Source organism: Massilia aurea, assembly GCF_014200505.1.
GTDB classification, from domain to species: Bacteria; Pseudomonadota; Gammaproteobacteria; order Burkholderiales; family Burkholderiaceae_D; genus Telluria; species Telluria aurea_B.
The window spans coordinates 1,201,950-1,259,620 of record NZ_JACHBX010000001.1; the positions used below are offsets into that span (position 1 = coordinate 1,201,950).

Genomic DNA, 57,671 nt, shown 5'->3' on the forward strand with positions numbered 1-57,671 from the left:
GCTGCTGACCTCGCGCGCCTGCTGACCCGGTCAACCACCCGGCGCCAGTCGCTGCGCTGGCTGTTTGCCGGCGTGGGCAGCGCGGTCCTGCCGCTGGCCGGTTGCGGCGGCGGTGTCAGTGCCGATGACGGCTTCGGTCTCTCCAGTTCAACGACGACGACGGGCGCCGCCAGCACGGGCAGCGGCAGTGCCGTCTGCTCGGTGATTCCCGAAGAAACGGGCGGGCCGTATCCGGGCGACGGCACCAACCGCAATGCCAACGGCGTGGCCAATGCGCTGGTCCTGTCCGGCATCGTGCGCAGCGATATCCGGAGCAGCGTGGCCGGCGCCAGCGGCGTGGCGGCCGGTGTGCCGCTGACGATCCGCCTGAAGATCGAGAACGTGGCGCAGGGATGCGCGGCCGCCGCCGGCGCCACGGTTTATCTGTGGCACTGCACGCGCGAAGGGGGGTACTCGATGTACAGCAGCGGCATCATCGGCGAGAACTACCTGCGCGGCGTGCAGGAAGCCGACAGCGACGGATACGTGACGTTCACGACCATCTTCCCGGGCTGCTATGACGGGCGCATGCCGCATGTGCATTTCGAGGTGTATCCGTCGCTGGCCAAGGCGACGAGCGCCGCGAACCGCATCAAGACATCGCAGTTCACGTTCCCGCTGGCGATCGCCAATGAGGCCTACACCAGCAGCGGCTATGCGAGCAGCATCGGCAATCTGGCGCGCATGAGCTTCGCGACGGACAACGTGTTCAGCGACGGGACGGCGCTGCAGATGGCGAGCGTCACGGGCACGGCCAGCCAGGGCTACAGCGCCGCGCTGACAGTCGGCGTAAATTGGTGAATACGCTCTAAACGCGTCCCGAAGATCGGGGCTGGGGCTGGAGACGCCATTACAATGGGCCGCATAATTTGGCCAACATCCCCGGCCCCCATCCTTGATCACCATCGCTGACCATGCCCAAACCGCTGCTGCACTTCGCCCACGGGAACAGCTACCCGGCTGGCACCTACAATCGCCTGCTGGCGCAGCTTGCCGAACACTACGACGTGCGTACGCTGGACATGCACGGCCACGATCCGCGCTATCCGGTCGGCGATGGCTGGAACACGCTGACTGACGAGCTGATCGCACACCTCGAAGGCTATGGCCAGCCCGCGATCCTCGTCGGCCATTCGCTGGGCGGCGCGATGTCGACGATGGCGGCGCGGCGCCGGCCCGATCTGGTGCGCTGCGTCGTGATGCTCGATTCTCCCGTGGTGGCCGGGTGGCGCGCGCTGGTCTGGCGCCTGGCCAAGCTGGCGGGGTGGGGCGCACGGCTGTCCCCGGCGCGCTTCTCGTACAAGCGGCGCGAGCACTGGCCGGACCGCGACGCCGCCTATCGCCACTTCCACGCCAAGTCGATGTTCCAGGCCTGGGCGCCGGGCGCGCTCGACGACTACATGGAGCACGGCCTGGCGCCGCATCCCGACGGCGTCACGCTGCGCTTCCGGCGTGACGTCGAATCCGCGATTTACCAGACGCTGCCGCACCACATGGGGGGCGTGATCCGCGCGCCGTTCCCGGTGCCCGTTGGCTTCATCGCCGGCACCGAGTCTGAAGAGATGCGGCAGGCAGGGCTCGCGTTCACGCGCAAGCTGGTGGGCGAGCACCTGGCCATGATCGAAGGCGGCCATCTGTATCCACTCGAAAAACCGGCGGAGACGGCGCAGCTGGTCCACGCAATGATCGAGCGTCTGCTCGGCGGCGCCAAGGCGAACGGGTAGGAAATCAATCATGATCAGGCCTCACGGCCAGCGCCTTTTCGCGTAAAATCGCGTGATTTTCTCCCTGCTGGAAACCCACAAATGACTATCAAGAGCGACAACTGGATCCGCCGCATGGCGCACAGCACTGGCATGATCGAACCCTTCGAGCCGCAGCAGGTGCGCGAGCAGGATGGCCGCCGGATCATTTCGTTCGGCACCTCGTCCTACGGCTACGACATCCGCTGCGCCGATGAATTCAAGGTCTTCACCAACATCAACAGCACGATCGTCGACCCAAAGAATTTCGACTCGAACTCGTTCGTCGACATCAAGAGCGACGTCTGCATCATCCCGCCGAACTCGTTCGCGCTGGCGCGCACGATCGAATACTTCCGTATCCCGCGCAATGTGCTGACCATTTGCCTGGGCAAATCGACCTACGCGCGCTGCGGCATCATCGTCAACGTCACGCCGTTCGAACCCGAATGGGAAGGCTACGTGACGCTCGAGTTCTCGAACACGACGCCGCTGCCGGCGAAGATCTACGCGGGCGAAGGCTGCGCGCAGGTGCTGTTCTTCGAAAGCGATGAAGTCTGCGAAACGTCGTACAAGGACCGTGACGGCAAGTACCAGGGCCAGGTCGGCGTGACACTGCCGAAAGCCTGAGCAACTGCACCACCGTTCTGCGCAGGATCAACCTGCCGCGGCAAGCGGGCATCTAAAGTCGAAGTTTCGTAACGACAATCAGGTGCGACCAATGGCCACGCGCGCGGTGATCTGTGAGGATGGTCCCACTGCTTGCGCAGGCGTGGTCGTTGTTGTGGAGGCGCGTCGTCGGAACGCCGACGACGGTGCTTAAATGACCGACGCCACGCCAGATGCACGCTGCACGCTTTCACCCCAAGGCACCTTGACGACCGTCCGTGTTGGGTCGAAATGCAAGGTCAGCTACAAGTTCGACACGCGCGCGACCAGCGCGGCGCTGGTCGTGCCCTATGTGGTGTCGATCGACGGCCAGGTTTTGCCAGAATATGCAGACAAGCCCGGCGCGCTGCGTGGCCAGCGCACGATCGATCTGCTGGTGAACCCCGGCAGCAAGGTTGCGCTCTTTCTCAACAGCGACGTGCATCCTTCGCACCGCAGCAATCCGGTGTACGCGCTGGAGGTTGGCCGCGACGATGTACAGGTGAATATCGTCGAGAAAAAGGGGCGCATCGGTCACGAACTGGCCACACTGCGCGCGCCAGTGTGCCGGCCAGGCGCCACGCCGGGCAAGCGCTTGCAAGTCTACGACGCGGCGCTCACCGGGGATATCTGGATGCAGATATCTCACCTTTACACGTCTGCTGAGGCAGATGCGCTGCTGCCGGCCGACACCGCCCCGGCGATCCGGGCTGCAGTACGCAGCATCTACGCCGGCCTCGCGCGCCCGGAAGTAAGTGTGAAATTCGCCGCGAGCGATACTGGCCCCGCGCTGACGCGGCGGGTTGTGTTTCGCGATGAAATGCAGGGCAATGTCCTCGAAAACACCACACACTGTCCCTGGCTTACCGGCATCCTGCCGCGAACCCACCCATGCGCGTTTGCTGCGCTGCTCACGGAAGCACACGCCGCCGGGGTGACGTCGGTGGCCGTGACCTCGGGCTGGCGGCCCAGCCTGGGGTCGATCGCGCACCGGGCCGGGTTGGGGCTCGATATCACGTATCTCGAAGGCGGTGGACAAACCGTTTTTCTCAATCGCGCATCGCTGACAAACGGCTCAGCGGCGGGCAATGGCAATGTCAGTGCGCGCGAGAAGGTGTTGTGGCGGGAGCATCAGGATGCGAAGGCCGAGCGGGCAACCCGTGAGCGTGAGCGGGGCGAAATGCGCGATCGCCTTGCGCGAAATCGCGAGTCGGGAAATCCGGCACAGTTAGTGAGTGAACTCGCGGATGCGAATGTTCGACTCGTCGCAGCGCGAGACCGCGAGAATATCGCGCGCGAAGAATGGGATCGCGAACGTAACCTGCACGAACCAGTGCTGATCTGCAAGTTGCGTGACCGGTTGGTTCGAAATGCATCAGTTAAACAGCTATTCGATCCGTGGTATATGGACGCCGATACGACGGACCAGATTGCTCCCGTCGCCAATGAGCAACGGCGCACGAACCCCAACGAACGCCTCCATAACAACCACCTCCACATTACTGTCCGCGAGCCAAAAATACTATGAGAAATCATGCTATAGGAGGGATTTTGGCCATATTCGCCTTCTTCGCTCTATCGATGCCAGTAGATGCCGCTGCTGGTTCGGAAAATTTTATCGACCGACCTTGGGAGATTCGTTATGTGTTATTTGCAGAAGATGCATCGCTGATGCGAGCCGGATTGGCGTATTCCGAAAAGTCCAATAAGCAACAGACACTGCGCGGAAAGCAAAAAATCTATCTAAGCGCCAGCGCGCTTTTCGAGATTACGGCCACGTTTGCTGTTCCCGGCGAGGAGGCGCTCGGAATCATCCTGTTGACATTCGACCGGGCAGGTAGGGTCGTGAACAAGAAAGGTGCGCTCAGCAGCATGTCAGCAAAAAGGACGCGCCTTGATCGGCTGGTTCTGGTTCACAACGATATCCCTGACCCAAATCCTTACTATTTCGGCTACTGGTCGCAGGGAATACCGGGCGACGTCACATTTTCCCCGGCCGCTTGCAGCTCGGACGATTTTCGTCGTTACGAGCCCGGTTGGAATATCGACAGTTACACCGGTAATTTCGGCTGTCGCGAATGGACCGCTCAACTGTACGATCGCGCCCAGCCTTATATTGACGTGACTTCATACGCCACGCACGGCACTTTCATTGGTTCCCTGACCGGCTGGTCGCGCTTCGAAGATCCGCCCAAACCGGTGATCGGACGCCACGGCAAAACCTGGCTCTGCCTGCATGAATGCCCGGCGGGCGAAAAGCCCGGCGTGATACCGGACATCCGCGCATGGACCACAAAGCACGGCTTCCCCATGCCAACGCGGCCATCGAAGCAGCCGCTCTATCCGAACGCAGACTACATGGACGACCTCAATGAATTCTGGCAGCAATGAAGTCGGCCTGTGGCGAACTTTTGAGTGGCGGCACCACCGTCTTGCGCAAGCTCAACCACCGCGCCAGCCGGGCATCTAAAGTCGAAGTTTCGTAACGACAATTAGGGGCAACCCGATGGCCATGCGCGCGGTGATCTGCAAGGGCGACCCGACCTCTCATGGCGGCGTGGTCCTGGAAGGCAATCTGCACTCAACTGCACAAGGGCGGCCGATCGCGTCCAAGGGGCACATGACGCAATGTCCTCTGTGCAAAGGGACGTTCCCAATCGCGGAGGGCCTGGCATTCCATACCCATGCCGGGATCGGGACAGCCGTGGAGGGCATGAAGACCGTGTGCGGCGCTGTCCTGATTGCCACGACGACGAAGGGCTTTTTGATGATCGACGACCAGTCCGAAGCCGCCACTGCAGCGGCAGCGCCGATCCACGCCGCCACGGCACCGGCCGCAGCGAACTTTGGCACGTTCCGCGCCGTCGACGAGGACAGCGGCAAGCCGGTCCCCGGCCTGCCATACCGTATCGAGCTGCCGGATGGTGCGGTTCGGCGCGGCGTGACGGATGCCGACGGCTTCACCGAGCGCGTGGCCGGCCACGACCCGGCGTCGGTCAAGCTGCATTGGGAAACCGACGGCACGGTCGAAGAAGCGTAGCGTCGATGACGGTGCATCAATGACCGACGCCACGCCAGATGCACGCTGCACCCTTTCACCCCAAGGCACCGTGACGACCGTCCTGGTTGGGTCGAAATGCAAGGTCAGCTACAAGTTCGACACCCGCGCGACCAGCGCGGCGCTGGTCTTGCCCTATGTGGTGTCGATCGACGGCCAGGTTCTGCCCGAATAAGCAGACAAGCCTGGCGCGCTGCGTGGCCAGCGCACGATCGATCTGCTCGTCAACCCCGGCAGCAAGGTTGCGCTCTTTCTCAACAGCGACGTGCATCCTGCGCACCGCAGCAATCCGGTGTACGCGCTGGAGGTTGGCCGCGGCGGTGTGAAAATCGTCGAGAAAAAGGGGCGCATCGGTCACGAGTTGGCCACGCGGCGCGCCCCGGTCTGCCGGCCAGGCGCCACGCCGGGCAAGCGCTTGCAAGTCTACGACGCGGCGCTCACCGGGGATATCTGGATGCAGATATCGCATCTTTACACGTCCGCTGAGGCAGACGCGCTGCTACCGGTCGACACCGCCCCGGCGATCCGGGCCGCAGTACGCACCATCTACACCGGCCTGGCGCGCCCGGAACTGAGTGTGAAATTTGCCGCAAGCGATACTGGCCCTGCGCTGACGCTGCGGGTTGTGTTTCGCGATGAAATGCAGGGCAATGTTCGCGATAACACCACACACTGTCCCTGGCTCACCGGCATCCTGCCGCGCACCCACCCGTGTGCTTTCGCGGCGCTTCTCACTGAAGCCCGGGCCGCCGGCGTGACGGCGGTGGCCGTGACGTCGGGCTGGCGGCCCAGCCTGGGGTCGATCGCGCACCGGGCCGGGTTGGGGCTCGACATTACTTATCTCGAAGGCGGTGGACAAACCGTTTTTCTTAATCGCGCATCGCTGACAAACGGCTCAGCTGCGGGCAATGGCAATGTCAGTGCGCGCGAGAAGGTGTTGTGGCGGGAGCATCAGGATGCTAGGGCAGCGTTATTAGAGGGTGAGCAGCGGATCCGGATTGCGCGCAATCGCGCATCTGGCAATGAAGAGCAATCGGCGCTGGAGTTGGGCAATGCAGATGCCCGAATTAACTCTCTGCGAAACCAGGAAGACCGTGCACGAAGGGCGTGGAATGCTGAGCGCGATCTCCACGAGCCCGGCCTGATACGCACGCTGCGCGACCTGTTAGGCCGAAATGGATCCGTCAAACAGCTCTTCGATCCTTGGTATATGAATGCCGATACGACAGACAAGATTGCTGCGGTTCCTAATGAGCAGCGGCGCTCAAACCCGAACGAACGCTTACATAACAATCATCTCTACATTACTGTCCGCGAACCGAAGATCCTATGAAAAATCAGATTGCGATATACAGTATGGCGATACTCGCCCTTGCCTCCGTGCCGCCGCCGACTGCAGGTGCGTCACCCGTATCCCCGAGCTGGATTGAACGACGTTGGGAAGTCCGCTACTTGTTACTGGTTGATGAGGCATCGACTTTGAGAAGTGGCGTCGTGCAATCCCGAAAATTCAACTCGCAACAGCGTGCTCAGGGCAAGCATAAAGACTATCTAAGTGCTCGCGCATTATTTGTGCCAAATGCCACATTTTTCGTTCCGAACGCACGGGAAATCGGCATCGTTCTCCTGACTTTCGGATCAAAAGGCGAAGTTAACAATCAGAAAGGATTACTGGGGAAATTGACAGCCAAGATAACAAGATTGTACGAGTTGGATTTGGTCCGAACTCAGACAGATCCACCGGAAGCTTATCACTTCGCGTACTGGGCGCAGGGGATTCCTGGTGACGTAACGTTCTCTCCGGCTGTTTGCAGCTCCGAGGATAACCGCCGCTACGTGGCCGGTTGGGACGTGGAAAACTATATAGGTAATTTTGGCTGCCGCGAATGGACGGCCCAGCTCTACGACCGTGATCAGCCGTATATCGACGTCACCTCGTACGCTTCGCGCGGCGCCTATATTGGCGCGCTGACCGGCTGGTCGCGCTTCGAAGATCCTCCCAAGCCGGTGATCGGACGCCAGGGAAAAACCTGGCTCTGCCTGCACGAATGTCCGCCTGGAGAAAAGCCCGGCGTGATACCGGACATCCGCGCATGGACCACAAAACACGGTTTCCCGATGCCGACGCGGCCATCGAAGCAGCCGCTCTATCCGGACGCAGACTACATGGATGACCTCAATGAATTCTGGCAGCAATGAGGTCGGTGCCACAAAGTCGGCTGCGCCGGTGAAGCGGCGCAGCCTTGATGCTTAGTCGTCCTGCTGCACGCAGTCGACGAAGTAGCCGCGCTTGCCATCGACTTCACGCTTGACCAGGCCGTGCACATCAGTCTCGAAGCCCGGGAAGCGCTCGTTGAAGTCACGTGCAAAGCGCAGGTAATCGACGATCGTGCGGTTGAAGCGCTCGCCCGGGATCAGGAGCGGGATGCCCGGCGGGTAAGGCGTCAGCAGGATCGCAGTGATGCGCCCTTCGAGTTCGTCGATCGCCACGCGCTCGATCTTGCGGTGTGCCATGTGCGCGAATGCGTCCGACGGCTTCATCGCCGGGATCATGTCCGACAGGTACATCTCGGTCGTCAGGCGCGCCACGTCGTGCGACTTGTAGAACGTGTGGATCTCGGTGCACAGGTCGCGCAGGCCGTGCATTTCGTAGCGCGGGTTGGCCGCGGCGAACTGCGGCATCGCGCGCCACATCTGCGCGTTGCGGTCGTAATCGTCCTTGAACTGCTGCAGCGCCGTGACCAGCGTGTTCCAGCGGCCCTTGGTGATCCCGATCGTAAACATGATGAAGAACGAGTACAGCCCGCACTTCTCGATGATGACGCCGTGTTCGGCCAGGTACTTGGTGACGATCGAGGCCGGAATGCCCGTCTCGCCGAATTGACCCGACAGGTTCAGACCCGGCGTGACGATGGTCGCCTTGATCGGGTCGAGCATATTGAAGCCCGGGGCGAGGTCGCCAAAACCGTGCCACGATTCTTCGGCGCGGATCATCCAGTCGTCCTGCGTGCCGATGCCTTCTTCCGAGAACTTGTCCGGGCCCCAGACCTGGAACCACCAGTCGGTGCCGAAGTCCTGGTCGACCTTCTTCATCGCGCGGCGGAAGTCCAGCGCTTCCAGGATCGATTCTTCGACCAGCGCGGTGCCGCCTGGCGCTTCCATCATGGCAGCAGCGACATCGCACGAGGCGATGATCGAGTACTGCGGCGAGGTCGACGTGTGCATCAGGTACGCTTCATTGAACGCATCCTGGTCGAGCTTGACCGACTGCGATTCGCGCACCAGCACTTGCGAGGCTTGCGACAGGCCGGCCAGCAGTTTGTGCGTCGACTGCGTCGAGAAGATCATCGACTCTTTCGCGCGCGGGCGGTTCTGGCCGATCGCGTGCATGTTCTTGTAGAAGTCGTGGAACGTCGCGTGCGGCAGCCACGCTTCGTCGAAGTGCAGCGTGTCGATTTTACCGTCCAGCATTTCGCGCAGCGTTTCGACGTTGTAGACCACGCCGTCGTAGGTCGACTGGGTGATGGTCAGGATGCGCGGCTTCTTGTTGACGGCTTCGCGCGCGAACGGATTGGCTTCGATCTTGCGGGCGATCGATTCGGGCGTGAATTCGGACAGCGGAATCGGGCCGATGATGCCCAGGTTATTCCTGGTCGGCATCAGGAACACGGGAATCGCGCCGCACATGATGATCGAGTGCAGAATCGACTTGTGGCAGTTGCGGTCGACGACGACGATGTCGCCTGGCGCGACGGTCGAGTGCCAGACCATCTTGTTCGAGGTCGAGGTGCCGTTGGTCACGAAGTAGCAATGGTCGGCGCCATAGATGCGCGCGGCGTTGCGTTCGGATTTGGCGATCGGGCCCGTATGGTCCAGCAGCTGGCCGAGTTCTTCGACCGCGTTGCAGACGTCGGCGCGCAGCATGTTCTCGCCGAAGAACTGGTGGAACATCTGGCCGATCGGCGACTTCAAAAAGGCGACGCCGCCCGAGTGGCCGGGGCAGTGCCACGAGTACGAGCCGTCGTAAGCGTAGTTCACCAGCGCGCGGAAGAATGGCGGCGCCAGGCTGTCCAGATACGCTTTGGCTTCGCGGATGATGTGACGCGCGACGAATTCGGGCGTGTCTTCGAACATGTGGATGAAGCCGTGCAGCTCTTTGAGCACATCGTTCGGGATGTGGCGGCTGGTGCGGGTTTCGCCATAGATGTAGATCGGGATGTCCGCGTTCTTGTGGCGGATTTCCTTGACGAAGGCGCGCAGGCCGACCAGCGCCGAGTCGGTGTCTTCCAGCGAGCCGCTGCCGAATTCCTCGTCATCGATCGACAGAACGAATGCCGATGCGCGCGACTGCTGCTGGGCGAACTGGGACAGGTCGCCATAGCTGGTCACACCAACGACCTCCATGCCTTCTTGTTCCATCGCCGCAGCGAGGGCGCGAATGCCAAGGCCGGAGGTGTTCTCCGAGCGGAAGTCCTCGTCGATGATGACGATGGGGAAACGAAATTTCATGGACAGCTCCAAAGCGAAGCGCCGTGAGGAGCAGCCGCGCCAGCCCGGATCATTCCGAAGTGGCAGAAGGCCGCCGCGCACGGCACCGTAGAAAATGAGTAGCGGATTTTCGCAGAAATTGCGGGCTCCGGTGCAGGTTTTTTTGCCGGCCTGTGTGCCAGCTTGTTTGCTACATTAACCACTCGTGCAGTTCAGTGTCGCACCCTAGCTGTCCAGGTGGCGCCCGGCGCGCCGGACCCCCTCGGTCAGCAGCGCGGCGGCCAGCGCCGCGCCCAGCGGCACGGGCGACAATGCCGTCGTGTTGCCTTCCAAAAACGCGAACAGCCCCAGCGTGATGCCGAAGGTGGCAACCGCGCCGGTCAGCGTCAGCAGCCATGTGCGGCGCGCCAGCAGCGTGACCGCAGCCAGTGAAATCGCGATCTGCTGCGCGACCGACGCCGCGGCCCACTGGCGCTGGCGGTGCAGCGCTTCTTCGGAGCGCCGGTTCCAGTCGCGCGATGAGGCTTCCCAGCGCTCGGCTTCCTTGCGGATGATGTCTTTCTCCACGCGATAGCGTTCCACCTCTTGGGTGTAGCGGCCGGCATCGACGCCGGGCAGCGTGGCGGCCAGTTCCGCCAGGTTCTGGCGGCTGGACTTGGCCTGATAATGGGCCCAGGCGTTGGCCGCGCTGGTTTTTTCCATCGCCGCCGTCGTCTTGAACAGGCTCGCGTCGTTGTGCGACGAGGTGCCAAGGAAGGCAAACAGCGTGCCGATCGTGGCCAGCACGGCGATCAAGACGGCGACGCGGCTTGCAAAGCCGTCGCCGCCGCGCGAACCAGGGGGCCGGAGCGGCCTGCTCATGGCGCGCCCTTGCCGGCGCTGCGCTGGTAAGTGACGTAGGCGTAATCGAACCCGGGTTCGTCATCGCGCTGCGGCCGATGGTGCGTGTCGCGCGCGGTCTCTGTCCACAGGGCAGGGTTGATCGGCGGGAAGAACGTGTCGCAGGTGAAGCGGTGATCGATGTGCGTGACGATCATGGCATCGGCCAGGTCGATCGCCGCGTTGAAGATCTGCGCGCCACCGATGATGCTGGCCGGCGCGCCGTCCAGCAGCGCGATGGCTGCGTCCAGCGATGCGGCAGGCTCGGCGCCGTCATGCGACCAGTCGGCGTTGCGGGTAATCACAATATTGCGCCGGCCCGGCAACGGGCGGCCGATCGAGTCGAACGTCTTGCGGCCCATGATCACCGGTTTGCCGAGCGTGACGCGCTTGAAGTGCGCCAGGTCGTGCGGCAGGTGCCACGGCATCCGGTTATCGATGCCGATGCCATTGTCACGGTCAACCGCAACGACCAGAGTCAGGTGCGCGGTCATGGCAGGGTGCGCGTGACGGTCGCGGTGTTGGAAGCTTGCATCGGAGGGTCCTGTGGAGTCTGGAGGAATCGGGACCTTGCATGATACCAATATTTATACGCTTAATCGACAGCAGGTGCAGCAATCTGCAACGTATATGCTGTACTGACAACAGGTTTGGCGCGTTCGACGAAACAGTAATAAAAAGTAAGCAGTATGTACCGTCCCCATCCGCCGGGTTAAGGTCAGCGCCAGGTTGGCAATGGCGGGGACAGGGTGTCATCCACCTGGTGCTCGCCCCATAACCCCGAGTAACAGGCACGTATCGACCATTCGGAACACCTGTATTGAGCTGCAGTGCATGTCGCGAATGCAAGGTGCTTGCGAAGGGGAAATTTGCATTGCTAGTTGTAATTTATATATTTTGCTGCGACGCGTCAAAACTACTGACTTTAGAGCTTAATTAGCATATAGTCTATTTATGTTATTGATGTGCATCAAATGATGCAAACATAATTTTGCGTTATTCCTTGATGAAGTCGGTTTCATTTTTTTCTTTTTGAGTGGTACGCGTTTCGCGGCGCTGCAGCAAACAATTGGATAGGGAAGCAAATCCAGCTTCTGCAGCACGCTTGGGGGCGGTGTCGGGTACCCGCACGGCGGCTGGCACCAGGAGGCCATCGCGCTTTTATCGTGGTCGCAAGCGTTCCCGGTGGGTTGCATGAAGGCGTTCTTGCTGGCGGTAGTTGCGCACCCTTATTCAATTCATGATGATTGGATCTGTCACGATGAAAAACTTCGACCCTGCTGCCGTTGTCGGCGAACACGATAAACATCGAGCGCCGGATGCTGCCGGCGACCTCGGTTCACTGCTCAAAAAGGGCAGTGCGCAATCGTCCGCCAGATACTGGCTGCCGTTCTTCATCAACCTGCTCAAGATCTCCGATATTGCTGTCCTGCTGCTCGCCGGCTTCGGCGGCTTTTTCGTGCGCTTCGGTCTCGACGCCAAACTGTCGACGGCCGGCCACCTCTTTATCTACCTGAGCACGCTCGTCATCATCGTGTCGCTGCACTGCGCGCAAGCCTATCGCGAGCGCGAGATCCTGTCGCTGAACGCCTTGCTGAGCAAACTCGGTCTGGGCTTCTTCGGTGGTCTTTCGCTGATCATGATCGTTGGCTACCTGTCCGGTACCCTCTCCGAGTATTCGCGCGTCTGGGTCGCCACCAGTGCCTGCGCCTGGTTCGTGCTGCTGCTGGCCAACCGCCTCATCCTGACCCGCATGATCTATCGTGCGCGCATGGCCAATATGCTCGACGAGTCGATCATCATCGTCGGCGCGAATGAGCGCGCCGAGCTGATCGTTAATGCGATCAAGCGTAATAGCCACGCGAACATCCGCGTGCTGGGCGTGTTCGACGACCGCGTCGAGCGTGGCATCCCGGACACGCTGCGCCAGCACATGCTGGGTTCGACGTGCACGATGCTCGATTACATCCGCACCAATCCTGTTGACCGTGTCGTGGTAGCGCTACCCTGGCTCGCGACCGAGCGTGTCGAGGCCCTGCTCAAGAAGCTGCGTACCGTGCCCGTCCGGATTGACCTGGTGCCGAATAACGTCGTCTGGCAATTCCCGTCCATTAATATGGAGCGCCTTGCAGGCGTGCCGGTCCTGACGATCGCCAACAGCCGTATCGGTGAGCAAATGGGGCGCCTGAAGCGGATCGAAGATCTGGTGATCTCCGGCATCCTGCTTGCCCTGGTCAGTCCGGTGCTGGCAATCATTGCACTTGCCGTCAAGCTCGATAGTCCTGGCCCGGTGATTTTCAAGCAGCGGCGCCATGGTTTCAATAACCAGGAATTCGAGGTCTGGAAGTTCCGCTCAATGAAGGTGGATGACTGTGCCAGCGGCGAGGTCAAGCAGGCGACGCGCTATGACAGCCGGGTCACGCGTGTTGGCGGCTTCCTGCGCCGCAGCAGCTTGGACGAGTTGCCGCATTTCTTCAATGTCCTGTTCGGCCATATGTCGATCGTCGGTCCGCGGCCCCACGCAATCAAGCATAACCTGGAATTCGGCGCCATCATTTCGGAATACTACGCCCGCCATAACGTCAAGCCAGGCATCACGGGGTGGGCGCAGGTGAACGGCTTCCGCGGCGAAACCGATACGCTGGACAAGATGCAGCGCCGCGTCGAGCACGATCTGCACTACATCGAGCACTGGTCGCTGATGCTGGACATGAAGATTCTTGTCATGACGGCGTTTTCGGTGTGGTTCCACAAAACGGCATATTGACACCCGGCTGTTTCAGGCATGCGTATCGAACGCGTGTCCGGGATGTCATGTAGTAGAATTGCAACTTATCCTGATTAAAAGACATGTTTGCCCGCTGGGTCCATGCAGTCTTTATTGCGCTGATAAAAAGGTGTATGGCGTGCATGTGTTGCAAGCGAGCGGGAAGAAGCGTGAAAAAATATTATTTGGGATGGGATTCTTCTTGTACTTACTGCGAACCTGCGAACGTCATGTTGGCGCCAGTGCTGCGCAGTCGGCAAGCCGGCTGCCAGCCAGCCGTTTCTGCCTGAAACTGACTGCGGCAGCCTGCGTGGTGCTGGCTGGCTCGCTGTCTGGCACGACAGCGCTGGCCGGCACGCTGCAGCCGTTTGTCAGTGCCGGCGTCGAACATGACGACAATCTGTTTCGTGCATCAAACGACGAGGCAACCCGTTCGGCGGCACGCGGCGATACCTACCGCAGTGCCGGTGGCGGTGTGCGTTTCGAACGGCCAGTCAGTCGTCAGATCATCACCGCATTTGCCGACTTCTCGTCGGTGAAGTTTGACCGTAACAGCCAGCTGGATTATCTCCGCAAGGACCTCCGCGGCGACTGGCACTGGTTTGTCGCGTCGCGATTCGACGGGCATATCGGCGGCTATTACCGCCAGGAGCTCGCCTCGTTTGCCGATTTCGACGTGGTCCAGCGCAACCTGCGGGTGAGCAAGAAACAGTATGCAGACGGCCGGTGGCGGTTTCACCCGAGCTGGCAGTTGCGCGGCGAGGTGTCGAAAGAAGAGTACGCCTACGAACTGGCGTCGCAGCGTGCCAGCGATCGCACCGAGGATTCCTGGGTTGCTGGCTTCGACTATCTGGCACGCAGCGGCAGCACGGCCGGTTTTCAGTTGCGCCGGCTGGAAGGCAAGTACCCGAACTGGCTCACGGTCGGCAACACGGGCACCTTGCTCAACGGCTATGACCAGGATGAAGCAAAACTCAATGTGTTATGGCTGGCAACGGGGAGCACGCAAGTGCTGTTTCTTGGCGGCTGGGTGCAGCGCAAGCAGATGGGCCAGTCGACCCGCGACGACAGTGGCACCAATGCACGGCTGATCGTCAACTACACGCCGGCAGGGAAGGTGAAGGTCACCGGCCAGGCCTGGCGCGAATTTGCCGCCATCGATGGCGCGCTGATCGGCAGTGCATTGGCCAATGGCGCCAGCGCCCAGATGACTTGGGACGTCTCGGCAAAAATTCAGGCCGAGCTGGATGTGCGGCACGAAGAGCGTGAATTCAAGCCGTTCGGTGGCGCCGCCGAGCCAGTTGTCGCTGCCGATCTGGCCAGCGACAGCCGCGATACGCGGTCGGTGGGACTTGTGTACAAGCCGCTGCGCAATATCACCATCAGGGCGCGGGCATTTCAGGAGCAGCGCTCGGGAAGCCTCGCCGCAGGAACGAATAGCTACAAGGCAAATGGCGGATCCATCAACGCCACGTTGCAATTTAATTGAACATGGCAAAGAACGTGCTGTATCGACGTTCAGCGATCGCCGGCACCAATGAACGATCTGATGTGCACTATTGACACTTTGTGAATGGAATGAACTTAACATGAAACAAATCTTGCTTGGTATCTTCGCCGTCTTGCTGGCATGGAGCATGGGGAGTGCGCACGCCGATGAGCTGGTGCTCGGCGGCGGAGACGTCGTCAAGATCTCCGTGTTCGGCAACCCCGATCTGGCCGTGGAAACGCGCGTCAGCGAATCGGGCTTCATCACCATGCCGCTGGTCGGCCAGGTCGCCGTTGCCGGCTTGTCGAGCGCGGCGGCAGAAGCAAAGATTGCCAGCATGCTCGAGCGCGGCAATTTCGTGAAAAAGCCGCAGGTGAACCTCTTGATCACGGCGCTGACGAGCCAGCAGGTGTCGGTGCTGGGCCAGGTCAAGAAGGCAGGGCGCTATGCGATCGACGGTCGGCGCAGCGTGCTGGATATGCTGGCGCTGGCCGGCGGCATCGATACCAACGGTGGCGACATCGTCACCGTCGTGCGTACCCGTAACGGCAAGGTCATGAAGGACGCGCTGGATACGGCCGAGGTGATGCGCACTGCTGACATGGCGGGCAACTTCGATCTGCAGGGTGGCGACGTCATCTTCGTCGAGCGCGCGCCCCGTTTCTACATCTATGGCGAAGTGCAGCGGCCGGGCATGTTGCGTCTCGAGCGCCAGATGACGGTGCTGCAGGGCCTGTCGGCCGGTGGCGGCCTGACGGCGCGAGGTACCGAGCGCGGCCTGCGCGTCAAGCGCCGCGACGCCAGCGGCAAGATGCAGATCATCAGTGTCAAGGGCGACGATCTGCTCCAGCCCGACGACGTCGTGTACGTCAAGGAAAGCCTGTTCTGACCATGCGCCGTTGCCCAGACCAGAAAGCGGCGCACGTGCGCGCGCCATTGCACCTTATTGAAAGCCAACCATGAACCCAAGCCTGTTGTTACTCGCCCTGCGCGCGCGCTACAAGATCGTGCTGCTCGCGCTCGGCGTGACCGTGCTCGCCGCCGTCGTCTTCAGCATGATGCAGCCCAAGAAGTATGAAGCCACCGTAGCGATGGTCGTCAATTACAAGGGCGTCGATCCGGTCACCGGCCTGAGCGCACCCGCCCAGCTGATGCCCGGCTACATTGCGACCCAGGTCGATATCATCAAGAGCAAGAGCGTGGCGCTGAAGGTCGTCGACGATCTGGGGCTGGCCAATGCGCCGGACGCGCAGGCGCGCTTCCAGAATGCCACCGGCGGCAATGGCGGCACGCTGCGCGAGTGGCTGGCCGATTCGCTGCGCGGCAATGTCGACGTGGTACCGGCACGCGAAAGCAGCGTGCTGACGATTAATTTCCGTGGCACCGACCCGCAGTTCGTGTCGAAGGCGGCCAATGCGTTCGCCAATGCCTATCTGGACGTCAGTGTCCAGCTCAAGACCGACCCGGTGCAGCGCGCCAGCACTTACATCACGGACCAGATCAAGACGCTGCGCAACCGCTACGAGCTGGCGCAATCGCGCCTGTCGAAGTACCAGAAGGACAACAACATCTATAGCGCGGACAACCGCCTGGACGTCGAGACCGCGCGCCTGAACGAGTTGTCGAGCCAGCTGGTGGTCGTGCAGAGCCAGAGCATGGACGCCGCCTCGCGCCGCAGCCAGGCCCAGGGCAACAGCAGCAGCTCGCCCGACGTGATGAACAACCCGGTCGTGCAGAACCTGCAGACGAGCCTGTCGCTGGCCGAAGCCAAGTTTGCCGACATCTCGCAGCGCCTGGCGTCCAACCATCCCCAGTACATGGCGGCCGCGTCCGAAGTGGCCAAGCTGCGCTCGAACCTCGAACAGCAAAAGCGCAATTCGTCGAGCAGCGTGGTGGCCTCGGCCGACATCAGCGAGCGCCGCGAAGGCGAGCTGCGCGCAGCCGTGGCAGCGCAAAAGGACCGCGTGCAATCCCTGAACGGCGCCCGCGACGAATTCAACCTGCTGACCAACGAAGCGGAAAACGCCCGTCGCGCCTACGAGTCGGCCAGCCAGCGCCTGAACACGATCAGCCTGGAAGGCGAGTCCAAGCAAGCCGACATCGCCGTGCTGAGTGCTGCCACGCCACCGCTGCAGCCATCCGGCCCGCGCGTCTCGCTCAACATCGTGCTGGCCATCATTGCCGGGACGATTCTGGGTTTGGGCGCGGTGCTGGTGCTCGAATTGCTGGACCAGCGGATCCGTTCGGCTTCGCACCTGGTTGACGCGTTCGGCCTGCCGATGCTGGGCGTGATCCAGCAACCGCGCGTGTCCTCCAAGGGCAAGAAGCCGTTTTCGAAGCCGCCTGGTGCCAAGGGCACGGGCAAGATGACGCTGCCAACGTAATGGCGCATCAGCATAATGATCAGCATGGAGCGTCCACGATGAATTCCACTACCCCAGCCGTCGCAGTGACGGGCAATTCCGCACGTGGCGAGCGCGCCGCCAGCCACCAGTCGCACGACTCGATTGGTGCCATCCTGATCCGCAACGGGCGCCTGTCGGTGGCCGATGCCGACAAGGTGATGCGCGCGTCGATCGAACGCAATCTGCGCTTTGGCGACGCCGCTGTCGAAATGGGTCTGTTGACCGCCGCCGACATCGAGCTGGCCTTGTCGCGCCAGTACGATTATCCGTACCTGCTGGCCGGCCAGAGCGCCATCAGCGACGAAGTCGTGGCCGCCTACGAACCGTTCACCGCGCGTGTCGAATCGCTGCGCGCGCTGCGCAACCAGTTGCTGTGGCGCTGGTTCGAAACGGGCGACGAGCGCCGCGCACTGGCGATCACCAGTGCCGAATCGGGCGATGGCCGCAGCTTCCTGGCTGCCAATCTGGCCGTGGTGTTTTCGCAGCAGCACCAGCGCACCCTGCTGATCGATGCCGACCTGCGCGCACCGCGTCAGCACGCACTGTTCGGGCTGGAAAACCGCGCCGGCCTGTCGGCCGTGCTGGCCGGCCGCAGCGGGCACGAGGCGATCCAGCGCGTACCGGCGCTGGTTGATCTGTCGGTGTTGACGGCCGGCGCGCTGCCGCCGAACCCTTCCGAACTGCTGGGCTCACCGGCATTTGGCCGCCTGCTGCGCGAACTGGGCGCCGATTACGACGTGATCCTGATCGACACGCCGGCCGGCGCCGAGTACGCCGATGCCCAGGTGATCGCCAGCCGTGCCGGCGCCGCCGTGATGGTGGCGCACAAGAACCACAGTCACTACAAGAAGATGCGCGATCTGCTCGACCTGTTGACTGACGCGCGTGTGTATCTGGTGGGAACGGTACTCAACGAGTACTGATCGATGATGACGATGCCCCGCCTGATGCCCCGCCTGACGACGCGCCGCGTGCGCCCCCGAGTGCCGACGTTGCCCCTGTTGCGCTGCGCCTCTCTTGGCATGGTGCAGGGTTGACTGTGCGAATTGCGTACCTGATCCTCGCGCACGACCAGCCAGTGCATTTGCAGCGGCTGGTCGCGCGCCTGGCAGCGCCCAATGCCGCATTCTTTGTGCACATCGACGCGAAGTCGGACCTGGCGGCATTTGCCGCACTGGCCCCGGCGGTCACGTTCTGCAAGCGCCGCGTCAATGGTGCCTGGGGCGATATTTCCCTGGTCAAGGCGACGCTGGAATTGATGAAGTGTGCAGCGGCCACGCCAGGCGGCTTCGACCGCTACGTCTTGCTGAGTGGCGCCTGCTATCCGCTGTACACGCCTGCGGATATTCAGGCGTTCTTCGAGCGCCATCGCAGTACCGAGTTCATCGAGGCGTTTGCGCTGCCCGACACCCGGTATGGCAAGACGCTCGAGCGCATTGCGCGCGTGTCGATCCGCAAGAGCAAGCCGCTCGGCCGTTTCCGGTGGCCGCTGCAGCATTTCCTGAACAGGGTGCTGCCGCCGCGCGACTATCGCAAGGTATTGACAGGCGACCTGGTCACCGGTTCGCAGTGGTGGTGCTTGACCAGCGACGCCGTGAAGTATGTGCTGGACGTGACGGCGCGCGCGCCGCAGGTGTACCGGTTCTGCAAGCTGGTCGATTGTCCCGACGAATTCTATTTCCAGTACATCCTGTGGAATTCGCGGTTCAGAGCCAGCATCAGCCACAGCCTGACGTTCACCCGCTGGTCGCCCGGCAAGACCGGGCCGGACATGCTCGATGCAAGTTATCTGCCCCAGTTCGCGGGGCCGGAGATCCACGCATCGGAGTTCAAGAACAGCCCTGGCGAACGGCGCGAGGTACTGTTTGCGCGCAAGTTTTCTGCGGCGTCTGCGCCCATGCTCGATGCGATCGATGCGATGGCGGCAGCGCGTCAGCCGGCCATGCGCGGCGAAGAACAAATCAGCTCTAAAAAAATCAGCTCTAACTGAGGTAAAGAATGGCCCGAATTGATATTTTACTGCCAGTGAAAAACGGCAAGGACTACCTGGCGGAAGCGATCGACAGCGTCATCGCGCAGACCTACACCGACTGGCGCCTGCTGGTGCTCGACCACGGTTCGACCGATGGCAGCGTCGAGATGGCCCAGGCTTATCATGCGCGCGATCCGCGTATCGAAGTCCATTCGTTCCCGCAGGCGAAGGGCTTGTCCGGCCTGTTAAATTGCGGCATCGATATTGCCGACTGCGAATTCATCATGCGGCATGACGCCGACGATATTTGCCTGCCGGACCGCATGGCGCTGACGCTGGCCGCGTTCGAGGCGCAGCCGGAATGCATCGTCGTCAGTGGCCAGGCCGACGTCATCGACGCTGCCGGTAACAAGCTCGACGATCTGCTCCTGCCGGTGGGCACGGCCCGCATCGGCGCGGCCAGCTTGTTCCGTAATCCAGTGTCGCATCCGGCCTCGGCCTTGCGGTTCGACCCGGTCCAGAAGATGGGTGTGCGCTACGGCATCGACATTCTGAAAGTCCTGCCCGAAAATCAGCGCATCGATGTGCCGTCGCTGGCGGAAGACTATTTCCTCTTCGGCCAGCTCGCGATCCTGGGCAAGGTGACCAATCTGCCGCAGAAACTGCTGAAGTACCGCTGGCACGGCAAGAACGTCAGCATCACCAGTTTCACCGAACAGATGGAAGTCTCGCTGGCGATTTCGCGCTCGCTGACGCGCTCGTTCTGCACGATGCACAACTTGCCATGGTTCGATCCGGCGCCGTTCTGCAACCACGGCGGCATCCTGATGGACGTCGGTGGCAAGCGCAACTTCGACGCGGAATTCGAGAACATGGCGCGCAGCGTGCGCAAGGTGTTCGGCGCATCGCCCGAGATCGAACGCGAATTGCGTTACCGCAAGGCGATTTCGACCCGCAACTGGGCATCGCTGCTGTGGCGCTACAACGGCTTCCGCTCCGGTGATATCACCGAAACGGGCGAGTGGCACGCGGTGCGTGGCTGGCTCGTGCGCCGGTATCCCGGCAAGCGCCGCATCAGCGTTGCGCCTGAACTGGTCTAGTGGCAGCAGGGAATGGTAAAGAGATCAGTGCAACTGCTTAACTGGCTGAGGGAACCCTTCGGCGTTCCGACCTGGACCATCATGGCCCTGGTCGTTCTGAGCTTGTCCGTCGGCGCCGTGATCCCCATGTTTGGTGACAGCATGGGGTACCAGTTCGGCCGCCTGGCGGCGCTGCCTGCCTTGCTGCTGCTGGGTGTGCTGCTGATCTATGACTATAAAAAGCTGGTGATGCTGATCCTGCTGTTCCGGTCAGTCGGCGACATGGTGCTGGAATCGACGCAGTTCGGTATCGGCAGCGTGCGCATGGGCATCGGCGGCCTGATCAACCTGTTCGTCATCATCATCGCGTGCATGATGGTGATGGAAAAGCCGAAGGCGTTTCCTGGCCGGCTGGCGCGTTTCTGGTTGCCGTTCGTCGTGATGATGAGCGTGGGCCTGGTGCTGTCGTACGAAAAGACCAATGCGCTGAAAATGTATCTGGGGATCGTGTCCAACTTTGCGATCTTCATGATTGCGATTTACGTCGTCCGCTCGAACGAGGACTTCAACAAGGCCATCCGCCTGGTGATGTATTCGTCGCTGCTGCCCACGCTGTATGCCGTTGTCGATATTGCGCTGCATATGCGCGGCGGGGACTTCCGCCTGCAGTCGACGTTCTCGCATCCGAACGTCCTGGCCTTCTACCTGACGCTGGTGCTGGTGCTGGGGCTGTACATGCTCAAGAGCCCGCTGTACAACATCACGCCGCGCGGGCGCATCGCCGTCTGCCTGTATATGCCGATGCTGATGATGCAGCTGCTGCTGACGCAGACCCGCAGCGCCTGGCTCGCGTGTTTCCTCGTGTTCGTGCTGTATGCGCTGATCTTCAAGCGCAGCTACCTGCTGTACCTGCTGCTGCTGCCGTTGCTGCTGTTCGTGCCGTCGGTGAACGAACGCCTGATGGACCTGGGGCAGGGCAACGAAGTGGCGCGCAATGCCCAGCTCAACTCGTTCGCCTGGCGCGTGATGCTGTGGGAATCGGCCATCGGCTGGATGGAAACCAAGCGCATGCTCCTCGGCTATGGACTGGACGGCTTTGGCTACCACGTAGGGACGTTCTTCCCGATGGACCGCACGATCCGGTGGGATGCCCACAATGTCTATGTGCAGTTCTTCTTCGAGATGGGCGCCGTCGGCTTGCTGTGTTACCTGTGGCTGTACGCCCGCGTGCTGGGCACGCTGCGCGCACTGGCCCGCATCGACCCCGTGTCCGGGTTCCTGATGCTGGCCATCGTGATCCAGTATCTGATCGTGTCGTTCTCGGACAATATGTTCCGTTACCTGGTGTTCAACTGGTACCTCTGGTTCATCGTCGGCGGCGCGTGCGCGCTGGTGAACCTGCATCCAGGCAGCAAGACGCGCACGGCCAGGGCCGGCGCAGCACGCCACGGGGTCGGTCTCTCTGACCTGCCGGGCAATCATGAAGGAAAAGTATGAACATCGCGTACCTGGTGAACCAGTACCCCAAAATCAGCCACAGTTTCATCCGACGCGAAATCCTGGCACTCGAGCGCCAGGGCTACAAGGTGCAGCGCCTGGCCATGCGTGGCTGGAAAGACGAATTGCGCGACGAGGAAGACATCCGTGAGCGCGCCGTGACGCGCTATGTGCTGCAGGACGGCGCCGTGGCCATGGCCATGGACGTCGTGCGCATGGCCGTCAAACGGCCGGGCCGGTTTGCCAAAGCGCTGGCACTGGTCTGCAAGATCGGCTTGCGGGCCGATCGCCCGTTACCGCTGCACCTGATTTACCTGGCAGAAGCCTGCCGGATCGTGCCGTGGATGGCGGCGCACGGCGCGCGTCACCTGCACGCGCACTTCGGCACCAACTCCACCGAAGTGGCGATGCTGGCGAGCATGCTTGGTGGCCCGGCCTACAGTTTTACCGTGCACGGGCCGGAAGAATTCGACAAGCCCGAGCTGCTGTGGCTGGGCGAAAAGATCCGCCGGTCGGCATTCGTGGTCGCCGTCAGCTCGTTCGGCCGCAGCCAGCTGTTCCGCTGGGCCGCTTACGCCGACTGGGCCAAGGTGCAGGTGGTTCACTGCGGCATCGACCAGAGCTTTCACGCAGTAGCGCCGCGACCGAGCCCGGCTGCGCCGAGGCTGGTGTGCGTAGGCCGCCTGTGCGAGCAGAAGGGCCAGATGCTGCTGGTGCGCGCGGTCCAGGCCGTGGTGGCCAAAGGGATCCCGATCCATCTGGTGCTGGCCGGTGACGGCGAAATGCGCGGTGAGATCGAGGCGCTGATCGCCGCCAACAATCTGGGCAGCCACATCAGCATCACCGGCTGGATCAACGGCGACCAGGTGCGTGAAGAAATGCTGGCGGCGCGCGCCATGGTCTTGCCGAGCTTTGCCGAGGGCCTGCCGGTCGTGGTTATGGAAGCGATGGCGCTGCGGCGCCCGGTACTGACTACCTACATCGCCGGCATTCCCGAACTGGTGCGGCACGGCGAGACGGGCTGGCTGTTCCCGGCTGGCGACGTGGAGGCGCTCGCTGCCGCACTGGAAGCGTGCCTGGCAGCCACGCCGGCACAGCTCGAGGCGATGGGCGAGGCCGGCCATCAGCGCGTGCTGGCGCGCCACGCCGTCGACACCGAAGCGGCGAAACTGGCGCAACTGATGCGCCAGTCCATGGCTTGACGCGCATGCTGGCGGGCCCGTTGGCCCGCTGGCGCTGCTCGCTCACGACCACAATTTTTTCGCACTCCGGGAACACGATTCATGATTAGCTGGACAAGAGATATCTACCTCAAGCTGCGCTGGCGTTTGAAGATGCTGGCGCTGCACACCAAGCTCGAACTGGACTGGCTGAAGCAAGGCCGGCGCTTCGCGCGCGCCAGACGCTCCGGCAGCGGTGTCATCGTGTCGCTGACGTCCTATCCGCCACGTTTCGGCACCTTGCACCTGACACTGAAGTCATTGCTGTCGCAGTCGCATGTGGCCGACCGCATCATCCTGTGGATCGCACGCGGCGACATGGCAGCGCTGCCGCCGGCAGTGACCAGACTGCGCGCCGCAGGGCTGGAAATCATCGCCTGCGACGACCTGAAGTCGTACAAGAAAATGATCCCGTTATTGCAGCAGGGCTGCAAGGCACCGATCGTGATTGCCGACGACGACGTCCATTACTGGCCCGACTGGCTGGAGCAACTGGTGCAGGCGCGCGATCCGGGCAAGCTCGAGGTGATCGCTCACCGCATGCACCGTGTGAAACTCGATGCCACCGGGCTGCCCGTTGCGTACAACGAATGGGAGTTCGAGACGGCCAATCGCGAATCGAGCACATTGAATTTCCCGACCGGGATCGGCGGCGTGCTGTATCCGCCGAATGTCTTCGGTCCCGAAGTGCTGAATGTCGATGCCTTCATGGCCCATTGCCCGCGCGGTGACGATATCTGGTTCTGGTGGATGGCGCGTGCCAATGGCGCCACTTTCAGGCGCGTGCCGCACCAGCAAGACATCCATACCTGGGAAGGTACCCAGGAGGTCGCACTATGGAAAGACAATCTGGGCGCCATGATGAACGATAACCAGATCCGGGCGATGATCGGTGCCTACGGCTTTGATACAGAAAGAAAAACAACATAATGTCTGCAATGTCCAATGCGCGATGGCTGACGCTGTCGCAGGCTTCAAGAATCGTCCTGCAGCTCATTTCGCTGACCATTCTCTCGCGGCTGCTGCCGCCTTCCGAATATGGTTTGCTGGCGATGGCAACCGTCGCCACCAATTTCGCCTTTCTGCTGCGCGACATGGGCACTGGCGCGGCCGTCGTGCAAAAGGAGAACCTGACCGAGCAAACCACGAGCACCGTGTTCTGGCTGAACATGGCCATGGGCTTGTTCCTGACGCTGGCGCTGGTTCTCGCATCGCCATTTTTGGCGGCATACTTCCGTATCGACCGGCTGGCACCGGTACTGTGCCTGCTGTCCATCGTGTTCCCGATCACCAGCGCCAGTGCCGTCCACCAGTCGCTGGTGGAGCGCCGGTCGGGCTTCAAGACGCTGGCACGCATCGAGATCGTGTCATCGGTCGCCGGTCTCACGGTTGCCATCACGCTGGCCTATATGGGCTACGGCGTATACAGCCTGGTGTGGAATTCACTGGTCTCGGCGGCGCTCTCGTCCACGCAGTTGTGGCTGGCGAGCCCATGGCGGCCCAAGAAAATCTGGAGCGCGCCCGAACTGCGGTCCCTGTGGGGCTTCAGCGGCAATCTGACTGGTTTTAACTTCATCAACTTTTTCGCGCGCAATGCCGACAGCATGGTGATTGGCCGCGTGCTCGGCTCGGTGCAGCTGGGCATTTACGGCCAGGCCTACAAAGTCATGATGTTCCCATTGCAAAGCATGAGCTACGTCGCTGGCCGCGCATTGTTTCCGGTGATGAGCCGGCAGCAGGCCGAGCGCGACAAGATGGCGGGGCTGTATTTCCGCGCGCTGGCGATGATCGCTACCCTGACGGCGCCGATGATGGCGGGCCTGTGGGTGCTGCGTGAGCCGTTCGTTGCCATCGCACTGGGCAAGCAGTGGGCGCAGGTCCCGATCGTTCTCGCCTGGCTGGCGCCAGTCGGCTTTCTGCAATCGCTGATTTCGACGACGGGTTCCGTCTTCATGTCGACGGGCCGCACCGATCTGATGATGCGCCTGGGCCTGCTGGGCTCGGTCCTGCAGGTCGGCAGCTTTTTCGTCGGTGTCAACTGGGGTATCGAAGGCGTTGCGGCCTGCTATCTGGTCGCCAATATTTTGAATGGTCTTCCGCATTTCTATTATGCGACGCGCGAATTGCACACCAGCCTGGCCGGCCTGCTGCGCGTGATCTGGCAACCGGTGATGTTTTCGATGGTGATGGTCGCGGTCATTTATCCGCTGTTCAACATGCTGTCGAACGGCGGTCATGCGCCGCAGACGATCCTGATCACGGTCACCGTAACAGGCGTCGTGATCTATGGGGCATTGATCATGCTGTTTTCGAAAGCAGTGGTACAGAGCTGCAAACAAATGATCGGCATGAAGGCCGGGTGATCGTGCCCGGCATGCTGCCTATCCCGTGCTGCTACACCTTATCGAGATCGACGACGTGCATATGGAAAACCTAATTACCGTTTATATACCCACCAAGAACCGCCTCGACCTGTTGAAGCGCGCCGTCAATTCGGTGTTGTCGCAGACGCATCGGCCGATAGAACTCATCATCGTGTCCGACGGTTCGACGGATGGCACGTGCGACTATGTGAACGGGCTGGACGAAAACATCGCGATCACGCTGATTCACAACGACACGTCGGTGGGCGCCTGCGCGGCGCGCAACCAGGCCATTCAGGTGGCGCGAGGGGAGTTCATCACCGGTCTGGACGACGATGATATTTTTCTTCCGCACCGGCTGGCGACGTTTCTGGCAGCCTGGCGGCGCCGGCAGGAAAGCGGCCTGCGCTTCTCGTGCCTGTTCGACCGGCGCATCATCAACGACGGCGACAGCGTGGCGCTGTGGGACACGCAAGCATCGGTCTCGGCCGAACAGATCGTCCAGTCGAACGCCGTTGGTAATCAGGTGTTTACGACGCCGCAGCGCATGAAGGACGCCGGCTCTTTCGATCCGGCGATGCCCGCGTGGCAGGATTGGGACATGTGGGTCAGGCTGATCAAGACTGGCGGCCCGGCATACAGCATTCAGGCCAATACCTACATCATGGATATTTCGCACGAATTCGAGCGGATCACCAAGAAGTCGTCCGAGAAAATCGTTCGTGCTGCCCACCTGTTTTATGAAAAGCATTGCCAGCCTGGCGACCGAGCCGGCTTGTTGTATTCGCTGGCAGGGTACGACCAGATACGGCTGACGCTCAGCGATCTGGGCGTCATGCTGCGTTCAAAACATGCGAAATTCGCGTTGAAGAAGATCAGGGCCGGCAAGTTCAAGATGTCGCTGGCCAATTCGATCCGTTAGCATGCATCGCTGCTGCGCTGCGCTCCTTGGGGGCAGCGCGGCTTGCTAAGTCGGTCGACCGATCAATTTTTTCAGCCGGCGCTTGATCAGCGCTTTGGTTTGCGCCCTGAAATCGCGCAGCTTGCCGACGACAATCCAGAATGTACTGAGCTTGATGATGGATTCCGTCAGCCGGTAATAGTGGGACGTGAACAGCTTGGCGTGGCTGCGCTGGTTCAGGATCGAATACACGAGGCCACTCTCGCGGCTGTCGATCAGCCGGTACGGCTCGGTCGCGGTCAATGGATGAATCGCCAGTGTATAGGCGACCGGTCCGGTCAGCCTGAACGTACCATGCGCACCGGTGTCGTTACGCCATGGCAGATAGCGATCGATATTGGCCAGCACGGACAGGATCACGGCGCGCAGGAATGGATGGCCCGGCGCGCAGATGATGTGCCATTGCTGGTATTCGCCGCGGTCGATATGGGCGAGCTCGCGGTGGATGCCCCAACCCAGGCGGTCCAGGTTGTCCGGATCGTCCCATTGCCCCAGCAGATAACGATCCGTCGGCAGAATGAAGTCGTCGAATGGCCGCGTCATCGTGCTCTTGATGTCCAGGTAGGCGCCGCCGACTTTGTACAGCAGCAGATAGCGGAACAGGTCAGCACGCGCAGCACCGTAGTTTGGATTGATCCGCTCGTAATAGCGCAGGATCTTCGCGCCGTAGTGCGCCAGAATGAATTGCTTCATCATGGGCTCATCGTACCGGGTGTGCGTCCAGCCGGGATTCAGCCCCTTGATGAAGTCAACGTTGTTCGCCAGCTCTTCGGTAAAGGTCCGCGCACCAAAAAAGCATTGGTGGATCTGCTTTGGAATGGCCTCACCCATCGCGAAGACAGGGAGTCCGTATTTTTCACCGCGGTTCGCCATTGCATGCTTCGTGTTCAACAAATCTTCTCCTGATCCGGTCTGCTGCCTTCAGGCGCAGCCATCCATTGCCTGCAACAGCGTGTCGTCACTGTCGCTGAATTTGCGCGCGAACATCATCGGGCCACTGCCGTAGACATCGTCAGCGCTAAATTGCGGTTTGGTGCGGAAGTAATCCACGTGCCGTGCCGACATATTGGCCGGGCTGGCGCCGCCGGCGCTCCAGTCGGTGTAGGTCAGGTTGCGCCTGACGTTGGCCATCAACGGTGAATTTCCCAGGATCGTGTGCAGGAACGTCTCGTCTGCATATTGGGTTCCCTTGAAAAACCGGACCAGTGCCGGATGACGGTTTGCGTAATCGACGAGGTATTCGCACGCCGGCCGCGTGAGTGCCCACCAGGTCGAGCCGCCATACGGTTTCAATGCTCCCAGCGCAGGCTGGTAATCGCGTACGCGCGGGATGATGCGGGCTTTGAGCAGGACGCGCAGGGTCAAGCGGTGCAGGGGCGACAAGGTCGGGCGCAGCGTGTACGTGGTCAAGCGCGCCAGTGGTTTGCCGGCCGCTGCAGAGGGCATTGGCACGAGATTGATGTATTCAGCATCCGGCTGGCCGGCAAAGAACGCGTTGATGGATGCTGTCGACCATAACGGATAATCGACGCCACTGAGCAGGACGAAGCGCGTGAAAGGGCCTGCGGCGAGTGCGGTTTTCATCAACAGCAGAATCGCTTCCACCTGAGAGAAGTCGCCCCAGTGCACGGCAACCGGCGCCGGCAATAGCGTGACGTCATCCGCCTTCAGGTGTGCAAATAGACGCTGGTCGGCTTTCTTGTCGACATGGATGAAGAACGCCGTTCCCTCCGAGCGCAGGCGCGCGATCAACCGCTGCAAGTGTGCGGGGTTACCATGCGCCAGTAATAGATAAGCGATCAATTCTGTCTCCGTGTAATCCACGATGGGGTGTTTATCCCGACGAATGCGTAGACGCAGGCATGTGTTTCAACTGCCGGCATGGTGTCAATCGCGGCGTGGCTGGCGATTGGCCAGCTGCGTCATCAATTCCGTCAGGCGCGCCGCAGCCGCCGGGAAGGTGAACTTGTCCAGCGACGCCTGGCGCGCGTTGCGCGACAACGCATTGCGTAGTGCAGCATCTTCCCAAACCGTGCGCAGCGCGCGCACCATGGCCGGTACATCGTTCGGTGGGACCAGCAAGCCATCGACGCCGTCGACGACATAATCATTGGTCCCGGCGCAGGCAGTAGCCACCATGGGCACGCCGCGCATCATCGATTCGATGACCGTCACCTGGCCCGAGGGCGCATTTACATCCGCAATCGGAATGACGTTCACGCGCGAGTGCAGCGCCAGCTGGTGGCATTGCGCCAGCGTCAGGTTGGAGCGAAAGCTCACGCAGGGCGGCGCCTGGATGTGGGCGGTGGCGTGCGTCCCCGCGACGATGATCGTCTTGTAGCCCATCTGCCCGGCAGCCTCGGCAAGCAGCGCGTAATCACGGTTGGCCGTGCCCAGCGCAACGATATACGGCTCGTCAAGCTCGTCCGTCCAGGTGGCGCTATCCGGCAATTCGGCGCTGAGCGGCACGAAGACGAAGCGCTCGCGCGGCAGCCCCAGCCAGGTGCTGTAGATGTCGATTTCGGCCCGGGAATGCACGACGAACAGGTCGACCGCAGGCAGGCAGAAGCGGGCCAGCTTGCCCTTGATTCCGCCGTAAGGCTGGGCCAGGTTGAAGCACCACGCAATCAGCGGCACGTTCTTGCGGCCACTGAGCGTTTTGAGCAGTGCGACGATGACGGCCAGCTGCGGGAATGCGGTGACGATGCCGGTTGGGTGCTTGCCGAACGTTTGCCTGAAACCTCGCCAGCCGTGACGCAGGTAATCAAACCACTCGCGGCGCGACGACACGGCGCGCGAACGGTCGTGATCGTAATCGGCCGGCACCTGCCGGGTGCGGTGCAGGCGCGCGTCGATGAACGGCATCAACCAGCCAGGCCAGGTAGTCTTAACGAACGGCGACAATACGAGCCAATCCATGCTGCACGATCCAATCAAATGAAAAACAAGGGTTGCCGGTATCAGGCCACGGAGCCAGGAAGGCCACGGAGCAGGAAGTCGACATTCTGCAGGCGCATCGTGCGGCGCAGTGAAGCGCTGCCAGCGTCCACGCTCAGGGCCATGCCTGTTCTGCTCTGATGCCCGTACAACAGCAGCAGCAGGCCAAGCGCAGCGCTGTCGAGGCTGCAATCGTCGCGCAACACGACATGCATCCGGCGTGGCCGCGCCGTGGCGCGGGCGAGGGCAGTGCGCAGTTCGCCGAGCGCTCCGTCGCGCCAGGCGCCGCCCAGCGTCAATGTGTACCGCTGGCCGTCGTCGCTTTCCTGCAGGACAGGCGCAGCGCTGGCTGCGCGCAGACGCCGCGCGTCCAGTGCCGCAGGCAAGGCGCGGGTGGTGAGCAGGCGCACGAGCGCCATGCCATCGCTCCAGTAGCGCCGCCAAAGTGCCGGTTCTTCCTTGATGCGCCACAACCACTCCAGGCCCAGCCGGCCCACGAGCGAAGGAGCGCGGCTGACGGTGCCTGCGACGAAATTGACCACCGCGCCAAGATGACTGACCAGCGGCGTGTCCAGTGCGGCCAGATTGTGTTCGATCCAGGCCTGACCGCGCTTGGCGCCAAGCGACACGACGAGCAGGTCGGCATGGCTGGCGTTGATGCGGTCGATGATGGCCGGCGTGCTCATGTCTTCGATCGTCCCGAAGCCTGGCGAATACGCCCCCACACAGCGCATGCGGCCCTCGCCGGCGTTGAGCACATCGGCTGCCTGCTGCGCGACGCCATCCGGTCCACCGAAGAAAAACACACCCAGCGGCATGACGCGCTGGTCACGCAGGCGTTCGAAGACGGTTGCCCCCGCAACGCGGTCCGTGAACGGCAACCCCAGCAACTTTGCCAGCCACACGACCGGCATGCCATCGGCGAGCGACAGCGACGAGCGCAGCACCGAGTCGCGAAACACCGGATCCTGCTGGCTGGTGATCAAGAAGTTCAGGTTGGGCGTCGAGAAAAAGCAGCGCTCGCCACTGCCGGCGCGTGCCAGCAGCAAGTTCACGGTCTGCTGCATGTCCAGCGCGTCGAACGGCAGGCCCAGCACGCAATACACGGGGCGCGTGAAGTCGGTGACGACAGGCGCACGGTCGTGCGGGGTCAGCACGATATTATTCACTGTCACGTTTTGACCTCACCCATGAAACTTGACGACGGAACAGAAAGCGGAAATACAACGGTATTTTCGCCAGGACATAGACAACAGCCAGTGCCAGCTCCTTGCCGCTCAGCACCGCGCGGCCATGGCGCCACCAAGCCAGCAGGATCGCCACGCCAAGCGCGGCGCCCGCCAGTACCCCCAGCAGTAACGGCGCAACCGGGCCGCCGGCCACGGCAAGCAGCAAGCTCAATCCCGTGATCGCGCAGACCAACAGCACGAGCAGCGCCAGCGGCGGCACGCACAGGTCGAGGCCGAACGCGAACAGGCTGGCACTGCGGCGGCGGATGGCGCCAAGCAGCGCTGCAGGGGCGGCGCTGGCGATGACGCTCAGATGGCCGTGCTCCCAGCGCGTACGCTGGCTTTGCACGCCTTCGGCGCTACTCGGGAAATGGCTGTACACGAGCGCGTGCGGACAGAACATCGGCGGGGTGCCGGCCAGCGCCAGGTCCAGGCCGAGCTTCATGTCTTCCACGATGTGCCCGGTCGCGAGGTTAGCACTGCGGATCGTTTGCCACGGAAACGCCATGCCGGTGCCCATCAACTGGCATGGCCAGCCGAGCCGGAACCAGCCCAGCGGTCGCACCTTGTTTTTCACCAGCCAGGCAAATTCGGCGATCTTTTTCAGTGGTCCGCTACCGGCCGGCGCGTGCATCAGGTACAGCGCCTGCACGGGCCGGCCATGGTGGGCGGCCAGCGTTGCCAGGCGCGCAAGCGCGCCTTCGCCAACGATGCAGTCGGCGTCGACAATCACGACGACGTCCGGCGGCGCGTCGGCCAGGGCGGTCACACCGAAGTCCAGCGCATAGCCCTTGCCGCGCAGTTGCGCGTGGCTGCGCTCGATCACCTGGGCGCCGGCCTGGCGGGCCACGTCGGCGGTGCGATCGGAGCAATTGTCGGCAACGACGAGGATGCGGTCGTTGGTGCTGAGCTGCGGTTGCAGACTCGCCAGCGTGGCGAGCAAGCCCCCTTCTTCGTTATGGGCAGGGATCAGGACGGCAATGCTCGGACGCGGGCCAGGCACGGGTGCTGCACTGCGCACGGGACGCCACGCCAGCAGCGCCTGAGCCAGCAGGACCGTGACTGGCACCAAAATGATGCACAGCAACATCAGCAGGGCGATCGAAAACGCTTGAATCAAGGGACTGTTTTCCTAAAAGTGGGTGGCCGGGGCCTGTCAGGCTGGACACGGTGGCTTGCATTGGCAACGCCACCGGGGCAGTAGCATCGACAGCCATGGGGCTGAATGCGCTATTTACCGCTATTTTGATCAATAGCAATATCATAAGCGAAATTTCAGATGTATGAATGGTAACGAACGCACGTGCCGATCATTGACGCGTATCGACGAAAAGGCGCAGTCAGCGTTATCTGTTGATGGCGCTGATAGCGACACTGAGCAATTGTTCTGGAGACGTAACCCGCTCACCATCCAGCGCCCAGCGCCAGCCCAGGTAATTGGGCAGGTAGCGCGACGCCACGCCACGAAAGCCCTGTAGCCAGGACTTGAAACGCTGGTGGTAGGCATTCACGTTCTGCACGTGGATGGCAAGGTTGCCTAGTCGCCTCGCACGCACTCCGGCGCGCAAGTTGACCGTCTCGTGCGCGATCCTGTGCTTGCGTGCAAAGGCGCGGTAGGCCGCGTGGCTGTCACTGACCAGCAACGCCTGCCGGTCGAGCTTGGGCAGCAAGTCACGCTCGAGTTGCGCAGCCGTGAGCGCACCCCTGCCAGTGACGGCATCGACCGTACGCCCCTCGCGGTCGCGCCCGACCAGGATGCAGTCCAGTTCACTGGAAATGCCCCGTCTGGCAGCGCAGCCGCCGCGGCGGCGCGGTGGCCGATCGAGCGTGCGCGAACCTTTTTGCGATTCGAGCAGAAATGTTTCGTCAGCTTCGACGATGCCGTTAAGCGCCGCGGGCCGGTCGAACTTGACCCAATGCAGGAAGCGGTGGCGCCAACGAAAGGCCGTGTTGCGGTGTACCCCGATCCGATCTGCTGCCTTGCGTACAGGGAGTGAATCGAGCAGCACTTGCGAATACGCGAGCCATTTGCCTTTGAGCCTGAGGCGCGCCAGTGGCGTACCGGTCAGGTCGTTAAAGGTGCGGCCGCAGGCACAGCAGCGGTAGCGCTGCAAGTCGTTGGCAAAACCATGCCGATAGCAACGTTCGTTGCCGCATCTGGGGCAGCAGCGGCCTGGTGCTCTGACCTCACCGATGAGCGCAACCACCTGATCGAGCCCGGCGGCAGGATGCAGGGCATCGAGCACTTGCCGGCGCTGCGGCTGATTCAGTGAAGGCAGTTTTGCGAACCAGTCCTTGAAACGTGGCGCTTTCATGATGGACTCCTGACGCTGGGACAGGGGGCAGACCATTGAAGTGCTCTTCAGTTCAAAACTAGTCTCTATTTAACGTTGACTGCGCCCGAAAAAAAGCCGCGCACCCGGCGCGGCTTGACATCGCAACAGCAAACTATCAGGTTGATGGAACGAGTGTCGCGTTGACAGACGACGGGCCACTCGTCCCGCTGGACGCGATCAGCACGATCGACGCGTTGGCTGGCCACAGGATGCGGACCGATTTCCCATCGACCAGGTCCCAGGTGTCGTGCGTGAACGAGTTGCCCGATTTCACTTGCAGTCGCAACCGGGCGCCGCCGGTAGCACGCACCGTGAAGTTGACATAGGTGCCCGCTTGCGGCTTGGCCCACTTGACTGGGGTCAACCCCGTATTATTGGCATTCACATAGACCGTCTTGGTCGTCGTTGCAGCGAACGAGAAATTCTGCGTGACCGGGTCGTAAGCGGCCGCGCCCGTGCCGGACTGCCGGTACCAACCGCCGCGCATCGACACGATATTCAGATTCTGCTGTGGTGCATTTCTTGCGGCAATGACGTCGCCGTTGCCGTCGACCCAGGCCTGCGCCGACGTCACCTGACGCAGAGCGGCGCGGATTTTGTCGAGCTGGTCGGCCACCGAGTTGTCCCAGCCTTTTGGCATCAGGTTGAATCCGGCATCGTTTTCGACATAGATCACGAACGGCGTGCCCGTATTCCGGTCAACGACATAGGCGCCGTACAACTTGAGCGTTTCGACGATCTTCCTCAAATCCGGGTTGACGATTGCGCTGCTGTCGAAATTCGGCGGCAGCATCAACAGCGAGCCTTGCGGAATGGCGCCGGTGTTGGCGTTTGCCGAATTGTCAGCCGCCGTCGCCGGGAAGATGTAGGCCGGGTTGCTGACGCCGTTGGCCAGGCCATTGAAGGTCAACGACATGGCGAGGGCGTGCGGGTAGGCGGCAAGACCATCCTTGATTTCATGCTTGCGGATCAGGCCGGCCGATGCCGGAATGCCCACCGCGCGTGCGCCCTGGTAATAGTGCGACGGATCGCCCCAGCCAGTGCCACCCAGCTTGCTCCAGGAATACATGGCCGCAGTCCAGCGGCCGTTCTGCTGCTTCAGTTGCCAGAACGAATGGACGATATTCGTGATCGGATCGACGATATCCGCGTGGCCATCGGTACCGGACGCCGGCAGCACGGCCGCAGGCCAGCGAGGCAATGTGATGACGCGATTGGTCCCGCTGTCGGGGTCAGCGACACCGACGGTGTTGGTGGCGGTCGAACCCGGGCCGACGACGGTCATCGGTGCATCGGTCGCGGAAGCGAGGAACACGCCGGTGGAGTAGGCGCCGGAGGCCACGGTCGGGAAATAGCTGGACTTCGGAATCTCGAACGTCCCGAAGACCGGATTGAGCGGGCGCGAGTTCCACAGGGAGTCTGCTGCATACGGACGCAGATAGGTGCCAAATACGCCATCGCGCGTGCTCGACGAGGGCGTTTGTGCCGAAGGCGCCGGCGTTGACGGTACGACGGATGGGGTCGTCGAGGAAGGTACAGACGGGCGCGGCGTGGATGCGGCGGGCGCCGTGGGGGCCGACACCACCGGCTGGAACACAGGTTGACTGGTGCCGGTCGCCGGCGCGACTACCGCAGGCACCGGTTGTGCTGACGGGGCCTGGGCCGGAGGTACGACGGATGGGGTCGTTGAAGATGGTACAGACGGGCTCGCCGTGGATGGAACGGACACGGTAGAGGCCGAACCAGTCGACTGGGACACGGGTTGACTGGCGCTGTTGGTTGGCACGACACTCACAGGCGTGAGTTTGGCTGCGTCGCCATTATCGACAGCAGGGGCCGTCGCGGCAGCGACTGGCGTGGTGATGTTCGACACAGTCATCGCTGCAGTAGCAGAATCGGTGTCAGCGCCGCCGCCGCCACAGGCGGCCAGGGACGTGCAAAGTAGCGTTGAGACGACCTTGACGGTCACTGTGCGTGAAAATAGTGTCATATGGGTATCTTCTATATCAGGGAGTATCGGATGCGGTATCAGGCTCTTCGCTCTCAGCCTGTCAGATGACGCCAATATTACGTTAGGGAAAGCAATTCCACACGGCAAAAAAGATTTTTATAGGAAACTATTGGGGATTTGCAACAGAAGATTGCCCGTCTTGCTATGGGCATTAAAAAAGTATTACCGGATGACGTGATCGAATTGAAACGTCGCGATCGAGACTTGTGTTTCTCGTAAAGCGAGATCGGGAAACTCCAGCACTGCCAACCGAAAGACAATCGTCATGACATTCAGCGGCAATCGTATTGACGAGCACCACTGTTTAAATACTTCAGGTCGAATCAAATGGCACTATTGGCATGCCGGGAGAACGCGCCAGATACCGTGTTGGCTGTGCTTCGTGCAAGGCGGTAGGATAGGGAAATTGCAAGATATGGCATGATCGAGGCCAGCCCGAGCGTGAGGAAAACGATGTCGAACCCAATCAAACCCAATGTGATCCTGATGTCGGCAACGATCACGCCATCGAAGGACATGCCCGGCTCGACGCGGATGGATCCGGCGATCCGCATGAACGACTATATCGAGGCGCTCCGGTACTACGAGGGCGTAGCACCCGAGGTGGTCGACCGGATCGTCTTTCTCGAGAATTCCGACACCGACCTGACACCGCTGAAAAACGCGCTGCAGCGCAAGTCGTACAAGAACGTGGAATTCATCAGCGTCAGTTCGGATTATCCGCCGTCCCGAGGCAAGGGCTATGGCGAATTCAGAATGTTCGATGAAGGCCTGCTCGCCAGCGAATCCATCAAGGCGGACGATCATATCTGGAAAGTAACCGGGCGCTTGAAAATTTTAAATATCAAGCAATTGATCTGCTCGGCACCAGCCGACTATGAGGTGTATTGCGATCTCAGGGACGTCCCGCTCATTGGCGAGTCGTTGGGTGGCAATCTGTGGATGGAATTGCGGACGTTTGCATTCCGTCGCGACGCCTACGACCGGTATTTCCGTGGCGAATTTTCCAAATCATTTGTGCTTGAAAAGAAATTCTTTCAAACTATGAAAGAGGAATTGAAAAAGCGGAATAAGCAAATCATTCCGCGTTTTCGCGTGCAGCCGATTATCGATGGGTATTCCGGGTATTCCAACGCAAATTATCGCAGTGCCAGTTACAGGGCAAAGGAGAAACTGCGTATGGTCGCCCGAACCATCGCGCCGGGCTTATGGTTGTGATCGCAATCGATCTCAAGGCACCTTGACCAGCGATGCCTTGACGGACGACGCGCCGCCAGTACCGCCAGCACCACTGGTCGCGGTCAGCGTCAACTTCGCGTCGGCAGGCCATGTGAACTGTGTGGATTGTCCGTTCTGCAAGTCTTTGGTCGCTTCGGTCACGGCGCCATTACTGGTGACCTGCAGGCGCAACGTGGCGCCGCCGGTCGCACTGACCGACAGTTCAACGTGAGCGCCTTGCGGTGGTAGCGCCCAGTTGACGCGGGTCAAACCAGCGTTACTCCCATTGACATACACGGTCTTGCCGCTCGCCGGTTCGAACACGAGACGCTGTCCGGCCGTATCGTAGGCGGCCGTGCCGGTGCCCGACTGGCGCGACCATGGACCCCGCATCGACAGGATATTCATGTTCTGTTGCGCCTTGATCGCCGCGTTGGCTGCGTTGCCGTTGCCATCGACCCAACCCTGTACCGCCGTCACCTGGCGCAGGCTGGCACGAATCTGGTCGAGCTGGCTGGCGATCTTGCCATCCCAGCCGGTGGGCATCAGGTGGAAGCCGGCGTCGTTTTCAACATAGATCACGAACGGCGTGCCAGTGTTGTAATCGACCACATAGGCCCCGTACATTTTGAGGGTCTCGACGATCTTCTTCAGGTCGGGATTGGTGATCTCGCTGCTGTCGAAGCTGCGCGGCAGCATGATCAGCGCGCCCTGGGGAATGGCGCCGGTATTCGCCGCTGCCGTGTTGTCGGCCGAGGTCGCAGGAAAGATGTAGGCAGGGCTGGTGACCCCATTGGCCAGGCCATTTTTCGTCAGTGACATTGCCAGCGCATGCGGGTAGGCGGCCAGACCATCCTTGATTTCATGCTTGCGAATCAGGCCAGCCGACGCCGGAATGCCCACCGCCCGGGCGCCCTGGTAATAGTGCGCGGGATCGCCCCAGCCATTGCCGGACAGCTTGCTCCATGAATACAGCGCTGCCGTCCAGCGGCCATCCTTCTGCTTCAACTGCCAGAACGAATGGATGGTCTGCGTCACCGGGTCGACGATGTCGGCATGGCCATCCGTGCCCGAGGCCGGCAACACGCCGGCAGGCCAGCGGGGCAGGGTGATGACGCGGTTGCCGCCATTGTCCGGGTCGGCAACCCCCACCGTGTGCGCATCGGTGGAGCCAGGCCCGACGATGGTCATGGGCTTGTCCGTCGTCGACGCAAGGAACACGCCGGTCGAATAGGCACCCGACGCGACCGTAGGGAAGTAGCTCGACCGGGGGATCACGAACGTACCGAACGTCGGATTGACCGGACGCGCATTCCACAAGGACGTGGCTGCGTAAGGGCGCAGATAACTGCCAAACGGCGCAGCGCTTGCGCTCGCACTCGTACCTGTGGATGCTTTTGCCGCGCTCGCGTGCGCCACGGTGGCGCCGTGCACGGATGACCCGATGGGTTCGGCTTTTCCCTGCACGGGCAGGTTGCCGCTTGCCGGCGCTGCATCGGACAGGCCGCCGTGCCGGCTGGTCGCTGGGCCGGCGCCGTCGCAGGCGGCCAGCGCAGTACAGACCAGGGGCGCAAGCAAGCGCAGCATCAGCGCATTCGGTGGAAATGTCATGGGGATCCCGTCAGGTTGTGGTGGCGGGCGCCATGGCGCCCGCCTGTCAGGCCGGGCGCCGTCAGACTGCTACCGGCGCCTTGATGCCCGGATGCGGGTCGTACCCGGTGATCTCGAAATCGTCGAAGCGGTAGTCGAACAGCGAGTCGGGTTTGCGCTTGATGACCAGTTGCGGCAACGCGCGCGTCTCGCGCGACAATTGTAGCTCGACCTGCTCCATGTGGTTGGCGTACAGGTGGCAATCGCCCCCGGTCCAGATGAAGTCGCCCACTTCCAGGCCCGCCTGCTGCGCCATCATGTGGGTCAGAATCGCATACGAGGCGATATTGAATGGCACGCCCAGGAAGATGTCGGCGCTGCGCTGGTACAGCTGGCACGACAGCTTGCCGTCGGCCACGTAGAACTGGAACAGTGCATGGCAGGGCGGCAGCTTCATCGACGGCACGTCCGCCACGTTCCAGGCCGAGACGATCATGCGGCGCGAATCGGGCGTGGTGCGGATCTGCTCGAGCACCTGCGCGATCTGGTCGATATGCTCGCCGGTGGGCGTTGGCCAGTTACGCCACTGGTAACCGTACACGGGCCCCAGATTGCCATCGGCGTCGGCCCATTCGTCCCAGATCGATACGCCGTTTTCCTTCAGGTACGCGATATTGGTCGAGCCCTGCAGGAACCAGATCAGTTCATGGATGATCGACTTCAGGTGCACTTTCTTGGTCGTCAGGAGCGGGAAGCCTTCCTGCAGATTGAAGCGCATCTGGTAGCCGAATACCGAGCGGGTGCCGGTGCCGGTGCGGTCGGTTTTGGTGGCGCCATGCTGCTGGACATGGCGCATGAAGTCGAGATATTGGCGCATTGCGGGTTGTGTGATGAAGGAACTAACAACCCGTCATTCTATCATCCGGTGCAAATGGGGTCGCTCGGGGCGCCGTGGCCGGTAGCCGGTGGCGCGGCCAGGCGATCGGCAAAGCGTTGCAACGCCAGGCGAAGCGCGTCATCGGGCATCGCCAGCAGGTTGTCACCCACGTAGATTTCGACGACGCTGGTATCGGGTAGCGCGCCGTGGGCGGCGCGGTTGTACAGCCAGATACCATGCTCGGCCGCCAGCGCATCGCGGATCGCCAGCGCATGATCGCGCGATACAGGCAGATGCAGGTGCAGCATATTCGCCTGGGGCGCGGCCGGGTTCACGCGGATCGCCGGGTGCGCGCGCAGCGCGGCATACAAGTGCTGCGTGCGTTTGAAATAATCGGGCATGGCCGCCAGGCGCGCGTCGAAGTCCATCGCGGCGGCCACCACGTACGGGGAGCGGTGTATGACGTTCCCACCCTGGCGCCGGAACCATTCGGCGCAGCGCGCCACGAACTCGCTGCTGCCGGCCAGCATCGCGCCGCCCAGGCCACCGAGGCCCTTGTACAGCGAGACATACACCGAATCGAAGCCGGCCGCGATCTGCGCCGCGCTGCGCCCATACCCGGCCGCCGCTTCCCACAGGCGCGCGCCGTCCATGTGCAGGTGGATGCCGCGCTCACGGCAGCCGCGCTTGATCGCCTCGAGTTCGTCCCAGGGCGAGAGCTGGCCGCCGATTTCGCGCATGGGAATCTCGAGGCCCACGGCGCCCAGGCGGTCCGGCACGTCCAGCAGATCGGCGGCCGTCCATGGCCGGTGCCGGTCGCCCACGGGCAGCGCCTGGAAGTGGTCGAGTAACTGGTAGTTGGCCCGTTCGTGGACGAAGATGTGCGAGGTCGGGTGCAGCGCCACAAGGCGGCTGGCGCGCTCGAGGCAGGCCAGGCGTAGCGCCGTCACCTGCGCCATCGTGCCGCTGACGCAGAACACGGCGGCCTCGAAGCCGAGCGTGGCCGCAACCTTGGCCTCCAAGGACTGGATCAGGTCGCCATTGCCATACACGTCGTGATCGATGTCGTGCTGCTCGCACCAGGCGGCCATCGCTGCAAAATGTTCGGCAGGACGGCGCTGGCGATGGCCGGGGAAGATCGTGTGGCAGCGGCGCTGCAGGGCGGATTCTGACAAGGGGCACTCCGAAGGAACAGGAACGCTACTCTACACCGCGCCGGGCCGGCACAGGAAGTGCCCGGCCGGATGGCCGGGCGCAGAATGGTCCATCAGCCGTGGCTCAGCGCCGGGCGGCGTGGCGTCGATGCCGGTGCAGCGTGGCCGAGGCTCGGGCCGTCTTCGGCCAGGCGGAAGCTGCGCACCGAGCGGGCGAGGGCGTCGGCCTGCTCGTGCATTGCCTGCGCCGCAGCACTGGCTTCTTCGACCAGTGCCGCATTCTGCTGCGTGGTCGTGTCCATCTCGACGACGGCGCGGTTGATTTCCTCGATGCCCTGGGTCTGTTCCTGGCTGGCGTTGCTGATCTCGGCCATGATGTCGGTGACGCGCTGCACGCTCGTGAGCACTTCCTGCATCGTGGTGCCGGCCTGCGCCACCAGCGCGCTGCCGGCGCCCACTTCCTGGTTCGAGGCGTCGATCAGGCCCTTGATTTCCTTGGCTGCTGCGGCCGAACGCTGCGCCAGGTTGCGCACTTCGGACGCCACGACCGCAAAACCGCGACCCTGTTCGCCGGCGCGCGCCGCTTCGACGGCCGCATTCAGTGCCAGGATATTGGTCTGGAACGCGATGCCATCGATGACGCTCGTGATGTCCGAAATCTTGCGCGAGGCAACCGTGATGGAATCCATGCGGGCGACCACTTGCGAGACGGTATCGCCGCCTTTCTGGGCCACGCTTGACGCGCTGCGGGCAAAGTCATTGGCCTGACGCGCATTGTCAGCGTTCTGGCGCACGGTCGTGGTCAGCTCGTCCATCGACGACGCGGTCGTGGCCAGGCTGGCGGCTTGCTCTTCGGTGCGGCTGCACAGGTCCAGGTTGCCGGTCGAAATCTGCTGCGAGGCGGCGGCAATGTGCTCGGCGCCGTCGCGCACCTTGCCGACCACGCCCGAGAGGCTTTCGCCGATCTCGTTGATGGCCACGGTCAGGCGACCGATTTCATCGTTGTTGCGGGGCGCGATCCGGGCGGTCAGGTCGCCGCCGGCGATGCGGCGTGCGATTTCTTCGACGGCGGCCAGTGGGCGCGTCACCGTCGAACGCACCAGCAGGTAGAGCAGCGTGGCCAGCACACCCAGCGCGCCCAGGCCCAGCAGGATGAAGCGGTTGCGCAGTTCGGAGGCGGCAGCCGTGATCTCGTCGATATAGGTGCCGCCGGCGATGACCCAGTTCCAGTCTTTCATGTAGGTGTAGGCCGCAAATTTTTCGCGCGAGCCGCTTTCTCCCGGGTTCTGCCAGTCGTAGCGGACGGTGCCTTCCTTCTTCTCCAGCATTTCCTTGATGAACTCGTGACCGTTGGCCGACTTGCTGTCGAGGATATTCTTGCCTTCGCTCTTCGGGTGCACGAGCAGGTCGCCGTAGGTCTTGCCGGGCGCTGCCGACAGCACGTAGAAGTAGCCGCTGTCGCCGACCTTGATCGCCTTGACGCGCTCCTTCAGGAAGGCGATGTCCTGGCTGATGTTGACGCCCACGTAGAGTGCGCCGACGACCTTGCCGGCGGCGTCGCGCACCGGCTCGTACTGCGTGATGAACTGCTTGCCGAACAGCGAGGCCAGGCCGACATAGGTGCGGCCTGCGCGCAGCGCGGCGTAGGCTGGCGCCGTCTTGTCCAGGGCCGTACCGACGGCGCGGTCGCCGTTTTCCTTCTTGACCGACGTGGTCACGCGCACGAAGTCATCACCGGCGACGGCGAACACGGTGGCGTTGGCGCCGGTGCGTTCGGTGAAGCTGTCGGGGACGGCGAAGTCCAGGTTCAGCGCCTTGCCATCCAGGTTCAAGGTGGGTACCTGGCGGCCGCCGATGTCCACGGTCGTTGCCTCGTCGAGCGCATACGCGCCCGGCAGGCCGGCGCTGAAGATGCGGCCGAAACTGACGGCCTGGCTCGACACGGTCTTGTTGAACAGTTCGACCGTATTGGCGACGCCTTTGAGCTCGCTTGACACGCTATCCATCGCGCGCTTTTCCAGCATGCTCGATGTGGACAGGGTGATTGTGCCGATCAGCACGGCGATGATGACGCCTGCCAGGGCGAAGGTGACGGCGCTGATGCGGGTGCCTACGCTCCAGCTGGCTAAACTATATTTTTGGTTGCTCATGAAAGTCGAGTGATGATGGAGGGTATAACCCCGGATCATACGCTCCAACCTTTTCACAAGGCAATATTTAGTGAGTTTTGGCAGTCTTTTGCGCTGTGTCTATACAACGATCCAACGCAATGTGACGAGAAGTCACAATTTAGTTGCCAATACCCGCGCTAACTTCGGGGTTTCGGTCAGGCCGCCACGGGCGCGTGCGCCTGGAACTGCAGGGCGGCCAGGTTGGCATACACGCCGCGCAGCGCGACCAGTTCGTGGTGCGTGCCCATCTCGACGATCTTGCCGCCATCGAGCACGACGATGCGATCGGCGCGCTGCACGGTGGCCAGACGGTGGGCGATGATGATCGTGGTACGCCCGATCATCGCCGCTTCGAGCGCACGCTGCACGAGGCGTTCCGATTCGGCGTCGAGCGCGCTGGTGGCCTCGTCGAGCAGCAGCAACGGCGGGTTCTTCAGCAGCGCGCGCGCGATGGCGATACGCTGGCGCTGGCCGCCCGACAGGCGTACGCCTCGCTCGCCCAGGAACGAGCGGTAGCCTTCCGGCAGGCGCTCGATGAATTCGTGGGCGGCGGCCATGCGCGCCGCCGCGATCACTTCGTCGTCGGTGGCGTCGGGGCGGCCGTAGCGGATGTTTTCCATTGCGTCGAGCGAGAACACGACCGTATCCTGCGGCACGATGCCGACCGCGCCCCGCAGCGTCTGCAGCGTCAGGTCGCGTACATCGACGCCATCGAGGCGGATGCTGCCCGATTGCGGATCGTAAAAGCGCAGCAGCAGCTGGAACAGCGTGGTCTTGCCGGCGCCGGACGGGCCGACGACGGCCACCGTTTCACCGGGCTGGATCTCGAGCGCCAGGTGCGACAGCGCCGCTTCCTGCAGGCGTGACGGGTAGGCGAAGGTGACATTGTCGAGCGTCACGCGCGCGCCATTGGCGGTGCGGGCAGGCAGCGTGGCCGGGTGGGGCGGGTCCTGGATGTCCGAGCGGGCGCCCAGGAGTTCGAGCAGGCGCTCGGTGGCGCCGGCGGCGCGCTGGGCGTCGCCCATCACTTCCGACAAGGCGCCGACCGAACCGGCGACGATGCCAGCGTACAGAATGAACTGCCCGAGCTCGCCGCCGGTCATGGTCCCGGCAATCACGGCGTGCGCGCCCAGCCACAGCACGAACACGATCGCACCGAAGATCAGCACGATCGCCAGGAGCGTCAGCGTTGCCCGCGCGCGGATGCGGCGCATGGCGGTGGTGAACGCGCTTTCGACTTCGACGCCAAAGCGCCCGGCCTCGTAACCTTCACGCGTGAAGGCCTGGACGGTCGGCATGGCGTTGAGGATTTCACCGGCGACGGCCGAGGCATCCGCGATGCGGTCCTGCGAATCGCGCGACAGCTTGCGCACGCGGCGGCCGAACAGCACGATCGGCAGCACGACCAGCACCAAGAGGCCCAGGATGATCGATGTCAGGCGCGGGCTGGTGATGAACAGCATGACCAGGCCACCGATGAACAGCAACGTGTTGCGCAGCGCGAGCGAGATGCTGGTGCCGACAATCGCCTGGATCAGCGTCGTGTCGGTGGTCAGGCGCGACAGCACTTCGCCGGTGCGCGTGGTCTCGAAGAACTCGGGACTCTGGCGCACCACGTGGCGGTACACGGCGCTGCGAATGTCCGCCGTCACACGTTCGCCGAGCCACGAGACCATGTAGAAGCGCGCGGCCGTGGCCACCGCCAGCACGGCGGCAACGCCGAACAGCGCCAGAAAGGTCGCATTGACATTCTCGATGCCGCGCGCGGTGGCCGAGGCGCCGAAGCCCAGGTCGATCATCTGCTTGAACGCCGCGGGGATCGCCAGCGTGGCGCCGGCTGCGAACAGCAGCGCGATGCCGGCCAGGATGAACTGGCGCCGGTAGGGCGCCATGAACGGGATCAAGCCCTTGAGGGTCGAGAGGCTGCTCTTGCTCGGGATGTCTGCGTCGGGAGAGGCGGTGGAGCTGGTGGTACGCGTCGTCATCGTGTCTTCGTGGGATTCTTATAATTTCATCGGCTGCACATAGCCGGTCATTTCGAGGTAGCCGCGGCCGACGCGGCGCCCGTTCTGCTGGACCGTGACCGCACCTTCCCAGTACACGGCGCCCGTCGAGCGGCGCGAATCGAGTTCCTGGTCGTTCTGCAGCGGCGCGATCTGCCATACCTGGTCGCCGGTGGTGATCGTGGTGGCGATCGGGTAGGTCGCCTGCGTGCGCGGGGACGTCCACAGCGTCTGCGGCGTGAACGTGATCTGCTCCGGCGCGTAATGCGTGACCTTGCCCGCCTTGTCGCGCCGGGTGGCGTGCGCCCATAGTTTACCACCTTGCTTGTCGCGGATCTGGAAAGCCATCAGCGCGCCGCCATCGTCGAGGTTGGCGCCGACCCAGTTCCAGCCCACGGCGTCGGGTTGCAGGGCTTCGCTCGACCACTCGTGATCGAGCCAGGCGCTCCCGGTGACGGCTGTGGCTGCCATGCCGGCGCGGCCCACGCTGCCCGTGACGGCCAATTGCGGTTCGCTGTAGTAGTAACTGGCATGCTGCGCGCTCGGGCCCTTGCGCGAATAGCCGCCCTGGCCTTGTGCCAGCACCGGTTGCGTGGGGCGCAGGCGCAGCTCCAGCGTCAGCTGGTTCGAGCGGATCGTCACGCGGTAGGTGCCATCCTGATCGCGCACCATGCGCCAGTCATCCAGTTTCAGGTCGGTGTTGCCGGGGCGGGCCCAGGCCAGCCCGAAGCCTTCGCGCGCGCTGCGCTGGTCGTGCACGAGGCGCCCGACCGCCGGGTCGGACAGCGCCGCGTGGCCTATCACCAGCTGGCGCGGCGTGAAGTGGCTTGGATTGGCGCCGTCGACGCCGGTGCGGCTGCGAAAGAACGTGACCTGGAAACCCAGCGGGCGCTTGTCGGGCGTCTCAACCCAGCCCGTCACGTACCACCATTCGGTGCGAAACTCGGGATGGGCGCCGTAGTCGCGCGGGAACGTCAGCGCCGCACCGGGCGTGACGGGGGCAAACACGGGCGGTTCGGCCCGCACTGACAGTGCCAGCAGCGACAGCAATACACCTAGGATGAAACGCATTACCAATCCTCTCTGACAGCGCGCACCGGACCGCCCGACAAGTCCTGGCGGCCTGACACGAGCGCGGTGGCGATGGACGCGATCACCAGCACCGCGGCCACGCTGCCCAGCAGTGGCCAGGGCAGGTGCAGGCCCATGGTCCAGTGGAACGACTGCGGGTTGATCACGAATACCAGGATCAGGCTGATGGTCAGCCCGAGCACGAAACCGGCGATGACGCCCAGGCCGGTGAGCAGGCCGCCTTCGAAGGCGAGCAACTGCAGAACCTGGCGCCGCGTGACGCCGACGTGGCGCAGCATACCGAATTCTCGCGCCCGTGCCAAAGTCTGGGCCGAAAAACTGGCCGCGATGCCTGACAGCCCGATCGCGATCGCGATCGCCTCCAGCAAGTACGTGACGGCGAAACTGCGGTCGAAAATTTTCAGGCTCGCGGCGCGGATGTCGCCCGGGCGCATGAAGGTGAGCGCCGCGCCGAACGGCAGCGCGCGCAAACGGGTTTCCAGCGCGGCCGCGTCGACCCCGTCGCCGGTCCACAGCGCCGCGTCGGTGACATCGCCTTCGCCGGTCAGCTTGCGGTAGTCGGCCAGCTGGATGACGACCGAACCGCTCTGGTTCGCGTAATCGCGCCAGGCGCCGGCCACAAAGAACGGCGTCTCGGCGCCGCCCAGCGGCAGGCGCAGCGTCTGGCCGACGCGCGCGCCGTACAGGTCGAGCAGCGCCTCGGATACCCAGGCCGGCCGCGCGCCGGCAGGAATCGGCGCACTCGCGCCCACCAGATACAACAGGCGCGCCGGATCGCGCACGTCGATGTCGCGCGCGATGACGACGACCGGCGGACGCTCGGGTGCCAGGGACACGCGCCGGGTGCGCAGGAACTGGATCTGCTGGACGCCGGGCAGCGCGGTGAGCGCCGTCTGCTGCGCCGGGCTCAAATAACCGGTGCCGCCGGCGTCGACCGTGCGCACATACAAATCGGCGGGCAGGATATGCCCCATCCAGTCGTCGACCGAGACCCGGAAGCTCGAGACCATGATCCCCATTGCCACCATCAGGCTGAAACTGGCCAGGATGCCGCCCAGCGCGATCGAGGCCTGGCCTGGCGCATTGGCCAGGCGCCCCAGCGACAGCGCCAGTACCGGCAGCGGATGCCGCTTTTTTGCCAGCAGCGCTTCGAGCGCGCGGAACGTGACGGCGGCAAAGCGCGGCATCAGGCCGATACCGCCCACGAGCAGCAGCGCGATCGCCAGGTAGCCAAACAGCGGCAGCTCGAACACGGGCGGCGCAAAGGCGAACAGCGCGGCGATCGCCAGGCACGCAAGCGACGGCCAGACGCGCGCCAGGCGCGACAGCGGCGCTTCGTCGGCGCCGGACTTGATCGCCACCGCCGGCCGGGCACGCGCCGCTTCCCACGCCGGCGCCAGGCAGCCGAGCAAGGCCACGCCCAGGCCCAGGCCGAAGAAGACGATGGCGGCGCCGGGCGTGAACGCGACCTGCGGACGGATGCCGGGGAAATAGCCGGCGCCCAGGTCGCCGCCAAAATAATGCAGCGCGGTGGCGGCCAGCGCGTAGCCGGCGCTGATCCCGAGCAGGCTGCCGGCCACGCCCAGGCTCGCGCCTTCGAGCAGCACCTGACGCAGCAACTGGCCCCGTTCGAACCCAAGCACGCGCAGCAGCGCGAACTGGCTGCGCCGGCGCATGACCGACAGCGCCTGGGTCGAGAACACGAGGAAGGCGCCGGTGAACAGCGCCACCAGCGCCAGCACCGTCAGATTGACGCGGTAAGCACGACTCATGTTCGACGTGCGGCTTTCCTGGTCGGCATCGTTCGGCTGGCCAACGGTGAAGCGGCCCGGCCAGGTGCGCTCGAGATCGGCCGTCAGTGCGCGCTGGAACGCGGCGCGGTCGACGCCGCTGCGCAGCTTGAGGTCCACGCGCGACAGTTTGCCGACACGTTCGAGGCGCCATTGCAGCGCGCCGATATCCATCACGGCCAGGCGCTGGCCGCTGCGGGCCCGCTGCACGGGGCCGGCCACCCGCAGCGTGATGACGCGGGTGCCGGCGCGCAGATTGAGTGTGTCGCCGCGCCGCTTGCCCAGCCACGCTTCGGCGGCCGGCGACAGGAACAGCGCATCGTCGGCCAGTACGTCCAGCATGCGGCCGTTGCCCGGCACGCCGGTCAGGTCGGGCGAGATGAAGCCGGCGCGAAAGGCATCGATGCCGATGATGCGCAGCGGCGTGTCCTGGCCCGGCACGCCCGCCTGCACGTCGAGAATGGGGGCGGCCACCGCGACGTCCGGGTGGCTGGCCAGCTGCGGGTACACCGCTTCGTCGAACAGCAGTTCGCGTCCCTGGACCTGGATGTCGGCCTGGCCCGACAGGCTCTTGACGGCGGCCGAGAATTCATTGAAGGCGGCCGCGTTGATCAGGTGGATGGCAAAGCCCATCGACACGCCAACGGCAATCGCCGCAATCGCCACCAGCGCGCGGACCGGGTGCGCACGCCACTCGCCGAGCAGCAGCCAGCGCGTGAGCCGGCTCAACCCGGGCATTCGACCGCCAGTGTCTCAACCATGCGGCGCGCCTTGATGCGCGCGATGGCTTTCGCATCATCGCTGCTGCGTGCCAGGTCTTCATCAGCCCAGCGTGCCTGCAGACGCAGCTTGTCGCAGCGCTTGCGTAGGGCCAGCGCGACGCGGCCGGCGCGCTCGAATTCATGCGCGTCACGCGCAGCCTGCGCGGTGCGTGCCCCATCGATGGTCGCCAGTGCGGTGCGGGCGGCAGCGAGGCGCGCGGCCTGCACGGGATCGGGCTGCGGGGCGGGCGGCAGCGCGAGCGGCGCGCCGGTGCCAGGGCAGGGTCGGTCCGCGTAACTCACGTGTGCTCCGTCATGACATTTGTAGACCGCGCCGGCCGTGGCCAGCCGGCACACGGCGCAGCACGCCGCGCACAATACAAGACACCACAGGCAACGCATGGCAGGCTCCCGGTCATAGTATTTTCCCGGGATTCATGATGCCCAGCGGGTCGAGCGCGGTTTTGATGGCACGCATCATGCCAAGTTCGACCGGCGACTTGGTGCGCGCCAGTTCGTCGCGTTTCAGCGCGCCGATGCCATGCTCGGCCGAGATCGAGCCGGCAAACGCGACCACCGCGTCGTGGACGATCCGGTTGACCGTATCCTGCTCCAGCAGGAACGCTTCGTGCGCGACACCCGCTGGCGGCGCGACGTTGTAGTGCAGGTTGCCGTCGCCCAGGTGGCCGAACGTCACCAGCACGCAGCCCGGGAACGCCCGGTCGAGCGCGGCGTCGGTGTGCGCGATGAAATCCGGAATCGTCGAGACCGGCAACGAGATATCGTGCTTGATGTTCTTGCCGGCCGCCGCCTGTGCCAATGGGATGTGTTCCCGCAGGCGCCACAGGCTCAGTGCTTGCTGGCTGGATGTTGCCACGACGGCGTCGCGCGCGATGCCGTCTTCCAGCGCGGCGCCGATGCCGGATTCGAGCAGCGCCTGCGCGTGCGCTTCCGACTCATTGCTCGACAATTCCACGAGCGCATATTGCGGGTGGCGCATGGCGAACGGTTGTGGCAGGGCCGGGAACTGTTGCGCGACCAGATCCATGCAGACGGCTGACATCAGCTCGAAGCCCGTCAGCGATGCGCCGCAGCGCGGCTGCAGCAAATTCAGCAATGCCAGCGCCTGGCGCGGCGAGTCCAGCGCGACAAGGGCCGTGAGCATGCCGCGCGGCGCCGGGAACAGTTTCAGGACGGCCGCCGTGATGACGCCCAGCGTGCCTTCGGCACCGATGAACAGGTCGCGCAGCGCGTAGCCCGTATTGTCCTTGCGCAGCCCGCGCAGCCCATCCCACACGTCGCCCTGGGCATTGACGACTTCGAGGCCCAGGCACAGGTCGCGCGTGTTCCCGTAACGCAGCACGGCGGTGCCGCCGGCATTGGTCGACAGGTTGCCGCCAATCGTGCATGACCCCTCGGCGGCCAGCGACAGCGGATACAGCATGCCGGCCGCTGCCGCCGCGGCCTGGATGTCGGCCAGGATGCAGCCGGCCTCGACCGTCATGGTGCGGTTGGCCGGGTCGATCGCGCGGATGCGGTTCAGGCGGCGCAGCGACAGCACGATGGCGTCGCCCGACGTATCGGGCACGCTGCCCATGACCAGGCCGGTACGGCCGCCTTGCGGGACGATGGGGACACCGGTGCCGGCGCACAGGCGCACGACGGCGGCCACCTGATCGGTGTCGAGCGGCAGCACGACAGCGCGCGCGCGGCCACTGTAGCGGCCGCGCCAGTCGGCCAGGTAGCCCGCCATGTCGGCCTGATCCGTGATGACATGGCCGACGCCCACGATGGAGCGCAGCCCTTGCAGGAAGGCGACCGCTGACTGGTCAACCATGCGGGACTTTGACCTTGTCCAGCAATTCCTTGGCCATGCGCTGCGCTTCTTTCTTGAACGGGCGCAGATACAGCAGGGCGCAGACGTAGAACACGACCACCAGCACGACTTCACCGATGGCCATCTGGCGCGACAGCGGATTGGTATCGGCCCAGGCCCGCACGGCGCCTTCGGCAAAGTAAATCAGGATCAGCATCGATGACCATTGCAGCGTGTACAGGTCGCGCTTGATCACGCCGCGCAGTGGCAGCAGCAACGGCAGCGCTTTCAGGGCCAGCAGCCAGCTGCCCGGCTGGAGCGGTGCGACGAACGCTTCCCACGCCACCAGCCAGCCGATCAGCCAGACCAGGCTGAGTACCGCGCCGATATGAAAGACTCTGCCTTTGCCCATTATTGACCTTCGTGCAGTTTAAGGGCCGCGGTTGCCAGGCGGCGACCAAGCGCGATCGACAAGGCGCGCTCGTCCTCGGTGATGGCGCGTTTGCCATCGACGCCGGCCCAGTGGGTGGCGCCATACGGGCTGCCGCCGCTGGCGGTGTTCATCAGTTCGGGGTGCGTGTACGGCAAGCCCATCACGAGCATGCCGTGGTGCAGCAGGGGAATCATCATCGACAGCAGCGTTGCCTCTTGCCCGCCATGCAGGCTGCCGGTGGACGTGAACACGACGGCCGGCTTGCCGGAGAGCGTGCCATTGACCCACTCGGCGGCGGTGCCGTCGAGGAAGTACTTCATGCTCGAGGCCATATTGCCAAAGCGCGTGGGCGAGCCCAGCGCGAGGCCCGCGCATTCGGCCAGGTCGGCCGCCTCGACATACGGCGCGCCATCCTCGGGGATGGACGGTGCAGTCGCTTCTGCCACCGATGACACGGCGGGCACGGTGCGCAGGCGCGCCTCGGCGCCGGGGACGCTGTCGACGCCCTGGGCGATCAGTTCTGCCAGCTTGCGCGTGGCGCCGTGGCGGGAGTAGTACAAAACCAGGATGCTCAAAGGGTTCGTGTTCATCCTTGGTATTATAGTGCGCTTTGTTGAAGTGACATGCCCGGGTTGACGCCCAATTCGTGGCCTGAATCGGGTATTTCCATGGCCATGCCGAACCAACCGCCGCAGCATCCTTCCCACACTGCTACCGACAGCGCCGACGGCAGCCTTGAGGTCAGTCTCGAGCGCGGCCTGACCCGCGCCGAGGCCAAAGATCTGGTGCGCTTTGCGCTGCGCCGCCTGCGCGAAGAGCGCCTGCCGCAGGTTGCCGGCAGCCTGACATTTACGACCACGCTGGCGCTGGTGCCACTGCTCACGATCGTGCTGGCTATTTTCACGATGTTCCCGGCGTTCGGCCAGGTGCGCACGATGGTCGATGCCTGGTTCGTGCAGAACCTGATGCCGCCGGCCATTGCCAGCACGATCAGCGGCAATCTGACCCAGTTCGCCAGCAAGGCCAAGGGCCTGTCGGCGCTGGGCGCCGTGGCGCTGCTGTTCACGACGGCCGCGACCATGAGCCTGATCGAGCGGGTCTTCAACCAGATCTGGGGCGTGCGCCAGCCCCGTCCGTGGACCCAGCGCCTGCTGGTCTACTGGGCCTTGATCACGCTGGGTCCGATCCTGTTCGGAGCCTCGCTCAGTTTCACGTCGCAGCTGGTGGACGTCACGGGCGGGCTGGAGCGCGATGCCAGCGTGCTGGCCACGCTGGCCTTCACCCTTGCCTCGATTGCCGCGACGACAGGTGGCTACACGCTGCTGTACGTGGCGGTGCCCAATCGCCATGTCACCTGGCGCGACGCGTTCTGGGGCGCGCTCGCCGCCGCGATCGCGTTCGAAGTCGCCAAGCGCGTGTTTGGCCTCTTCATCCGCCAGTTTCCGACCTACGCGATCATCTATGGCGCGCTGGCAGCGCTGCCGTTGTTCCTGGTCTGGATCTATGTCACGTGGATGATCACGCTGGTGGGCGCCTTGCTGACGGCGGCGCTGCCGGTCGTCAAATACGAACGCTGGTGGTATCAGGCGGCGCCCGGCGGCGCCTTCGTCGACGCGATGTCGGTGCTGAAGGTCCTGCACGGCAGCGCAAAGTTGAGTGGCACGGCGCTCGTGTCCGGCAGCACCATCCGCCATCACACGCGCATCGGTTACAACGAACTGGCGCGCCTGCTGCACCGGATGGTGGCCGAAGGCTGGGTCGGGCGCGTGCACGACCAGGCGCCGGCGAAGATCAGCTGGCGCCACACCAAGCGCGCCAGCCAGGAGCACTGGGTGCTGCTGGCCGACCCGGACACGCTGCGCCTGGCCGACGTGTACCGCCTGTTCGTGTTCGACTTCGCGGTGGAGGAGGCCGTGCAGCGCGAAGAAGAGGCCAGCCCCGATACCGCCCTGTCGCTCGACACCGGCGCGCTGGCGCGCCGGGTCGAAGAGGCGGTCGAGGCCGGGCTGGGCGAAACCCTGCGTGAGCACTTCGGCGATACTGGCGACACTGGCGATGCCGGGGACGCCGACGCCGACGCGGCGGCCGCGCCGGTCAGCTGATTAGTCGTTCAGCCTGCGCCAGCAGCGCGTTCGAGACCGCCTCGGGTGCTTCCTGCATCATCGCGTGACCCGTTTCGACGGTGACGACGGTGACGACGGTTGCATGCGCGATCGCGTCCGTCAGTGCACCCGCCTTGCGCGGCGGCGTCATCTTGTCCTGCGTTCCCTGCACGAATACCACCGGACAGGTGACTGCCGCGGCAGCCGTCATGCCGTTGGCGTACGCATTGCACGCGGCCAGATCGGTGTGCAGCAACGCTTCGCTGCTACCGGCTGCCAGCCGCTGCATCATGTCACGCGCAGCGTCGGCAACCGACGGGTCAGTCGCCGGCGCATGCGACCAGGTCACGACCATGTCGATGGCGGCCTGCTGATCTTCCAGCGCCGTGGCGAGCAGGGCGTCGGCCACCTTCATCGGGAACGTGGCGCCCAGCAGGGCCAGGCCGGCAGCGCGCTGCGGCGCCCGGGACGCCGTTTCCAGCACGACCAGCGAACCCATGCTGTGACCGGCCAGCAGCGCACGCCCGACGCCCGCCGCATCGAGCAGGGCGATCAGCCAGTCGGCCAGCGCCTCGACCGAGCGCATGGCCGGCCCGCCACTGCGTCCATGGCCCGGCAGGTCGGGCGCCAGCACGGCAAAGCCGCGCGCGGCCAGCGCCCGGCTTTGCTGCGTCCACACCGCGTGGTCATTCAGGGCGCCGTGCACCAGCACGACCGTGGGCAGCGCCGGGTCGAACGGGTGGTCGCCGGTATGGCAAAAGGCGGTATGCCCGTCGATCGTGAGTTGCATGTCAGATAGCCTGTCTGGATGGAAGAGCGCCATCCTAGCAGCGTTGGCCGTTTGCGCAATCTGCACTGCACCATTCTGCGGCCGTGCCCGCACCTTGAGGTGGCGCAATGCTGGATTTTTTACCGGGCATAGGCTACAGTCGGCGTTATGCCTTATACAAATTTATCCAACAGCAGTATTGACCGCGCGGGGGTGGCCAGCATGAAAGTTTCGGAAATCCTGCAAGTGAAGGGCAATATCCTGTACACCGTGACGCCCGACCAGCCCCTGGTCGAGGCCGTAACCACGATGTCCGAGAACGATATTGGCTCGCTCGTCGTGATGGAATACGGCGATCTGGTGGGCATGCTGACGTTCCGCGAAGTGCTCAAGACGCTGCACGCCAATGGCGGCGCGGTGGGCGCCGGCACGGTGCGTCGTCACATGGACGACAGCCCGATCACCGTCACGCCGGAGACTGAAGTCAACGAGGTACGCCGCATCATGCTGGAAAAGCATGCGCGCTATCTGCCGGTGATGGATGCACGCACGCTGCTGGGCGTGATTTCGTTCTACGACGTGGCGCGCGCCGTGCTGGAAGCGCAAAGCTTTGAGAACCGCATGCTCAAGGCCTATATCCGCGACTGGCCAGCCGAGCAGAACGCGCCCGACTGACCATGTCGCCGGTCACGCCGCGCGCGTGACCGACTCACCGGCCAGCCAGGCCAGCAGGTTTTCTGGCGACAACGGCCGCGAATACAGGTAACCCTGGGCCAGCGGACAACCGAGCTCGCGCAGGATCTGCGCCTGGCGCTCGTCTTCCACCCCTTCTGCAATCACCGACAAGCCCAGGTTGCGGCCCAGCTGCACCACCATCTGCGCGATGCTGCTGCCGCGCGCCGAGCCGGTAATCTCAGTGACAAACGTGCGGTCGATCTTGAGCCGGTCCACCTGCAGTCGCTGCAGGTGCGACAGCGATGAAAACCCGGTGCCGAAATCGTCGATCGCGATCGATACGCCGGTGCGCTTGACGTGCGCCAGCTTTTCGACGAGCGCGGCCGGCTCTTCCATGGCCATCGATTCCGTGATCTCGAGTTCGATGAAGTCGGGCGGCGCGCCCGTATCGTCGAGCGCGCGGCGCAGCATGTCGAGAAAGTGCGGATGCCGCAGCTGCACCTGCGAGACATTGACCGACATGGTAAATGCCGTGTGGCCGGCGGCGCGCAGGCGCAGCAGCTCCGTGCAGGCCTCGCGCAGCACCCATTCGCCGATCTCGACGATCAGGCCCGAGTATTCGGCAATCGGGATGAAGCGGTCGGGCGGGACCAGCTTGCCATCCTGCTGGCGCCAGCGCAGCAGCGCTTCGGCGCCGATGGCGCGGTTGGTGGCCAGGTCGATCTGCGGCTGGTAATCCAGGAACAGTTCGCCGCGCTGGAAGCCGCTGCGCAGTGCATGCATCATGCGCACCCGCTCGCGAATCTCGACGCCCATGCTGCGCGAGAAATAACAATGGCCGGCGCGCTGCTGCAGCTTGGCGCGCTTGAGCGCAATGTCGCCGTCCTTGAGGGCATCGGCGCCGCTGCCGTCGTGTTCGCGCAGGCAGACGAGGCCGAGCGTCGACGACACCTGCACGTCCTGGCCATCGATGTGGAACGCGTCGAGAAACAGCGTCTGCAGCGCGGCCGGCTGGACCAGCTCGGCACTGCCCAGCACGCAGAAGATGTCGCCGCCGATGCGGCCGATATGCAGGGTCGGTGCGAGACCGGGCGCCGGCGCGGGTGCGAGACGCGTACACAGGCGCCGGGCCACGGCCGCCAGCAGCAGGTCGCCGAAGCGGTGCCCGAGCGCGTCATTGGTTTCGGCGAAGTGGTCGATATCGACCAGCGCCAGCACGGCATCGTTGTCGGCGCCCGCGGCGAGCGTGGCGTCGATCAGCTCGATCATGCGCGTGCGGTTGGGCAGGCCGGTGAGCGGATCGTGGAACGCCGACTTGTTCAGGTCGGTCACCAGTTCGCAATTGTCGAGGCTGACGGCCACCATGCCGCAAAAGACCTTCAGCAGGCGCGTCTCGACGTCACTGATCGGGCGTTCGAGCGGCATGCAGGCCACGAAATCGCGTCCGGCCTTGCCGGGGAAGAACAAGGTCAGCATGCCGTCGTCGGTCGTGCAGCCGCGCTGCGCGATCGTGCGCTCGGCGGCCAGCGCGAGCCGGGTCACGTGCGGATCGTCGTACTGCGCGCCGAGTTCGCAGCCGTCGAGGTCGCGGCTGTCGCCGCAGGCGGCCACCACGCACAGCGGGCCGAAAGCGCCGGTGCCGGTACCATCGCTGAACTCCCGCGTGCACAGCACGCCGTCGACCGGCTGCCCGACCAGCCCGGCGGCCTGGGCCAGGATGCCGTAGGCCACGTCGCGCACGCCGTGCAGCGCCATCAGCTGCGCGCAGGCGGCGACGATGCGCTCCATGCCGACCCGGTTGGCTTCGAGCGCGCAGAGTTGTTCGTACGAGCGGATGGCGGCGGCCACGGCGGTGTAGAGCTTGGTGCGGGTCAGTTCCGACTTGGTGCGGTAATCGTTGATGTCATAGCCGCGGATCGCCTCCATCTCGGGGGCGTAACCGGGCTGGCCGGTGCGCAGGATGATGCGCACGTCATGCAGACCCAGTTCGTCGCGGATGCGGCGCACCAGCTGCAGGCCGGCGTCGGCGCGCTCCATCACGACGTCCAGCAGAATGACGGCGATGTCGCTTTCCCGGCCCAGCAGTGCGAACGCTTCGGCGGCCGAGTAGGCGTGCAGGAAGGCCAATTCACGGCCCTGCATGATGACGTTGGCCAGCGCAAAGGTGGTCGTCGAATGGACATCGGCATCGTCGTCAACGACCAGGATGCGCCACGGCGGCCGTCTGCCGATGTCTACGGCGTCGACTTCGTCGGCAAAGACGAGGTCATCCGTCATGGGATCATCCTGCAATGGGTCGGCGGGCGGCGTCGAAGCTGGCATGTGCTACGTCTCCAGGGAGGCTTGGCATGTATACGTCAAGTATATAGGCATTTGTAAATAGGAAAGGAAACCAGCAGTTGTTCAACAGTGATATATCTTGGTAAATATAGCCTGATAGAAACATTTTGGCGAGGGTCGATTGTAGATTGTCCGTTTCTGCTCCCCGGATCGCCTGTTAAAATGCATTTTCGATCAAACCGCACCCCCCAATATCCATGTCCGGCAATACATTTGGCAAGCTGTTTTCCGTCACCACTTTTGGCGAATCGCACGGTCCCGCGATCGGTTGCGTCATCGATGGTTGCCCACCCGGCATGGCGCTGACCGAAGCCGATATCCAGGCTGACCTCGATCGCCGTAAGCCCGGCACGTCGCGCCACGTCACGCAGCGCCAGGAACCCGACCGGGTCGAGATCCTGTCTGGCGTCTACCAGGGCGTCACGACCGGCACGCCGATCGCGCTGCTGATTCGCAACGAAGACCAGCGCAGCAAGGATTACGGCAATATCGCCGAGAGTTTCCGGCCCGGTCACGCTGACTATACGTACTGGCACAAGTACGGCGTGCGCGATCCGCGCGGGGGCGGGCGTTCATCGGCGCGCCTGACGGCGCCGGTGGTGGGGGCGGGCGCCGTCGCCAGAAAGTGGTTGCGCGAGCAGTACGGCACCGAGTTCCTGGGCTGCATGCGCGCGCTGGGCGACATCGACGTGCCATTCGACGGCTGGGAGCATGTGCACGCCAATCCGTTCTTCGCTGCCACGGGCGACGCCGCGCTGCTGGCGCGCATGGAAGATGCCATGGATCAGTTGCGCCGCGATGGCGACTCGATCGGCGCGCGCATCGACGTCATTGCGCGCGGCGTGCCGGTGGGCTGGGGCCAGCCCATCTACGACAAGCTCGATGCCGACATCGCCTACGCGATGATGGGCATCAATGCCGTCAAGGGCGTGGAAATCGGCGCCGGTTTTGCCTCGGTCGCGCAGCGCGGTTCCGAGCATGGCGACGAGCTGACGCAAGAAGGGTTTGTCGGCAACCATGCCGGCGGGGTGCTGGGTGGAATCTCGACGGGGCAGGACATCACGGTGTCGCTGGCGATCAAGCCGACCTCGTCGATCCGCGTGCCACGCCGTTCGATCGACAAGGAAGGCAATCCGGCACTGGTGGAAACCTTCGGGCGCCACGACCCGTGCGTGGGCATCCGCGCAACGCCGATTGCCGAAGCGATGCTGGCGCTGGTGCTGATCGATCACGCCCTGATGCACCGCGCGCAGTGCGGCGACGTGAAGGTCGCCACGCCCCGCCTGACGTAACTGTCCACAGCCTGGGTGGCCAGCACGGCCACCCCCGTTTGCTCAGACGCGGGTCGCGCTCGCGTCGATCTGGTGACGGCGCTCCACCGTGCGCACGACCAGTGTGCGCAGCTCGTTGAGCAACCCAAACTCCGTCTGGCTCAGGATCACCTGGGGATAGGTGCCATCCCAGTCGCCATAAATGAAGCCGGCCGGCTGGCCGTGCGCGCACAGCGGAATCACGATGAAGCAGCGCGCCTCCGACAGCGTGTCTTTCCACCAGTCCGGCAGCTTGGCCGCGAACTTGGCGTCGTGCGCATTCTCGATGAAGATCACGCGGTCGCTCGCCAGCGCCGCGTGGAACACGTTCGCCTCAAAGGTGTCGTCGAAGGTCAGATCCGGTTGCAGCGCCTTGGCATTCTCGCCCAGCGCCAGGCGCGCCGCGTAGCGTCCCTCGCGCCGGTTGCGCAAAAACGCAAACGAGCGGGT

General features: G+C 63.4%; 51 protein-coding genes (2 of these 51 cut by a window edge). 27 read left to right on the forward strand and 24 right to left on the reverse strand.

The annotated features are described in order from the left end of the window. The 9 genes from HD842_RS05345 to HD842_RS05385 all read left to right on the forward strand — a co-directional run. Positions 1–840: the 3' portion of an intradiol ring-cleavage dioxygenase gene (locus tag HD842_RS05345; RefSeq protein WP_229424603.1), read on the forward strand. The gene continues 99 nt to the left of window position 1, outside the view; only the last 840 of its 939 coding nucleotides appear in the window; its start codon lies beyond the left edge, outside the window; its stop codon occupies positions 838–840. 113 nt (positions 841–953) lie between these two features. Further along, entirely contained in the window at positions 954–1,763 is an 810-nt protein-coding gene (locus tag HD842_RS05350; RefSeq protein WP_183551912.1) for an alpha/beta fold hydrolase, read from the forward strand. 81 nt (positions 1,764–1,844) lie between these two features. Continuing rightward, on the forward strand, positions 1,845–2,411 hold the full coding sequence (dcd, locus tag HD842_RS05355) for a dCTP deaminase (RefSeq protein ID WP_183551915.1): 567 nt from the start codon (positions 1,845–1,847) through the stop codon (positions 2,409–2,411). A gap of 193 nt (positions 2,412–2,604) precedes the next feature. Then, complete coding sequence (locus HD842_RS05360; RefSeq protein ID WP_183551918.1) at positions 2,605–3,957, forward strand: hypothetical protein; 1,353 nt, start codon at positions 2,605–2,607, stop codon at positions 3,955–3,957. A 23-nt stretch (positions 3,958–3,980) separates the two neighbouring features. Next, the gene (locus tag HD842_RS05365; RefSeq protein WP_183551921.1) at positions 3,981–4,820 is read left to right on the forward strand and encodes a hypothetical protein; all 840 of its coding nucleotides are present in this window, start codon (positions 3,981–3,983) and stop codon (positions 4,818–4,820) included. 115 nt (positions 4,821–4,935) lie between these two features. Continuing rightward, positions 4,936–5,469: a PAAR domain-containing protein gene (locus HD842_RS05370; RefSeq protein ID WP_183551924.1), complete on the forward strand. Its 534-nt coding sequence runs from the start codon at positions 4,936–4,938 to the stop codon at positions 5,467–5,469. Between the two features lie 19 nt (positions 5,470–5,488). Continuing rightward, positions 5,489–5,662: a hypothetical protein gene (locus HD842_RS05375; protein WP_183551927.1), complete on the forward strand. Its 174-nt coding sequence runs from the start codon at positions 5,489–5,491 to the stop codon at positions 5,660–5,662. A 90-nt stretch (positions 5,663–5,752) separates the two neighbouring features. Continuing rightward, entirely contained in the window at positions 5,753–6,820 is a 1,068-nt protein-coding gene (locus tag HD842_RS05380; protein WP_183551930.1) for a hypothetical protein, read from the forward strand. Continuing rightward, entirely contained in the window at positions 6,817–7,686 is an 870-nt protein-coding gene (locus HD842_RS05385; protein WP_183551933.1) for a hypothetical protein, read from the forward strand. Before HD842_RS05380 ends, HD842_RS05385 begins: the two co-directional genes overlap by 4 nt. 51 nt (positions 7,687–7,737) lie before the next feature. Here the strand turns inward: HD842_RS05385 and HD842_RS05390 are convergent, their stop codons facing one another. The 3 genes from HD842_RS05390 to HD842_RS05400 all read right to left on the reverse strand — a co-directional run bounded on the left by HD842_RS05390 (position 7,738) and on the right by HD842_RS05400 (position 11,348). Continuing rightward, positions 7,738–9,996, reverse strand: a complete 2,259-nt coding sequence (locus tag HD842_RS05390; protein WP_183551936.1) for an arginine/lysine/ornithine decarboxylase — start codon at positions 9,994–9,996, stop codon at positions 7,738–7,740. A gap of 204 nt (positions 9,997–10,200) precedes the next feature. Beyond that, positions 10,201–10,836, reverse strand: a complete 636-nt coding sequence (locus HD842_RS05395) for a DUF4337 domain-containing protein (protein WP_183551939.1) — start codon at positions 10,834–10,836, stop codon at positions 10,201–10,203. After that, positions 10,833–11,348: a dihydrofolate reductase gene (locus HD842_RS05400; RefSeq protein WP_183551942.1), complete on the reverse strand. Its 516-nt coding sequence runs from the start codon at positions 11,346–11,348 to the stop codon at positions 10,833–10,835. Before HD842_RS05400 ends, HD842_RS05395 begins: the two co-directional genes overlap by 4 nt. A gap of 767 nt (positions 11,349–12,115) precedes the next feature. Here HD842_RS05400 and HD842_RS05405 point away from each other — a divergent pair. The 12 genes from HD842_RS05405 (at position 12,116) to HD842_RS05460 (ending at position 26,568) form a co-directional block, all read left to right on the forward strand. After that, the gene (locus HD842_RS05405; protein ID WP_183551944.1) at positions 12,116–13,621 is read left to right on the forward strand and encodes an undecaprenyl-phosphate glucose phosphotransferase; all 1,506 of its coding nucleotides are present in this window, start codon (positions 12,116–12,118) and stop codon (positions 13,619–13,621) included. A 58-nt stretch (positions 13,622–13,679) separates the two neighbouring features. Then, a complete protein-coding gene (gene epsL, locus HD842_RS05410; RefSeq protein WP_183551947.1) occupies positions 13,680–15,110 on the forward strand; it encodes an XrtB/PEP-CTERM-associated polysaccharide biosynthesis outer membrane protein EpsL in 1,431 nt (476 codons plus the stop codon). A gap of 100 nt (positions 15,111–15,210) precedes the next feature. Further along, the gene (gene epsE / locus HD842_RS05415) at positions 15,211–15,999 is read left to right on the forward strand and encodes a polysaccharide export protein EpsE (RefSeq protein ID WP_183551949.1); all 789 of its coding nucleotides are present in this window, start codon (positions 15,211–15,213) and stop codon (positions 15,997–15,999) included. A gap of 70 nt (positions 16,000–16,069) precedes the next feature. Beyond that, positions 16,070–17,494, forward strand: a complete 1,425-nt coding sequence (gene epsF, locus HD842_RS05420; protein ID WP_183551951.1) for a chain length determinant protein EpsF — start codon at positions 16,070–16,072, stop codon at positions 17,492–17,494. Between the two features lie 38 nt (positions 17,495–17,532). Beyond that, positions 17,533–18,438 carry a chain length determinant protein tyrosine kinase EpsG gene (gene epsG, locus HD842_RS05425; RefSeq protein WP_183551953.1) on the forward strand — a complete coding sequence of 302 codons (906 nt, stop codon included), beginning with the start codon at positions 17,533–17,535 and terminating at the stop codon, positions 18,436–18,438. A 116-nt stretch (positions 18,439–18,554) separates the two neighbouring features. Then, entirely contained in the window at positions 18,555–19,505 is a 951-nt protein-coding gene (locus HD842_RS05430; protein ID WP_370660814.1) for a beta-1,6-N-acetylglucosaminyltransferase, read from the forward strand. A gap of 8 nt (positions 19,506–19,513) precedes the next feature. Further along, on the forward strand, positions 19,514–20,587 hold the full coding sequence (locus HD842_RS05435; RefSeq protein WP_183551957.1) for a glycosyltransferase family 2 protein: 1,074 nt from the start codon (positions 19,514–19,516) through the stop codon (positions 20,585–20,587). A gap of 81 nt (positions 20,588–20,668) precedes the next feature. Then, positions 20,669–22,063 (forward strand): O-antigen ligase family protein, encoded by a 1,395-nt coding sequence (locus tag HD842_RS05440; protein ID WP_183551959.1) that lies wholly within the window; start codon positions 20,669–20,671, stop codon positions 22,061–22,063. Further along, positions 22,060–23,265, forward strand: coding sequence for a glycosyltransferase family 4 protein (locus HD842_RS05445; RefSeq protein WP_183551961.1), 1,206 nt, complete (start codon positions 22,060–22,062; stop codon positions 23,263–23,265). Before HD842_RS05440 ends, HD842_RS05445 begins: the two co-directional genes overlap by 4 nt. Before the next feature lie 81 nt (positions 23,266–23,346). Continuing rightward, positions 23,347–24,213, forward strand: a complete 867-nt coding sequence (locus HD842_RS05450; RefSeq protein ID WP_183551964.1) for a glycosyltransferase family 2 protein — start codon at positions 23,347–23,349, stop codon at positions 24,211–24,213. Positions 24,214–24,221: 8 nt separating this feature from the next. Next, positions 24,222–25,646, forward strand: coding sequence for an MOP flippase family protein (locus HD842_RS05455; RefSeq protein ID WP_229424604.1), 1,425 nt, complete (start codon positions 24,222–24,224; stop codon positions 25,644–25,646). 25 nt (positions 25,647–25,671) lie between these two features. After that, entirely contained in the window at positions 25,672–26,568 is an 897-nt protein-coding gene (locus tag HD842_RS05460; protein WP_183551970.1) for a glycosyltransferase, read from the forward strand. A gap of 45 nt (positions 26,569–26,613) precedes the next feature. Here the strand turns inward: HD842_RS05460 and HD842_RS05465 are convergent, their stop codons facing one another. Then, complete coding sequence (locus HD842_RS05465; protein ID WP_370660815.1) at positions 26,614–27,372, reverse strand: glycosyltransferase family 32 protein; 759 nt, start codon at positions 27,370–27,372, stop codon at positions 26,614–26,616. On the opposite strand from HD842_RS05465, the gene HD842_RS05470 reads away from it, so the two are divergent. Then, entirely contained in the window at positions 27,277–27,513 is a 237-nt protein-coding gene (locus HD842_RS05470) for a hypothetical protein (protein WP_183551976.1), read from the forward strand. The genes HD842_RS05465 and HD842_RS05470 overlap by 96 nt on opposite strands. Positions 27,514–27,528: 15 nt before the next feature. On the opposite strand, the gene HD842_RS05475 is transcribed toward HD842_RS05470, so the two are convergent. The 6 genes from HD842_RS05475 to HD842_RS05500 all read right to left on the reverse strand — a co-directional run bounded on the left by HD842_RS05475 (position 27,529) and on the right by HD842_RS05500 (position 34,748). Further along, on the reverse strand, positions 27,529–28,431 hold the full coding sequence (locus HD842_RS05475) for a beta-1,6-N-acetylglucosaminyltransferase (protein ID WP_370660789.1): 903 nt from the start codon (positions 28,429–28,431) through the stop codon (positions 27,529–27,531). A gap of 63 nt (positions 28,432–28,494) precedes the next feature. Continuing rightward, the gene (locus HD842_RS05480; protein ID WP_183551981.1) at positions 28,495–29,526 is read right to left on the reverse strand and encodes a glycosyltransferase family 4 protein; all 1,032 of its coding nucleotides are present in this window, start codon (positions 29,524–29,526) and stop codon (positions 28,495–28,497) included. Positions 29,527–29,567: 41 nt separating this feature from the next. Further along, complete coding sequence (locus HD842_RS05485) at positions 29,568–30,719, reverse strand: WecB/TagA/CpsF family glycosyltransferase (protein WP_370660790.1); 1,152 nt, start codon at positions 30,717–30,719, stop codon at positions 29,568–29,570. Continuing rightward, positions 30,706–31,893, reverse strand: a complete 1,188-nt coding sequence (locus tag HD842_RS05490) for a glycosyltransferase family 2 protein (RefSeq protein WP_229424605.1) — start codon at positions 31,891–31,893, stop codon at positions 30,706–30,708. The genes HD842_RS05485 and HD842_RS05490 overlap by 14 nt, the downstream gene beginning before the upstream one ends. Before the next feature lie 226 nt (positions 31,894–32,119). After that, on the reverse strand, positions 32,120–33,088 hold the full coding sequence (locus HD842_RS05495; RefSeq protein WP_183551984.1) for an IS1595 family transposase: 969 nt from the start codon (positions 33,086–33,088) through the stop codon (positions 32,120–32,122). A 136-nt stretch (positions 33,089–33,224) separates the two neighbouring features. Continuing rightward, entirely contained in the window at positions 33,225–34,748 is a 1,524-nt protein-coding gene (locus tag HD842_RS05500; protein WP_370660791.1) for an Atrophin-1 multi-domain protein, read from the reverse strand. Positions 34,749–34,971: 223 nt separating this feature from the next. Here HD842_RS05500 and HD842_RS05505 point away from each other — a divergent pair, with 223 nt between their 5' ends. Next, positions 34,972–35,298 carry a hypothetical protein gene (locus tag HD842_RS05505; protein ID WP_183551987.1) on the forward strand — a complete coding sequence of 109 codons (327 nt, stop codon included), beginning with the start codon at positions 34,972–34,974 and terminating at the stop codon, positions 35,296–35,298. A gap of 242 nt (positions 35,299–35,540) precedes the next feature. After that, positions 35,541–36,338: a hypothetical protein gene (locus HD842_RS05510; RefSeq protein WP_183551990.1), complete on the forward strand. Its 798-nt coding sequence runs from the start codon at positions 35,541–35,543 to the stop codon at positions 36,336–36,338. Positions 36,339–36,350: 12 nt separating this feature from the next. Here the strand turns inward: HD842_RS05510 and HD842_RS05515 are convergent, their stop codons facing one another. From HD842_RS05515 to wrbA, 11 genes are all read right to left on the reverse strand, one after another. After that, complete coding sequence (locus HD842_RS05515; RefSeq protein WP_229424606.1) at positions 36,351–37,949, reverse strand: Atrophin-1 multi-domain protein; 1,599 nt, start codon at positions 37,947–37,949, stop codon at positions 36,351–36,353. A gap of 61 nt (positions 37,950–38,010) precedes the next feature. Next, positions 38,011–38,805: a thymidylate synthase gene (locus tag HD842_RS05520; protein ID WP_183551993.1), complete on the reverse strand. Its 795-nt coding sequence runs from the start codon at positions 38,803–38,805 to the stop codon at positions 38,011–38,013. Positions 38,806–38,846: 41 nt separating this feature from the next. Further along, entirely contained in the window at positions 38,847–39,980 is a 1,134-nt protein-coding gene (locus HD842_RS05525) for a threonine aldolase family protein (RefSeq protein WP_183551996.1), read from the reverse strand. Between the two features lie 92 nt (positions 39,981–40,072). Next, positions 40,073–42,109 (reverse strand): methyl-accepting chemotaxis protein, encoded by a 2,037-nt coding sequence (locus tag HD842_RS05530; RefSeq protein WP_183551999.1) that lies wholly within the window; start codon positions 42,107–42,109, stop codon positions 40,073–40,075. Between the two features lie 176 nt (positions 42,110–42,285). Continuing rightward, positions 42,286–44,115, reverse strand: a complete 1,830-nt coding sequence (locus HD842_RS05535) for an ABC transporter transmembrane domain-containing protein (RefSeq protein ID WP_183552002.1) — start codon at positions 44,113–44,115, stop codon at positions 42,286–42,288. A gap of 18 nt (positions 44,116–44,133) precedes the next feature. Then, complete coding sequence (locus HD842_RS05540) at positions 44,134–45,204, reverse strand: lipocalin-like domain-containing protein (protein WP_183552005.1); 1,071 nt, start codon at positions 45,202–45,204, stop codon at positions 44,134–44,136. Then, a complete protein-coding gene (locus tag HD842_RS05545) occupies positions 45,204–47,753 on the reverse strand; it encodes an FtsX-like permease family protein (protein ID WP_183552008.1) in 2,550 nt (849 codons plus the stop codon). The genes HD842_RS05540 and HD842_RS05545 overlap by 1 nt, the downstream gene beginning before the upstream one ends. Continuing rightward, positions 47,741–48,079, reverse strand: coding sequence for a DUF4124 domain-containing protein (locus HD842_RS05550; protein WP_370660792.1), 339 nt, complete (start codon positions 48,077–48,079; stop codon positions 47,741–47,743). The genes HD842_RS05545 and HD842_RS05550 overlap by 13 nt, the downstream gene beginning before the upstream one ends. A 112-nt stretch (positions 48,080–48,191) precedes the next feature. Next, entirely contained in the window at positions 48,192–49,613 is a 1,422-nt protein-coding gene (locus tag HD842_RS05555; protein WP_183552014.1) for an FAD-binding oxidoreductase, read from the reverse strand. Then, positions 49,606–50,004 (reverse strand): DUF2069 domain-containing protein, encoded by a 399-nt coding sequence (locus HD842_RS05560; protein ID WP_183552018.1) that lies wholly within the window; start codon positions 50,002–50,004, stop codon positions 49,606–49,608. The genes HD842_RS05555 and HD842_RS05560 overlap by 8 nt, the downstream gene beginning before the upstream one ends. Then, positions 50,004–50,615: an NAD(P)H:quinone oxidoreductase gene (gene wrbA, locus HD842_RS05565; RefSeq protein ID WP_183552021.1), complete on the reverse strand. Its 612-nt coding sequence runs from the start codon at positions 50,613–50,615 to the stop codon at positions 50,004–50,006. Before wrbA ends, HD842_RS05560 begins: the two co-directional genes overlap by 1 nt. A 78-nt stretch (positions 50,616–50,693) precedes the next feature. Here wrbA and HD842_RS05570 point away from each other — a divergent pair, with 78 nt between their 5' ends. Beyond that, positions 50,694–52,127, forward strand: coding sequence for a YihY family inner membrane protein (locus HD842_RS05570; RefSeq protein ID WP_370660793.1), 1,434 nt, complete (start codon positions 50,694–50,696; stop codon positions 52,125–52,127). Here the strand turns inward: HD842_RS05570 and HD842_RS05575 are convergent. After that, positions 52,120–52,917 carry an alpha/beta fold hydrolase gene (locus HD842_RS05575; protein ID WP_183552022.1) on the reverse strand — a complete coding sequence of 266 codons (798 nt, stop codon included), beginning with the start codon at positions 52,915–52,917 and terminating at the stop codon, positions 52,120–52,122. The genes HD842_RS05570 and HD842_RS05575 overlap by 8 nt on opposite strands. A 201-nt stretch (positions 52,918–53,118) precedes the next feature. Here HD842_RS05575 and HD842_RS05580 point away from each other — a divergent pair, with 201 nt between their 5' ends. Next, positions 53,119–53,571, forward strand: coding sequence for a CBS domain-containing protein (locus HD842_RS05580; RefSeq protein ID WP_183552023.1), 453 nt, complete (start codon positions 53,119–53,121; stop codon positions 53,569–53,571). 12 nt (positions 53,572–53,583) lie between these two features. On the opposite strand, the gene HD842_RS05585 is transcribed toward HD842_RS05580, so the two are convergent. Continuing rightward, positions 53,584–55,848 carry a bifunctional diguanylate cyclase/phosphodiesterase gene (locus HD842_RS05585; protein WP_229424607.1) on the reverse strand — a complete coding sequence of 755 codons (2,265 nt, stop codon included), beginning with the start codon at positions 55,846–55,848 and terminating at the stop codon, positions 53,584–53,586. A gap of 260 nt (positions 55,849–56,108) precedes the next feature. On the opposite strand from HD842_RS05585, the gene aroC reads away from it, so the two are divergent. Further along, positions 56,109–57,203, forward strand: a complete 1,095-nt coding sequence (gene aroC / locus HD842_RS05590; protein ID WP_183552025.1) for a chorismate synthase — start codon at positions 56,109–56,111, stop codon at positions 57,201–57,203. A 42-nt stretch (positions 57,204–57,245) separates the two neighbouring features. On the opposite strand, the gene HD842_RS05595 is transcribed toward aroC, so the two are convergent. After that, positions 57,246–57,671: the 3' portion of an HDOD domain-containing protein gene (locus tag HD842_RS05595; RefSeq protein ID WP_229424608.1), read on the reverse strand. 1,068 nt of this gene lie beyond the right edge of the window; only the last 426 of its 1,494 coding nucleotides appear in the window; its start codon lies off the right edge, out of view; its stop codon occupies positions 57,246–57,248.

Excerpts from the sequence above, each read along its gene's own strand:
- HD842_RS05350 (WP_183551912.1), top strand. The coding sequence starts at position 954 with ATGCCCAAACCGCTGCTGCACTTCGCCCACGGGAACAGCTACCCGGCT.
- dcd (WP_183551915.1), top strand. The coding sequence starts at position 1,845 with ATGACTATCAAGAGCGACAACTGGATCCGCCGCATGGCGCACAGCACT.
- HD842_RS05360 (WP_183551918.1), top strand. The coding sequence starts at position 2,605 with ATGACCGACGCCACGCCAGATGCACGCTGCACGCTTTCACCCCAAGGC.
- HD842_RS05370 (WP_183551924.1), top strand. The coding sequence starts at position 4,936 with ATGGCCATGCGCGCGGTGATCTGCAAGGGCGACCCGACCTCTCATGGC.
- HD842_RS05375 (WP_183551927.1), top strand. The coding sequence starts at position 5,489 with ATGACCGACGCCACGCCAGATGCACGCTGCACCCTTTCACCCCAAGGC.
- HD842_RS05385 (WP_183551933.1), top strand. The coding sequence starts at position 6,817 with ATGAAAAATCAGATTGCGATATACAGTATGGCGATACTCGCCCTTGCC.
- HD842_RS05390 (WP_183551936.1), bottom strand. The coding sequence starts at position 9,996 with ATGAAATTTCGTTTCCCCATCGTCATCATCGACGAGGACTTCCGCTCG.
- HD842_RS05395 (WP_183551939.1), bottom strand. The coding sequence starts at position 10,836 with ATGAGCAGGCCGCTCCGGCCCCCTGGTTCGCGCGGCGGCGACGGCTTT.
- HD842_RS05400 (WP_183551942.1), bottom strand. The coding sequence starts at position 11,348 with ATGACCGCGCACCTGACTCTGGTCGTTGCGGTTGACCGTGACAATGGC.
- HD842_RS05405 (WP_183551944.1), top strand. The coding sequence starts at position 12,116 with ATGAAAAACTTCGACCCTGCTGCCGTTGTCGGCGAACACGATAAACAT.
- epsE (WP_183551949.1), top strand. The coding sequence starts at position 15,211 with ATGAAACAAATCTTGCTTGGTATCTTCGCCGTCTTGCTGGCATGGAGC.
- epsF (WP_183551951.1), top strand. The coding sequence starts at position 16,070 with ATGAACCCAAGCCTGTTGTTACTCGCCCTGCGCGCGCGCTACAAGATC.
- epsG (WP_183551953.1), top strand. The coding sequence starts at position 17,533 with ATGAATTCCACTACCCCAGCCGTCGCAGTGACGGGCAATTCCGCACGT.
- HD842_RS05435 (WP_183551957.1), top strand. The coding sequence starts at position 19,514 with ATGGCCCGAATTGATATTTTACTGCCAGTGAAAAACGGCAAGGACTAC.
- HD842_RS05440 (WP_183551959.1), top strand. The coding sequence starts at position 20,669 with ATGGCCCTGGTCGTTCTGAGCTTGTCCGTCGGCGCCGTGATCCCCATG.
- HD842_RS05445 (WP_183551961.1), top strand. The coding sequence starts at position 22,060 with ATGAACATCGCGTACCTGGTGAACCAGTACCCCAAAATCAGCCACAGT.
- HD842_RS05450 (WP_183551964.1), top strand. The coding sequence starts at position 23,347 with ATGATTAGCTGGACAAGAGATATCTACCTCAAGCTGCGCTGGCGTTTG.
- HD842_RS05455 (WP_229424604.1), top strand. The coding sequence starts at position 24,222 with ATGTCCAATGCGCGATGGCTGACGCTGTCGCAGGCTTCAAGAATCGTC.
- HD842_RS05480 (WP_183551981.1), bottom strand. The coding sequence starts at position 29,526 with ATGGATTGGCTCGTATTGTCGCCGTTCGTTAAGACTACCTGGCCTGGC.
- HD842_RS05495 (WP_183551984.1), bottom strand. The coding sequence starts at position 33,088 with ATGAAAGCGCCACGTTTCAAGGACTGGTTCGCAAAACTGCCTTCACTG.
- HD842_RS05505 (WP_183551987.1), top strand. The coding sequence starts at position 34,972 with ATGTTCGACACAGTCATCGCTGCAGTAGCAGAATCGGTGTCAGCGCCG.
- HD842_RS05510 (WP_183551990.1), top strand. The coding sequence starts at position 35,541 with ATGATCGAGGCCAGCCCGAGCGTGAGGAAAACGATGTCGAACCCAATC.
- HD842_RS05515 (WP_229424606.1), bottom strand. The coding sequence starts at position 37,949 with ATGACATTTCCACCGAATGCGCTGATGCTGCGCTTGCTTGCGCCCCTG.
- HD842_RS05520 (WP_183551993.1), bottom strand. The coding sequence starts at position 38,805 with ATGCGCCAATATCTCGACTTCATGCGCCATGTCCAGCAGCATGGCGCC.
- HD842_RS05530 (WP_183551999.1), bottom strand. The coding sequence starts at position 42,109 with ATGAGCAACCAAAAATATAGTTTAGCCAGCTGGAGCGTAGGCACCCGC.
- HD842_RS05535 (WP_183552002.1), bottom strand. The coding sequence starts at position 44,115 with ATGACGACGCGTACCACCAGCTCCACCGCCTCTCCCGACGCAGACATC.
- HD842_RS05540 (WP_183552005.1), bottom strand. The coding sequence starts at position 45,204 with ATGCGTTTCATCCTAGGTGTATTGCTGTCGCTGCTGGCACTGTCAGTG.
- HD842_RS05545 (WP_183552008.1), bottom strand. The coding sequence starts at position 47,753 with ATGCCCGGGTTGAGCCGGCTCACGCGCTGGCTGCTGCTCGGCGAGTGG.
- HD842_RS05555 (WP_183552014.1), bottom strand. The coding sequence starts at position 49,613 with ATGGTTGACCAGTCAGCGGTCGCCTTCCTGCAAGGGCTGCGCTCCATC.
- HD842_RS05560 (WP_183552018.1), bottom strand. The coding sequence starts at position 50,004 with ATGGGCAAAGGCAGAGTCTTTCATATCGGCGCGGTACTCAGCCTGGTC.
- wrbA (WP_183552021.1), bottom strand. The coding sequence starts at position 50,615 with ATGAACACGAACCCTTTGAGCATCCTGGTTTTGTACTACTCCCGCCAC.
- HD842_RS05570 (WP_370660793.1), top strand. The coding sequence starts at position 50,694 with ATGGCCATGCCGAACCAACCGCCGCAGCATCCTTCCCACACTGCTACC.
- HD842_RS05575 (WP_183552022.1), bottom strand. The coding sequence starts at position 52,917 with ATGCAACTCACGATCGACGGGCATACCGCCTTTTGCCATACCGGCGAC.
- HD842_RS05580 (WP_183552023.1), top strand. The coding sequence starts at position 53,119 with ATGAAAGTTTCGGAAATCCTGCAAGTGAAGGGCAATATCCTGTACACC.
- HD842_RS05585 (WP_229424607.1), bottom strand. The coding sequence starts at position 55,848 with ATGACGGATGACCTCGTCTTTGCCGACGAAGTCGACGCCGTAGACATC.
- aroC (WP_183552025.1), top strand. The coding sequence starts at position 56,109 with ATGTCCGGCAATACATTTGGCAAGCTGTTTTCCGTCACCACTTTTGGC.